Source organism: Streptomyces sp. SM1, from assembly GCF_002910825.1.
GTDB lineage: Bacteria > Actinomycetota > Actinomycetes > Streptomycetales > Streptomycetaceae > Streptomyces > Streptomyces okerensis.
This window is the reverse complement of the sequence record NZ_NEUB01000652.1, coordinates 1-41,121: the sequence shown is the minus strand read 5'-3', so window position 1 is coordinate 41,121 and position 41,121 is coordinate 1. Positions and strand designations below refer to the sequence as shown.

The following is a 41,121-nucleotide window of genomic DNA, read 5'->3' as shown; positions in this document are numbered from 1 at the left end:
GGTGGCGTGCTGCTCGGCGGGCGCGCGGTGACCGGCGTCGTCGTTCCCGGGTGCGGGCGCGGGGGCGGGCCGCTGCTCGGGCACGGAGACCTGGGCGGCACCGCTGCCGCTGCCTCCGCCCTCCGCGTGGTCCCCGGTCCTGTCGTAGTCACGGATCTGCTGCTGGACCTCGGGCGACACCTCGGGCGCGTCGTCCGGCATCTCGACGAGATCGCCGCCGCGCGCGTCGCCGGGCATCTCCATGATCCAGCCGGGCCGGATCAGACTGGCCTCGGACAACTTGGAACCGTCGGGCTGCGTACGGTCCTTGTTGAGGTCGAAGATCTCCTTGTACCGGCGTCCGTCACCGAGGTGCCGCTCGGAGATCTCCCACAGCGAGTCGTGGTGACGTCCCTCGGGCGGCTGGATCCGGTAGAACTTCGTGTCCCCTCGCTGCTTGGCGGCGCTGCCCGGCGCCGCTTCGGCGTGCGACGCCTGCTCGGCGAGGGCGGCGGCGGTACCGGCGGCCTGTTCCTGCTGCTGGGCGAAGAGGCCGGGGGTCTGCTGGGCGGCGGCCACGGTGGGCCGCTGGTTGCCCTCGATGCTCTGCCCCAACTGCCCCAGTCCCGGTGTGAAACTGGCGGCGGTCGCGCCGACGAGCAGCAGCGCGGCGACGAGTTGCCGGGCGAGCAGCTGGCTCGGTCCGGCGCCGGGCACCCGCCCCGGCACCCCGACCCCCGACAGCGCGGCCTTCATCTCGACGAGCACGCACGCGGTGAACTGCGCCCAGGCGAGCCAGACGACGAAGGTCAGGATGGACAGGAAGGTCCCGACGGAGATGTCCTGCTTGAGCCACTCCATCGGCTCGAACGTCTCCGGCAACGGCCAGCCGGCGGTGACCGCCAAGGCGAACGGCACCCCGGCGAGCAGCACGAGCAACGCCACGAAGGCGAGGAACGCCTTGACGAAGTCCCCGAACGACCGCCGCCGCACCCGCACCGGCTGCGGTGTCCGGTTCCTCGGAGCCGTCGAGCTGGACGGGCTGGGACTGCGGCGTCGCGGCATGGCGGGTGTCCTGGGGTCGTGTGGGAGGAGGGTCTGCTGGGCCTGCGGGGAATCCTATTGACTCGCACGGCCGCAGTCGAAGGGCGGAGCGGTTCCTCCCGCCACAACCTCCCCGACGGCACCGCAGGACCGGTCGCTCAACCGCTGAACAGGTCCTCGGCCCGGGTGGCGTGAACGGCCCGCTGGCCCAGAGGTCGAGCGGCGCTGCAAGGATCACGTATTCCTTCCGGACGCTTTCGCCGAGGATCCCCGAGGTCGGCGTCGCCGCGCGGGCCTGCGGCGTCGGGGACGTCCCCGTCGCCCGGGGTGACAGCCGTACCCTGCGTATGGTGCTGCCCCAGACGTACGTCCCCGTGCCGGGAACCGCCGACCACGTCGTACTCGTCTCGGGAGCCAGCCCGGTGCCCGACCTCGCGGAGGCGTTCCATGACGTCTCCGACGCGGTGAAGAGCACCTTCCGGTTCGTCTGAGGTCCGACACACTGGGGGAGTTTCATGGGCAAGGGAAAGAGCGACCTCGCGCTTCCGCTGACCGAGATGGAGGACTACGGGCGCCGCCTGCGGTCCCTCAAGAAGCGGATGAACCACACCAAGAAGCTCTTCGAGTCCTACCGGGACGACATCGGGGACGGCAGTGTCAACGACGCGCTCTCCGACTTCGAGTCCCACTGGGAGGACGGCCGTGAGGACATCACCCAGCAGCTCGACGCACTGGCCGGCATGTCCGACGCCGTGGTGCGGGAGTTCAAGAAGCTCGAGGACGAACTCACCAAGCAGGTCAACGAGAAGATGACGGTCGAGGACAAGCGCGACAAGAAGTGAGCCGGGCCCCGGCCTGCGAACAGACCGGGGCCCGGGACACGTCGGGGGCGACGCTCAGACCATCGTGGTGCGCACGGCGTCCGCGTGACCCACCGAGCCGCCGAGACCGGCGGAGACGCTGAGCGGGCCCACCTCGGCGTACACACCCACGCCGACGGAACCGGGGCCCGCGACGACGGCCACACCCGCGTCGAGGCCGGCGGAGAAGGAGTGTCCGCCGGAGACGTTGTCCAGGTCCGCGTCGGAGATTTCGGCCGTTTCTACCTGCGGGGCGAAAGTCATGACTGGCCTTTCCGTTCGTGTCAGGAATCGCGACGGCGGGGAATTCGCCGGAATTCCCGAAAACGGGTCCGATCACCGGCGAGCCGCGCGCACCGATCAAAGCACGCCGGACAACGGCCGACCAGCGGCCTGCTGTTGCCCGCGCCTGGCAGGCCGTCACCGAATTCATCACTGTGGCAATACGGTCACCATATGAGTCGCCGCCTTCACAGGACCCACCGGTTCACGGAGCCCCCGGGGCCGCCCGGGATCACCGCCCGGGCCGGATCTCCGCCATCCGCTCCGCCTCCGCGGGTTCCCACCCTCTCCGTACGGCCTTCCGGTGAACGGTGTGCAGGTCCGAGGGATATCTCGGGTCGGGGCGGCTGTGACACTTCCCGGGGCGACACTTCCGGGGGCGTCAGCCCACCTCGTTCTCCGCGACCGCCTGCCCGCGCACCACCACGTCCCCGCCGTAGAACATGCCCGTGAAGACGGGCGCGTACGTCAGCTGCACCTCGACCTCCACCGCGTCCACCGTCGCCGCCACGCAGCGTGTCCCCGCGATGTCCGGGCCGGACATGTCCATCTCGCGGGCGAAGGCCTTCACCCGGGCGTCACAGTTCTCGTAGTTGATCGGCGCCGGGCCGCCCACGTCGTCGTACAGCGCCTCGCGGTCGATGTCCTGGGCGGCGTAACGGGCCGCCTGCTCCGCGATGTCCGCCGCACGCTCCCGTTTGGAGATGGACATGCCGCCGTCGATGACGAACGCCGCCAGGGACAGGAAGACGAGCGCGAAGATGATGACCGCGCCGGCACCCGAGCCGCGGTCGTCCAGCCGCGTACGGCGGTCCGAAGCCCATGCCCGCATACGTGCCGCGCTCACGCCGTCCTCCGGTACGGGTCCAGCGGTGAACTGAAGCTCGCTGTCAGGGTCGTCGGGATGTCCAGGCCCAGCACGGCGAGGCCCCGCACCTCGCAGCTCACCTCGACCGAGAAGATGGTGTCCGGCTCGAAGCCCTGGCTGGTCTGTACGACGGACACCGGACCGGAGCAGATGTCCGTGAGGTTCGCCTCCGCGGCCGTCCGCGCCTCGGCCATCGCCGTGCCGTGGTCCTTCTGGATCGAGCCCGCGCGGGCCGCGTCACGCGCCGCACCGTCCAGCGCACCGCGTCCGTCCACCAGTTGCCCGAACGCCACCAGGACGAGCAGGAACATGAGCATCACCGGCGCGAGGATGACCACCTCGATGGTGGACAGCCCACGGTCGTCCGTCCCCGGCCGTCCGTCCCCCAGGGGGAACCCCATCTAGTTCTCCCCCTCCTGCACGAACCGCTCCACCGGCCCCACCGACTGCGCGTGCACCGTCAGGTCCAGGCCCGGGAACACCGTCGGGATGCGTGCCGTGATCTCCACGCCCACCGTGTCCTGCTCCGGCTGGAGCATCTTCACGTCGGGCCCCAGCACCAACTGCGGGCCGAGCTGCTGGATGTAGCTGTCCACCACACCCCGCGCCTCGCCCCGCCAGCCGCCCGGCTGGGCGTCCGCCGTCGCACGCGCCTTGCGCGCACCCGCCTGCGCCGCCGCCTGGGCGACGTGATCGGCGAAGAAGTACAGCGCGAACTGCACCGTCGCGAAGATCATGAGGAACAGGACGGGCGTGAGGAACACGAACTCGATCGCGGTCATGCCGGACTCGCCGCGGGCGGAGGCGGCCTCCACCCGTCGGCGTACCCAGCGACGTACGCGCACCTGCATCCCCGTAGAAGAAGTGGCGGCCGTCAGCAGGTACCGCTCGCGTTGGCGCCCTTGATGCAGTCGCCGACCTTGTTGGCACCGTCGCTCAGCGCGGCGTTGATGATCGCGGCCACCGCGCCCACGATCGCCACGACGACCGCCGAGATGATGACCCACTCCACCGCGGAGGCGCCGCGGTCCAGTTCGCCGGAGCGGGCACGCTCCACGCGGGCCCGCATGAAGGTGACCAGGAAGTCCACGGCGGGAATGCCGGTGTGGAAGGTACGTCCGTTCATGACGCGTTGTCCTCTCGCATTCGGTTCACGGAAGTTCTGACGTACGGCTCACGGTCCGCGGTTCTCACACCTGGAACACCCGCATCGCCGCCGGGAAGATCAGGAACACGAGGAACCCCGCGCACAGCAACAGCTGCGCCACGAGCATCGACTGGGACTTCTCACCCGCACTGCCCTCGATCTCGGCGAGTTCGCGGTGCCGCATGGTCTCGGCGCGGGAGGCGAGGGACTCGCGCACCTTGGCACCGTCGTCCGCGACCAGCGCCAGCGACGCGGAGAGGTCCTTCAGCTCCTGCACGCCCAGCTCCTCGCCCAGCTGCCCCAGCGCCTGCCACTGGCTGATGCCGGTGATCCGGGCGTCGGCGAGGGCGTTGCGGATACGCTGTGCCGCCCACCCGTCGGACACCTCGGCCGCCGCCATCAGCGCCTCCGGCAGACCCCGGCCACCGGCCAGGCTCATCGACACCAGGTCCAGATACGCGCCGATCACCCGCCGCAGGTCGCGCCGCTTCTCGGCGGCGTCCCGGCGTACCTCCAGATCGGGCAGGAAGAAGAACAGCGCCGCGCACAGCAGCGCCATCCACACCGGGACGACCGGGCTGTCGGCGAGGGCGAGCGTCCAGACGATGGCGAAGAGGAACGGTCCGAAGAACAGGCCCGCCACTGCCAGCAGCACCTTCGTCGCCAGGAACTTCTCCCAGCTGCGCCCCAGGACGGCGAGGTCCGCGCGCAGCGAACGCTGCTCCCACCCCTGCTGCAGATACAACTCGGCGACACGGGCACCCACTTCGGCCCGCAGCGAGCCGAGACGGCCGGTGTCCCGCGCCTCCGTACGGGCCGACTCGTGCGCCGTTCCCCGCGCCCGCATGGCGTCGATCCGGGCGACCTGGGAGAGCGCACTGCGCTTGGCCGGCATCAGCGCCCGCACCAGGACGTAGACGCCCAGTCCGATGACCGCGCCGACGACGACCGGCATCGTCAGTTCGTCACTCACCGGCGTACCCCCTCTTCCGGATGGAGCGGCGACTGCTGCCGGACCGGCACGGCACCGGGCGTCCGCGGACGCACGAACAGCACCGCCGGCTCGTCGCGCACCAGGAACCGCTCGGGCGTCTCGATGGTGGACAGCTTGCGCAGCCACCAGAAGCCGAGCGCGAACAGCCCGCAGACGCAGGCCAGTACGAGCTGCCCGACCGCCGTGCCGTACGGCTCGACGAACTCCCGGTTGAAGATGGCCAGCCCGAGCACGAACGCGACCGACACGGCGACGACGATCTGCACCGAACGCCGGGTGGAGGAGCGCTGCGCCATCACGCGCTGCCGCATGTCGACCTCCTCGCGGGCCGACTTCGCCAGCGCGCCCAGCACCTGCCGCAGACCGGGTCCGCGCAGCCGGGCGTTGAGGATGAGGGCGGCGACGATGATGTCGGCGGAGGCGTCGTCGATCTCGTCGGCGAGCTGCTGGAGCGCCTCGGCCGGCGGAGTGCGGGAGCGCAGCCGGTCGACGAGCGCGTCGAGGTGCGGGCGCAGCACGGGAGCGGCGGCCCGAGCGGACGCCGGGATGGCCTGTTCCAGGCCCACCGCGCCGGCGATGGTGTCGCGCAGCGACTCGGTCCAGGAGGCCAGCGCCTCCACGCGCCGCATCGCGGCCTTCTCCTCCGCGGCCCCGCCGAAGAGGCGGTCCCAGAAGGAGACGAGGACGGCGGCGGCGATCCCGGCGACCGTCCAGCGGGTCAGCAGCAGCACGGCGAGACCGACGAGCGCGGCGAGGGAGCCGCGCCGGCCGGCGAACCGGACCAGTTCGTTCGCCCGCTCGCTCGCCTTCTGCTTCTCGTGCTCGGGCTTCGCCGGCAGTCCGCGTACGGCGACGGCGAGCAGGGCCAGTCCGCCGCCGACCGCTACACCGGACGCCAGCGCGTACAGGACGGTGGTGGAGAACAGGCCGCCCATGGCGCCGAGCGAGTCGAGCGAACCGGGCGCGGCGAGAGGGGTGAAGTCCGTGGCCGTGGTGGTGGCCGTGGTGGTGGTCATCGTGGTCGTGGCGGTCACCGGTTCGCTCACCCCCACGTTCCGCTGGGCCGGTAGCCGTAGGCCATCAGTTCCTCCAGGCAGGCTATGGGGGCGTGCGCGGTGACCTGCCCGTCGGCGGTCTGGGCGAACACCTCGCTGGACAGCACGCGTCCGTCGACGCCGTTGACCTCGCGCACGGAGGTGACCATGCGCTGGAGACGGCCGCCGCTCTGGTAGTCGTTGCGCCGCTGGATGAACACCACGAAGTTCACCGCGCCCGCGATCAGCATCTGGCTGGCCTCGATGGGCAGCCGCTCCGTCGCCTGCAGGGCGTAGGTGGAAATACGGTTGAAGACCTCGCTGGAGCTGTTGGCGTGGATCGTGGACAGCGAACCGTCGTTGCCCTGGGACATCGCGTTCAGCATGGTCACGATCTCGTCGCCGAGCACCTCACCGACGATGACGCGGGAGGGATTCATACGCAGCGACCGGCGCACCAGCTCCGCCATGGAAATGGTGCCCTGTCCCTCGGAGTTGGGCAGCCGTTCCTCGAACGCCACGACGTTGGGGTGGAGGTCGGGGAAGGTGTCGAGGCCGAGCTCCAGCGCCCGCTCGACGGTGATCAGCCGCTCCTGCGGCGGGATCTCGTTGGCGAGGGCGCGCAGCAGCGTCGTCTTGCCGGCGTTGGTGGCGCCCGCGATCATGACGTTCTTGCGGGCCCGGACGGCGCAGGCGAGGAAGTGGCCCAGCTCGGGGGTCAGCGTGCCGTTGCCGACGAGGTCGGAGATGAACACCTTGCCCATGCGCGCACGCCGGATGGACAGCGCGGGCCGCCGGGTCACGTCCATGACGGCCGACAGACGCGAACCGTCCGGCAGCCGCAGGTCGAGCTGGGGGTTGGCGGAGTCGAAGGGCCGGGACGACAGACCGGAGTACGCGCCCAGCACCTGGATCAGGTCGACGAGTTCCTCGTCGGTCTCGGCGACGGCGTCAGCGCGCACCTCACGGCCGTCCGAGTAGCCGACGAACACCTGGTCGCAGCCGTTGATGTCGATGTTCTCGACCTCGGGGTCGTCCAGCAGCGGCTGGAGCCGCCCGACCCCGAACAGCGCGGCGTGCACGGCGGCCGCGTACTGCTCCTCGGTCTCGGCGTCCGGTGGCGTACGGCCCGCGTTGATCTCGGTGCGGGCGTACTCCTCCAGTATCTGGGCGATGACGGCACGGGCGTACTGCCGCTCGTCCTCGGTGGACATCGGCGTGACGCCGGCCACCTGGTCGAGGCGGCGCTGTTCGGCGATCCGGTCGCCGGCTTCCTGACGGAACCGTTTGACCAGCTGATGGTCGACGGTCATCGCCCGGCTCCGTGCGCCTGGGGCGGCTGCTGAGCCTGTGCGTGAACCGTCCAGGCGGCGCCGTACTGCTGATACACGTCGGCCGTCACCTTGCGCGCGGAACGGATCAGCAGCGACTTGTCGAGCCGCCCGCGCCGGCGCCCTGCCAACTGCTCGGCGCCGGCCGGGTCGTCGGCGAGGGTGCCGACCACCCGGGCACCGGTCTGGGCGCGCACGAGCATGTCGTTGACCTGGGACGCGAGCTTGGCCGCGTTGCCGGTGTCGGCGATCAGCACGACGCCGATCAGCGGGTTGCCGAGGGCCGCCGCACCGCGCGGCCCGCCGTGCAGTTTCCCGGCGAGCGCGGCGGCCCGGTCCCGTACGCGCGCGAGCGCCTCGGGCTCGGTGCGCGAGAGGAGCAGGACGAGGGAGGCGTGCGGGAACAGCTCCGCGGCCGGGGTGTCCCCGCTGATCCGCCCGCAGTCGGCGATGACGTCGGCGGGCGCGTGCGGGGAGTCGGCGAGCGAGGCGAAGGCGTGCCCGAGCGTCGGCCACAGCCCGGCGAGGCCGGCCGCCTGCTCGGCGATCCCGAGTCCGACGAGCACTTCGAGCCCGCCGCTCAACGGCTGCACGTGGTCCCAGAGCTGATCGGGCACGAGACCGCGCCGCGCGGTCGCGGCGATGGACAGCATCCCGGTGTTCGGGTTCAGCGGCCCGCCGTGCGCGGCGGCACTGCGGTACACGAGGTCACCGCCCGCCGGGTCGGTCTCGGCGAGCAGCACCCGCCGCGGCCAGACCGCCGCGAGGGCGACGGCCGCGGTGGTGACGCCGGGGGAACCCTTGTCGGCGGCGAGGGCGATGAGGGCCATGGGTCGGGTGCCGCCTTCTAGTTGCCAGGAACGAGGACGAGAGCCACCTCGCCGTTGGAGGCGGCCTGGGTGAGCGCCGCGGCGTCGGCGCTGTCGACGAGCAGCGTCACCGGCTTGTTGGTGCTGCTGACGAGGCCGTCGCTCTTCGTCTCCTGCGCGAAGTCCACGCGCGCCTGCTCCACGATCACGGAGTCGCCTCCGCCGGCCGAGCCGGAGGAACCGCCGTCGGCCTCGTCGGAGTCGGACCGGGAGGTGCCACCGACGCGGTAGGCGGCAACGGTGTTCCCCGACTTCAGCCCGGTCGGGTACTGCCCCTCCTTGAGGGAGAGCCCGACGAGCGCCTTGCCCGCGGGGACCTTGGCCTCCTCACCGAACATCTCCCCGACGGCGACGACGCCGCCCGGGATCGTGCTGACGGCCTTCAGCTTCTTCAGAGCGGCGAGCTGCGACCACTCGACGTAGTGGATCCCCGGGTCCTCGGCGACCATGACCGACGTGGTGTTGGCATTGGTGACCGTCTGTCCGGCGGGGATCTCCTCGGTGATCTTCACGACCTCGATCCGCTCCCCGGCCTGCAGCACGAGCATCGTGGCGCCGAGCGCACCGACCAGGATCAGCAGCACCGCCAGGGCGGCCAGCGCCGGCTTGCGCTCGCGAGGGGGGGTCGGAAGCCGGTCGCCGACCGCCGGCCCGGCCGGAGCCGCGGAACGGCCGGCGCCCGCCCCCGTACGTTCTTGGATCTTCACGCCACAGCTCCCCGTACACCCAAGGCGATGTCTGCCAAGTTTCCAGAAATTCTGGACACTTCACCCACCTCCGCTCGCGCACGGACATGCGCGACGGGCCGGTCCTACTCGCCCAACCCGGGCGAATAGCCAACGCTGAGGGTGACTGTCAAGCCATCGCACCGTATCAGCCACCCATAGGCCCCTCAAGGTGGAACCCACCTCACGCACCCCACCGCCCACACCGTTACCCCTCTGCAATTCCACTGTTGAACAACCCAGTTGGGAACGGCGGGCCGACTGTGCGGCAGCGAATCACCACAACACCCCGGCGACCACGGTCGACATACGGTTCATCACGCACCGCACATGAGTCCTGCACGATTCACTCACGAGGGCACGGTGCGGCCATGCCATGATCTTCGCCCGGGCCCGTGACGGGACCTACGGGGACAGGGGGACCCAAAAGTGACGAAGACTCGAACGCAACCGCTTCCGCTGAACGGTTCGGCTCTGGCGAACGACGCACGCCTGTTGGAGAAGGTCCGCGCGACAGCTGTGCGCCACGGCATCGACTACACGGACGACGCGGTGGTGACCGAGTTGCTCACGGAACGGCGCCGCACTCTGGAACGCATCCAGCGCGGACCGCTGGTCTGGTGGTGCGCCCTCACCCTGACGGCACACCGGCCGACGAAAGCCTGGACAAGAACCACCCCAAGGAATGGGGCAGCACTTACCACAGCAACCACGCCTACTACGTCCGCGGCTTCACCGACGACGGCAAGGTCATCCTCGGCAACCCCTGGGGGACGTCCGGCTACCCGCCGATCACCGTGACGCAGGAACAGTTCAACCAGTACTTCCAGGCGCCGGAGGCATTCGATGTCCCGTGACGACGCCCATGACACCCGGCAGGTGAGTGGAGTGACAACCGACCGTCCGCAGGTGAAGTATCCGTTCGAGTTCGACGGTCGCTGGGTGCTTCGTTACCACATTCCGTACACCGTGGAACACGAGGGCCATACGCACCGGATCGTGGCGACGATCTTCGCCCGGCCGTCGGTGCACGGCCGGATCCAGGTCAGCCGCGACGGGCAGCTCGTCGCCGAATACGACGAGCTGGTTCCCGGGAGCACGGTGGAGATCACCGGGGACGCCTGGCGGGTGACGGAGGTCGAATACCGGGCCCGCGTCGTCCTGGAACGTGTCCCCGCGGAGACAAAGGAGGAAGCCGGTGCACAGGCCGGTGAGTAGGTACCGCATCGCAGGCTCCGCGCTGGCGGTGCTCACGCTGGCCGGTTGCGGATCGTCGTCCGGCGGGGGCGGTGAGGAGCCCACGACGGCTCCCGCGACCACGCAGGCGGCTGCCAAGGACAAGGGCCCGGTGTGTGTCGGCGAGGCGCCGCGGGACGGGGTGCACGTCCTGCGCGGCGGCGGCTTCCAACTGCCGGGTGACGTGGGCGTGCAGTACACCGAGGCCCAGGCCGACAGCACGACACGCAAGGCGACCCTGCGTGAGGGTGACCGGTACGAGTCCGGCCAGCGCCAGTGGACGGTCGAGCCCGGTGGGCAGGTGACCGTCTCCGACCGCTCCTACACCGTCCGGCAGATCTGCTCGTACCGCGTCGTCCTCGAACCGAAGGCCTCCGCGGACAAGGCCGCACTCGCCGTGGCGCCCAAGTCCATGGAGGCGGTGGGTGGATCGGCGGACGCTCCTTTGTGCTTCACGACCAATCCTGAAGTCCCGGCCGCGGCCGGTTTTCCGGCCGAGGGTGAGGAGCTGTCCCTCGTCGGCAACGGCGGGGTCCAGCGCTTCCCCACGGGTCTGTCCCTCACCGTCTCGTACCTCGACACCGGCGAGGGAACGGCCGGCGTTGCGGCGAACTGCGCGGCGATCCCGGCCGCCGCGTACGAGGACGTGCGCGTCGGCGATCCGGTGGAGTTCGCGGGTGTTGTGTTCGAGGTGTCGGATTTGACAGAGAAAGCAGTGAGAATCACCCGCACGAAGACGTAACCCCGCACGTTCGGACCGGCCGTCCTTCGGGGGTCAGCCGCACGGCGCTCACCCCCGCCGCATCCGGTCCTGGGTCCGCTCTCGGGGGTCATGCGTTCCAGGCCCGCCGTCAGGCACCGCTGTTGTACGAGCGGGCCTCCGCCGCCGTCACCTTTTCAGGTTCGTTCCGGATGGCCGCGTCGACCATGGGAAGCAGCTTGTCGACCTGCTCGCCGAGCTTCTTGTGACGGCCCTGCAGTTCCCGGTGCCAGGCACGAGCGTTCTTCCCGACCCAGACCTTGTCACCGCCGATGTCCTCGGTCGGACCCTTCAGCGCCTTCCTGAGCTGCTCAACCTCCTTCGCCAGGTCGCGGCGCAGCTGCTCCAGGTCCTTCCTCTTCGGGTTGTCCACCTTGGGCTCGGGATCGGTCACGGGTCGCTCCCTCCGGTTCATGGCCTTATGACGTGCCCTGAGTCAGGCCGCTGCGGCCTGCTCTCTCGCCCTGAGCAACTTACGGCGCCGTATCGACAGCAGGATCGCGCCGACCGCGAACAGGGGCGTGAGTATCAGCGTGACAAGCATGGGCAGCGTCATGGCGGGCGGGCTCTCCACCCACTCCGTCGTCAGCACACGAGTCGGTTCACTGGGATCGTAGGTCACCGAGACGCGGCCTCCCGCCAGCAGCCCTTCGGGGCGCTTCCCGCCCCAATCGGCGAGCACGGTCTCGACCTCACCTCCGGGGCCGCTGAATCGCACCGTGATGTTGCCCGCCTCGCCGTACTTGTTCTTCGGCGAGGCCGTGACCTCGGCCGTGGTGGTCACTCCTCTGGAGCGCAGGTCGTTCACGAGTGACTGGGCGGGCAGCAGGAAGACCAAGAAGGCCACACATGTCGCCAGGGCCGCGACGAACACCGCCAGGATCAGACGCCGTTGCGGCACCGGCGGTTGGTGCCACGCAGCGCGGAACCTTTGTACCTCCTCGTCCAGGGACTGCTGTTCCGCGGACTTCGGAGGCGGCTGCCAGTCGTCCCGGGACCGCTTCTTTTTCTTCTTCCCCATGGGATCCGTCTCCTGCGCGTCAAAAACCTAGCCAGCCGCCCACCTTCTTGGCGGCCCCACCAATACTCTTGCCGACGTCCTTTGCCGCGTCGCTCACGGCATTCACCACCTTCTTTCCGGTATCGGTATTGAGGGCGTAGTAGGCAGCGTAGCCAAGGCCCACACCCACCACGATGCCGGCCGCCACGCCCCAGCCCACCGGGCCCCCGAGGGCCGCGACACCCGCCACGCCCATCCACGTGCCCGCCATGCCGGCTCCGAGGGACGCCACGTTGGAGGCTATGGCAACATCGGTCTCCGCATTGTTGACCTTGATGTCGTACGCGATACCGCCGATCGTCAGCAGTGAACCGACCAGCGGCACACGTGAACCCGCCCTGAAGCCCTTGGCGAGCCAGCCGCCCTTCACGCCCGCAGGCATGTTGATGTGAGGGACCTTGTCGGCGAGCCAACGGGCGGAATCACCGAGTGACGCCTCCATCAGGCGGGAGAACGAGCCCAGGCCGTACTTGGCGAAAGTCCGCTCGGCCTGTCGGGACGCGGCTTTGGAAGCCTTGGCATTGTTTCGCGTCTCCTTCCTGAACTTGGCCCGCTCCGCCGGCGTCATGGCGTTGATGCGCCGCTCGTAGGCCGCCTTCGCCGCTTGGGAGAACTTGCCTGCCTCGTCCCAGAGCTGGTCCGCCAGCTTCGACTGGACCCCGAAGACGCCCGCCACGAGGCCCGCGTGCACGGTCCAGGTCGCCTTCGGGTCGCCGAGGTCCGTGACCGCCTTCTGGAGGTGCTTCCATGCGGTGTCCCACACGTCGGGATCGTCGCCCTGCATCAGCGCGCGATTGAAGATGGCGCCGGGCTCGTCCTCGGGAAGGTCTCCGTGGAAAAGGTCCAGCACCTTGTTGAAGCCCGGCGCAGGTTTCTCGGCACTCGCCGCGGTGGTGAACGCGGTACCGAAGACTTTGGCGTCCTCCTTGGCCGTCGGGGCACCCGCCACCGCGATGGCCATGGGGAGGTTCTTGACGAGGTCGGGATCCATACTGGCGTAGAAGGCGGAAGTGAAGTCCGGGTCCTTGCTGCGCTTGGCAAGTTCCTCGGCTATGCGATGGAAGGCCGGACCGGCCTCATCGGGGCCCATGGCCGCGAGGTTCGCGGCCTCCTTGGCCAGCTCCTCGCCCTCGTTGTGCGCCTGCTGCACGGTCCATACCGGCTCCCGCAACTGGACCATGGGTGGCTTGGGACCCACACCCTCGAACTCCATGGCGGCCGCGAGAGCTTGACGGCGACGCAGCATAGGCAGTTCGTCGTCGACCCAGGAAGCCACCTTCCCGATCTCGGCGAGATGACTCGCATCCAGCCCGAACTTCTGGAATCGACCAAAATAGCCGATCTTTCCCTGATGAAGGATTTTACTGCCAGACGACAGGCTATTTATCGTTTTCATCAAGTTCGCAGGATTTATTCCCGAGAAATTTGGATCGACCATTCCGTGAACCCCCTGTGTCACGCCGGTTGCGGATCGAGGAGAACCGCCTGAGCCCCCGACCCTTCCAACACCTCTTCGAGCTTGTCGGCCGGGATCGCAACCCAAGGCTGCTCCTCCCCCATCGCCTCCACCAGGCCGACAACGGTGGAAAAGGCAAGAGCCACGAGTTGCGTCCCGCCCGACTCGGCTTCCAGAGGGACGAGCATCACATCGACCGTGCCCTCCAGCCGTGGTGTGCCGTCGTCGTCCCTCGGCACATCCGACATGGTGGGGACCACCAGGACTTCCGGGGCTTCTGCAAGGGACTGAGCCGAATTCATCGGCACAGACTACGAGGGTGCCCGGGCACCGGGCAATTTCCTCCCTGCTGCCTCTGCTTGCCCGTCAGGCCCTCGCCGCCCTACACCCACTGCCGTCCTTCGTCATGCAGGGCGACCTTGGCGGCAGTGCCCCATTCGGAAACTTTCCTCAACGTCAGGATTCTCCACAGCCGAGCCTGCCCAGATTGTCAGCTCCACCCGGAAGCCGACGAGTTGCCCCGTTCACCGCCCCAACCCGCCCTGCGCCGGGCGGGAACTGGGTGCGTGGTGCGATAGCGTCCACTGTTGCAAACGGACAGTCCGCTTGTTCCTGATGACACGGGGAGGATCGCCATGGATCGCGGTGCAGATCTCACACGGCTCCGGGAGTTGTCGAAGACTTACGCCCGGAAGGCGCACGACCTTCAGGTCCTGATCAAGGACCTCCAGTCCGCCACGGCAGACAGCTCCGGCTACTGGAAGGGCCCCAAGGCCGACCGGTTCCGGGACGACTGGCGCGACGTGAAGCCGACCTTCGAGAAGTGGGTCGACACGCTGAACGAGGCCAGCAAGTCCGCGAACACGAGCGCCGACAACATCGAGCGCGCCACCTGATCGCACTGCGTATCACGCGCAGGTGCGCAGCCGGCCGGGGCGCCGGGACCACGGCCTCCCAAGGTCGGTCGGTCCCGGCGCCCCGGCGGCGTTTGCGCCAAACCAGAAATCCACCCCGCAATCCGCTATTTATACTAACTTCCGACTTTAACTTCACGCCGCCGGAATTGCCCCTCGGTCTCGCCACCTCATAATCTGAGCCAATGGCCTTCAGCGGAGTGCCCGAGAGCGATCCCGAGTACCTCGTCCTGCCCACCATGGCCGATTCCTCGCATGACGGCAGCATCATCGAGGTGGCCCTTCTGTCCGTCACCGACGCCGGTGGCCGGGAACAACTGGCCGCACTCACGTTCACGTCAACATCCCTGCCGACCGGGACCGTGCTGCCCGCCGGTGAGGTCCCCGAAGTACTGACGGGTTCAAGCGCAGAAGCGGCACTGGTGGGTCCCCGGCCAGGCATCGGCGTACACAAGGAAGCGTCCGATGGTTGACCCGAACTTCTCCGGAATCAATCCGGAGAACTTGATGAGGACCATCAAGAGCCTGGAAAGCGGTAGCAAGGCGCTGAAGGGCGCGAGAACCGCGTACCTTTCCCGGTTCCGCAAGTTCGGTCTGGACGCGGCACACCTGTCGGAGATCGGGAAGATCGCCGGCTGGGTGGACGACGAACTTCCCATACTGCACCGGAGACAGGGGCTGGCCGCGGCAATGGAACTGGACCATGGAGGGCCGGGGCGCAAGGGCGAGCCCATGGTCCGGTTACGGGAGCCTCTCCCGACCGTCGATGAGGCGAGGGAGAGCGGCAGGAAGCTCGCCGAGGAGACCGGCAAGGCGGCGGACCTGGAGCCGGGCCAGACCGGTAGGGAGTTCCACCGGATCGCGGAGGTGCTGGCCAAGCACAAGGGGGACCCGGACTTCGCTTCGGCGTTCTACGCGAAGCTCAACCCGGAGTTGCTGAAGGTGCTGCCGGTGACCATCGCCGCCGCCAAGGCGCCGACGGCGGAGGCCGACGTCAAGGTGTTCGGCTCCGCCTTCACCACGGCGGCCCATGCCGCCGCCCCTGCTCCCGGTTTCAGCAAGGCAGTCGCTCTGTTCCACGGTGACTTCGGCAAGGACGAGCCCACCGCGGCATTCACCAGGGCGCTCATGCAGGGTGACGACCCCGACCTGTGGACCATCGCCTGGAAGCACACGGAGATCGCGGTGAAGAAGCTTGGTGACCCTGCGGACACCTGGTCCGACACAGCGGGGGTGCTGGCTTCCGTCATCGGCATGCAGGCGAAGTACGCCAGTCACTTCTGGGAGCGGTCGCAGCACTTCTCGGACGAGGCGAGCCGGCTGTACCAGCGGCGCGTCAACAGCATGTCGCCGGAAGAGCGGCGCAGGTTCAAGAAGGACACCAGACGGGCGGCGCGGGCTGCCAGGCAATCCGCGAGCGAGGCTGAGCGGATTCTCGCCAAGTACGGTATGGGCCCGTTCTCCCGTCTTCTGGAGGCGTCCATCGCGGACAGCGGCAGCTGGCTGATCGGCAAGGTTCCCGGCCTCAGACCACCCAGCTCCACGACTCTCTTCGGCCGAGCACTCCACACGGGCGGCAAACTGCCCCTCGTCGGCACGGTCCTCACCGTGGGGGCGATCGGCTGGGACATAGGGCATGACGAAGAAAAGGACGTGGCAGTCGCGGCCAATGTCGGTGGGATGGTCGCCGGTGCTGGAGGCTCATGGCTGGGCGTAGCAGGGGTCGCGTTGGTCGGCGGGCCCGTCGGATGGGGAATCGGCGCCGGAATCGTGGTCGGTTTCGGCACCGGCTACGGAATCTCGTACATCCTCAAAACTTCGGAAGGAAAGGAGGCGATCAACGCAGTGACAGACGCCGCGAGGACCGCTGGCAGCGCTGTTGGGGATGCGGCATCAGACGTCGGAAAGACGGTAAGCGGGTGGTTCTCATGAGGCAGATCGACCATGGATAGCAAAACTGGCACGGCCCTGCAACCGATTCCGCAGCCCCGCCTAATCCTCGGCGTTCTCGGCGGAAGCCTGCTGTGCCTTGCGCTGGCCCTCGCCTTCTGGCTCCCCTCCCGCTCATTGGTACAGGACCTTCGCAACGGCGGCGTGAGCGTCCCCGCCACAGTCACCGAGGTCGACAACAAGCCTAAGTATGTGAAGGTGCAGTTTCTGCAAGGGGCCAACTCAGGGACGGAAACAGAGCTGTGGGGCTACGCTGGGATGCTCCCCGATGTGCAACCAGGTGACGCACTACTCGTCACGTACGACCCCGGAGATCCGCACCGCAGCCTTCCGCACGCATGGGTCACCGATCCTCCGGCCAATCTGCCCGCCTACGGCATCTCAGCGATCGCCGCGCTCCTCTTCGCTAGTGCCGTCGTCGGAACCCTTCGTCGCCGTCGGCTGCTTCGAGCCCCCCTCACCCGTTCATCACCCCCTGCACGGGAATGAACGACCCCCCTGCCACAAACAGCCCGCTGCCCGACGTCCCACCCCCGCTGTTCGACGGCAGTCTGATGCCGAAGAGTTCACCCTCCGAAGGGCTCTGTGGGGTCAGGAGCAGGCCGTTGCGGGACTTGCGGGCCTCTACGGCGAAGCCACGGTACTGGCCCGAGAGGCTGTCGGTGGAGCCGGCCGCGATGAGGCCGATGCCGCCGTCGGCTCCCTTGCGGACGACCGCTTCCAATGCCTCGTCGAGGCGGGTGTCGTAAAGGAGTTCGGCGTCGTCGACAATGACGACGTACGAGCCGCCGGACGCGTTGTCCACCAGTTCCTCCAGGTCGTCCTCACGGCTGTCGGCGTTCAGAAGGCCGAGGACACCGTCCCGGCCCTCCAACTCGCGCAGCGGCGACCGGCGCGGGGCGACCAGCACCACCGGGGTACCGGACCGCAGCAGGGTCTGCGCGGCGGCGACCAGAACGGTGGACCGTCCGGACTTCGGCGGGCCCGCGATGACGAAGCCGGGGCCTGCCTCCTCAAGGTCGATGCCGACCGGCCGAAGTTCGTCGCCGCCCACACCGATCAGCGCCCAGAGCGGCGACGGCGCCGCGAAGTCCGGCTCGAGGGCCAGAGCGTCGGCCGCCGTGATGCGCGACGGGAGGGCGTCCACCCGCAGGGGGCGTCGTCCGGCCGGTACCCGCCCGTGCCGGGCCGCCGCTTCCTCGGCGATCTCGCGCAGGGCTCGGACCTGCGCCTGACCGGCGGGGTCGTCCGCGAGCAAACCGATCTGGGTCTCGTCGACGCCGGTGTCGGTGATCCGCAGGGCACGTCCCGGAGGCATGTTCTTCGGGACCTCGCGGGGCTGGAGCCCGGCAGTGGAGTAGTCGTTCGGGTCGGCGAAGCGAAGCACCAGACGATCGGCGAAGGCCGATGAGACGTGGCCGCTCAGGCCGGTGCGGTCGGCGGTCATGACGACCTTGAGGCCCACCGCGGAGCCCTCACGGAAAATCCGCTGGGCCGCCTCGATCAGCTGACCGTAGTTGTAGGCCTCGAAGGCGGAGGCGAAGCCCTCCCAGCTGTCCAGCAGGAGCACCATCCAGGGGAGGCGGTCCTCCGGGGCGGCCGTCGCTCGCTGTTCGGCTGCGCTGGACGCGCCCTCCATGGCGAGGAGTTGCTGCCGGCGGGCGATCTCCGCCAGCAGGCGCTCGATGAGGCGCCGGACACGGTCCGGCTCGTCACGGGTCACCACGGCGCCGACGTGCGGCAGCCGCATCAACGGCAGCAGGGCGTTGGAGCCGCAGTCGATGCCGTACAGGTGCACCTCGTGCGGGGAGGTGTTGCGGGCGAGGGAGCCGGCCAGGGTCCGCAGGGCGGTGGAGCGGCCGGAGCGGGCGCCGCCCAGCAGCATGGTGTGCTCGCCGTGCACCAGGTCCAGGGACAGCGGTGTACGGGACTGCCGGGCCGGGATGTCGATCAGGCCGTACGGGACAGGCGCCACGTCCGGTGCCGCGGCATCGCCCGACTCGGCACCGTACGCGCTGAGTTCGTCGAGTGTGACCTGTTCCGACAGGGGCGGCAGCCAGGGGCTGCGCTGCTCGCCGAAGCCCATGCGGCGGGCGCCGTCGCGTACCGCGTCGACGAGGACGGCGAGGTCGGTGACCATGGTGCCGTCGTCCTCGGCCGCGGTCCTCCTGGGCAGCGGGCGGCCGTAGGCGCTCCGGGGCAGCGGCAGCAGCGTCGCCTTCGGGCCCGTTCCGCCCGTGGCGGGCCGGCGGCCTCCGATACGGGCCGACTGCACGCCGACGAGGGACTGCGCTCCGGAGCGGACATACATACGGCCCGGTGTGGACTTGGCGATGGCGCCCGAGTCCGGTGCCTCGATGACGTCGATGGACTCCGAGGCGTCCGTCACCCGCAGCGCGATCCGCAGGTTGGTGTTGGCGCGGATGTCCGCGCTCACGACGCCGGCGGGACGCTGGGTGGCCAGGACCAGATGGACGCCGAGGGAGCGGCCACGACGGGCGATGTCGACCAGTCCCGCGATGAAGTCGGGGAGCTCGGCGACGAGGGACGCGAACTCGTCGATGACCAGGACCAGTCGAGGCATCGGTTCGAGTTCGGGACGGAGCTTACGGGTGTCGTTGTAGTCCTCGATGTCCTTGGTGGCGGCGTCGAAGAGGATCCTCTCCCGGCGGTGCAGCTCGGCGGCGAGGGAGGCCAGGGCCCGCTCGGTGAGGTGGGCGTCGAGGTCGCTGACCATGCCGACCGTGTGCGGCAGCCGGGCGCAGTCCATGAAGGCGCTGCCGCCCTTGTAGTCGATCAGGACGTAGTTGAGAGCGTCGGGCCGGTTGGCGACGGCCAGCGACGTGATGATCGTCTGCAGGAGTTCCGACTTGCCGGCGCCGGTGGTTCCGGCGACCAGCGCGTGGGGTCCGTCCCGCCGGATGTCGAGGACGAAGGGGCCGTCCGCGGCGATGCCGACGGGCGCCGCCGTGGTGGAGCCGCCCGCCTGCCAGATCCGCTCCACGTCGGTGCCGGTCGGGTCCGGCATACCCAGCAGGGTCAGCAGCCGGGCCGAGCTGGGCAGGGCGCTGCCCGCGTCGTCCCGGCTGACGTCCCGCACGGGGGCGAGGGAGCGGGCCAGCAGCTCGCACCACTCGGGCGTGACCTGGTCGGCCAGCACGTCACCCACGGCCTCCAGACCGTGGCCGCGGACCCGGACGTGGTGGGCGGCGTCGGGTGACCAGGCGACGACGGCCTTGCACTCCTCCGGCAGGAGCCGCTCGTCCTCGTCGACGCACAGGGCGAGGATGCCGTACTGGGGTCCCTCGGCGAGGAGTTGGGGCACGCCGGGTACGCGGCGCAGCAGCCGGGCCCCGTCGAGGATCATCAGGACGGTGGGGTCCGGGTACAGTCGGCCCGTCATGCTGTTCTGCTCGTGGGAGGCCTTGCGCCGGGCCAGCTCGTTCAGCAGCTCGTTGACGCGGCGGGTGATCGTCTCGGAGTCGAAGCCGACCAGCGCGACGCAGTCCTGTCCCTGGTCGGGGCCGGTGTGGGGCAGCCAGGGCGCCCACTGCCAGTCGGCGCCGGCGGCCGGGGTGGACGCGAGCATCACGAGGGCCAGGTCCCGAGGGCTGTGCAGCACCGCCGCCTGTACGCCGAACCAGCGGGCGGTGGCCAGCGCACGGGCCCGGTCGCCGGCGACTCCGACCACGCCGAGCTCGGTGAAGGGGGCGGGTGACGGGCACGTCCGGCAGGACGGGCGGCTCCGGGCGCTCCTCCTCGTACAGCGAGCCGCCGCGGCCCAGGACGAGTTCGACGTCGGAGGGGAGGTTGCCGGAGCCGACTCGCAGCTGGAGGGCGTCCGGATCGGTGAGTCGGCGCTCCCACAGTCGGCGGCGCGGTCCGGTGGCGAACAGCAGGATCTCGGCCGGGTCGGGACTGTCGCCGCGGCGGGCACGCTGTTCTTCCTTGCCGAGTGCGGCGAGTTCCACCTTGTGAGCGGCGATGTCCTTCTTGTACTGCTTGACGGAAGTCTTGTGCTTCTTCTTGCCCTCCCGGTTCTCGCTGAGCCACTGGGCGGCCATCATCAGGGGGCTCATCAGGCAGAAGAGCAGCATGTAGACCTGCTTGGTGAGGAGCCACATGCCGATGCCGAAGAGCATGGGCATGAACGCCAGGATGAACTGGAAGCGCGCCCGGTCCCCCTTGGTGGGCGGTACGGGCACCACGAGCCGCCGCCGGGGCCGCAGCGGCGGCAGCCGGGGCGGGCGGTTGTAGGCGAGGCCGCCCTCGCTCATCGCGGAGAGATGCGCGTCCGGCTCGGCCGCCCGGTCGAGGACGAGTAGCGAGTCACCGACGCGGACGACGGCGCCGAGTGGCCACGGCTCGGCGGACGTGATCGGCTCGTCGTCGAGCAGGATCCCGGCGCCGTTCTCGGGTGTGAGTGTCGCTCCGCCCTTCATGTCGACGGTGAGCCTGAGGGCGACGGGAGGAAGCGAGGTGTCCGACAGCGGCAGCGAACAGGTGGGCGCCGTACCGGCGGTGGCCGTACCGATGCCCAGTCGGACCACCCGCCCGGAGTCGGGGCCGCCGGCCACGCGCAGTTCGTACGTTCCGGCCGGTTCGCCCTGCCGCAGCAGTGGCCCGATCGAGTCGTCGACGGACAGGCGCATGCCGTCCCGCAGGACGGTTGCCGCAGGTGTGGACGGATCGCACGGCTCTCCGTCGGCCCACAGGGTCGGTGCCGCTGGGACGGCTGTCGTGCCGGGGCCGTACGGGAGGGCCTGCGCCGTGCCGGGCAGGACAACCACGTTGCCGGGCCCGCCCGTGACGTGACCGGCCCGCCCGGCGTCCTGTGCCAGCGCCTGTGCGACATCGCCCGCGGTGGCGTCGTCGTCCGTGGTGACGACGACGTCCTGCGGCTGACCGCCCTCCCCTACGACCGTGACCAGTGTCTGCATGGCGGTTCGTCCTCCCCGTCGGCCCGTGCGGCCGTGTTCGTTGCTCGGTTGCCGAAGGCCCTCGGCGATGCCCGGACTTCAGACGGCCGGCAGTGCGTAGATCTCCGGCCCGTGGGTGACCAGCGGCCGGTTGCCGGAGGAGGACGTTGGACGGCTTCACATCCCGGTGCACCAGGCCCAGTTCGTGCACCGCCGTCAGTGCCTCGGCCAGACCCGCGCCCAGGGTCCGTACGGTGTGGGCGGGCAGCGGACCGGAGTCGGTGACCGCGGCCGCGAGGGAGGGGCCGGCCGCGTAGGCGGTGGCGACCCACGGCACCCGGGCCTCGGGGTCGGCGTCCAGGACGGACGCCGTCCAGGCACCGCCCACCCGGCGCGCGGCGTCGACCTCGCGGCGGAACCGGGCGCGGAACTCCTCGTCCAGCGCGAAGTGCGGGTGCACGATCTTCACCGCGACGGTGCGGCCCCCGGCACTGCGGCCCAGGCAGACCCGGCCCATGCCGCCCGAGCCGAGCCGGCCGAGCAGCCGGTAGGGCCCCACGACCGTGGGTTCGTCCACATCGAGCGGCCGCATGGCGTCCACCCCTCCCCCGTCACGCCCGTCTGCCGGGACCTTCCAGCAGCGTAGTGCGCGGCCCGCCGGGTCTCACGGCCGATGGAGCCCCGGGCCGCAGCCCACGCGGCTCCGGTCTCACGACCGATGGACTTCGAACCACGGCCGACGCGGCCGCTGTCTCACGGCCGATGGACCCCGGGCCGCAGCCGACGCGGCCGCTGTCTCACGGCCGGAGGAGGTCCACGGTGACGTCCGCCGGGAATCCGGTCGTCGGCCCGACCCTGCGGGCGAACTCCGCGACCGCCGCCAGCTGCGGGGCGCCGAAGCTGAAATCGAGGGTGGTGAAGTACTGGGCCAGGGTCCGTTCGTCGAAGGCCTCCCAGCGGGCGGCCTGCTCGGCGACCTTGTCGACCTCCTCCAGGGAGACGTTGCGGGAGGCGAGGAAGGCCTCGTGCACCTTGCGGGTGATGACCGGCTCGCGCTCGGCGTACTCGCGCCGCGCCGCCCAGACCGCGAAGACGAACGGCAGGCCCGTCCACTCCTTCCACAGCGCGCCCAGGTCGTGCACGTCCAGGCCGTAGCGGGGGCCGTCGACCATGTTGGCGCGCAGGGCCGCGTCCCCGATGAGGACGGCCGCCTCGGCCTCCTGCATCATCAGGCTCAGGTCGGGCGGGCAGGTGTAGTAGTCGGGCTGTACGCCGTACCGCTCGGCGAGGAGGAGCTGGGCGAGGCGTACGGAGGTGCGGGAGGTCGACCCGAGGGCGACCCGGGCACCGTCCAGCCGGTCCAGCGGCACCTGGGAGACGATCACGCAGGACATCACCGGGCCGTCGCAGCCCACGGCGATGTCGGGGAAGGCGACGAGCCGGTCCGCGTGCTTGAGGTACTCGACGAGCGTGATGGGCCCGATGTCGAGGTCGCCCCGCACCAGCTGCTCGCTGAGCTTCTCGGGGGTGTCCTTCGTCAGCTCGAAGTCGAGGAGCGTGCCGGTTCTCGCGAGCCCCCAGTAGAGGGGCAGGCAGTTCAGGAACTGGATGTGTCCGACGCGCGGCCGGGTGCGAGGATTGTCCACATCGTGAGGCTAGCCCTCGGCGGGAGCGAACGGCCCTCCACCCCCTCGCGCACCTCTGAGCGGACTCGGACGGCCACGGACGGCCACGGACGGCCACAGACGGCCACAGACGGCCACGGACGGCCACGGACGGCCACGGACGGCCACGGACGGCCGGAACGGGTGTGGCGCACGGGACGTGCAAACATTCGGGTGACGTGATCTTGACCTCTATTGCATCCCGACACCTGCGTGCTAGGCTTCTTCGCAAGTTGCAGTTTGGTTTCCCTTGCAGTACAGAGCCTGCGGAGCATGTGACCGCGGGCTCTCGTCGTTCTCAGACGGATGCAGTTGTGCGGAATTGGTCTTCACACTTGCTGGTTCTGGAGCAGGGCAACCCTTTGGGCCCAAGGAGGGCTTATGGCTACCGGAACCGTGAAGTGGTTCAACGCCGAAAAGGGCTTTGGTTTCATCGCCCAGGAAGGCGGCGGCCCCGACGTCTTCGTCCACTACTCCGCGATCAACGCGAGCGGCTTCCGCTCTCTCGAGGAGAACCAGCAGGTGTCCTTCGACGTCACGCAGGGCCCGAAGGGCCCGCAGGCGGAGAACGTCACCCCGGTCTGATCCTCCGATCCGGGAACGACCAGCAGTACCCAAGGAGCCCCGCGCCGTCAGGCGACGGGGCTCCTGCCTTTGCTGCCCCGCCCCCCGCTTCGCCCGTGTTCGGGCGCTGTCGGTGGACGCCGGTAGGGTCCTCGCCCATGACCTCCACCGATGCCGATCACGTGGCCACGACCCGGACCTTCTATGACGCCGTCGCCGAGGACTACGCGGCCACGTTCCGGAACGCCCTTCCCGCCATGCCCCTGGACCGGGCGGCGATGGCCGGCTTCGCCGGGCTGGTCGGCGAGGGCGGCAAGGTGGCCGACGTGGGGTGCGGTCCCGGCCGGGTGACCGCGTACCTCGCCTCCCTCGGGCTGTCCGTCCTCGGCCTCGACCTGTCGGCGTCCATGCTCGCGATCGCCCGCCGCGAGAACCCGGGGCTGCGCTTCGAACAGGGCGCGATGCAGCGTCTGGAGCTGCCCGACGGTTCGCTGGACGGGGTGGTCTCCTGGTACTCCACCATCCACACCCCACTGGACGAACTGGCCGGGATCTACAAGGAGTTCCGCCGGGTCCTGAGGCCCGGGGGACACCTCATGCTCGCCTTCCAGTCCGGCGACGAGCCTCGTCGGCACGAGCACCCCTGGGGTCATCCGGTCACCCTCGACTTCCGGCGCATGCGGCCGGAACGGGTGGCCGGGATCCTGGAGGGGGCCGGATACACCCTCGTCCAGCGCACGGTACGCATGGCCGACACGGCGCAGGGGGCGTCGACCCCGCAGGCCTTCCTCATCGCCCGTACACCGGGCTGAGCTACCCCCCGTACAGCGCTTCCACCTCCCGGGCGAAGTCCCGCATGATCTCCTCGCGCCGCAGTTTCATCGACGGAGTCAGGTGCCCCGCCTCCTCGGTGAAGTCCACGGGGAGGACGGTGAAGCGGCGGATCGACTCCGGGCGGGACAGCATCTTGTTGGCCTCGTCGAGGGCGCGCTGGAGGATCGCCAGCAACTCCTGATCGTCGGCGAGGAGTTCCGGCGGGACCGGGTGCTTGCCGTTCATGCGGCGCCAGTGGGTGACGCCGTCGGGGTCGAGGGTGATCAGGGCGGAGACGTACGGGCGGTTGTCTCCCACCACCATGACCTGGGAGATCAGCGGGTGCGAGCGGAGCCAGTTCTCCAGCGGGGCCGGGGCGATGCTCTTGCCGCCGGAGGTGATGATCAGCTCCTTCTTGCGGCCCGTGATGGTCAGGTAGCCCTCGCCGTCCAGTTCACCGATGTCGCCCGTGGGCAGCCAGCCGTCCGGAGCGGCGGAGACGACGCCGCCCGCCTGGGGGTCCCAGTAGCCGCGCAGTACGTGCTCCCCGCCGACCAGGATCTCGCCGTCCGCCGCGATACGGATGCGGGTGCCGGGCAGCGGCCACCCCACCGTGCCCAGGCGGGGCTTCATCGGGGGTGTCACCGTCGAGGCGCCGGTGGTCTCCGTCAGTCCGTAGCCCTCGAAGATCTCGATGCCGGCACCGGCGTAGAAGGCGCTGAGGCGGCGGCCCAGCGGGGAGCCGCCGCAGATGGCGTAGCGGACCCTGCCGCCCATGGCGCCCCGGACCTTGCGGTAGACCAGCGGGTCGCAGAGGGCGCGGGCCGCCTTCAGGGAGCGGGACGGGCCGGGGCCCGCGCCGGTCTGCCGGCCCTCGACGGCCTCGCCGTAACGGCGGGCCACCGACGCCGCGCGGTCGAAGGTCGCGGCCCGTCCACCCGATTCCGCCTTCGCGCGGGCGGAGTTGAAGACCTTCTCCAGCATGTACGGGATGGTCAGCAGGCAGGTGGGCCGGAAGCTCGCCAGGTCCGGCAGCAGGTCCTCGGCGGCCAGGCTCGGCGCGTGGCCGAGGCGCACCCGGGCCCGTACGCAGGCGACGGCGACCATGCGGCCGAAGACGTGGGACATGGGCAGGAAGAGCAGCACGGAGGCCTCTTCGCCGGTCCGGGCCCGGAAGATGGGGTAGAGCAGCTCGATGGCGTTGTCCACCTCGGCGAAGAAGTTGCCGTGGGTGAGGGCGCAGCCCTTGGGCCGGCCGGTGGTGCCCGAGGTGTAGACGAGGGTGGCGAGGGTGTCGGGGCCGAGCATGCCCCGGCGTACCTCCACCTCGGCGTCCGGGAGGTGCGTGCCCGCTTCCGCGAGGGCGTCGACGTGGCCCTTCTCCACGACCCACAGCCGCCGCAGGTCGGGCAGGTGCGGGAGTTCGGGGCCCAGGGCGGCGGCCTGGCCGGCGGTCTCCGTGATCAGGGCGACGGCGCCGGAGTCGTGGAGGGTGCGAGCAAGGCCGGGATCACCGGTCTGGTCCGCTCCCTCGCCCCGCACGCGCTCGCCGGGCACGGGGTGACGGTGAACGCGGTGGCGCCCGGCTTCATCGAGACGAAGATGACCGCCGCCGTCCCGCTGCTCATCCGTGAGGCGGGACGCCGTATGAACTCCCTCGCCCAGGGCGGACTGCCCGCCGACGTCGCCGAGACCACCGCCTGGCTCGCCCACCCGGCCTCCGGCGCGGTGAACGGACAGGTCGTACGGGTCTGCGGCCAGAGCCTGCTGGGCGCGTGAGGACGCCATGACCTCCACCCCCGCACCCGTGATCGAACTCGCCGGAGCCCCCGCCCTCGCCCCGTTCCTCGCGCGCGGCGCCCTGCTGTCACCCCTCAAACGGCCCCGCCCCGACGCCGGCTGGCCCCGCACCCGCCTGGTACTGCCCGCCCTGCGCGTCGACCCCGCGCGGCTCACCGCGTACGAGCGGGTGTGCGGCTTCCCGACCGGCGAGGACGCGCTGCCGGTGACCTATCCGCATGTGCTGGGCTTTCCGCTCACCATGCGGCTGATGAGCGGGCGGGACTTCCCGCTGCCGCTGCTGGGCCTCGTCCACACCTCGATCGCGATCACCCGGCACCGTGCGACGCCACCCGCCGGCGTCCACGAGCTGACCGTGTACGTCGACGGCCTGGCCCCGCACCGGCGCGGCACGGAGACCGCCGTGGTCACGGAGCTGCGCTCCGGCGGGGACGTCGTATGGGAGTCACGGAGCACCTACCTGGCCCGGCACCGGACCACCACCGCGCCACCGGACGACGCGAGGGACCCGGCGAAGGCGACGGACTCGACGCACTCGACGCACTCGACGGACTCGACGGACTCGACGGCTGCAACACCCGCGGGAGAGAACCCCGTTCCCCTCCCCGCCCGCCATGAGTGGCGCCTCGCCGGCGACCTCGGCCGGCGTTACGGGGCGGCGTCCGGCGACCGCAACCCGATCCACCTGTACCCGCTCACCGCCCGGCTCTTCGGCTTCCCCCGCGCCATCGCGCACGGCATGTGGACCGTGGCCCGCTGCCTCGCCGCGCACGGCACCCCCGACGCGACGGCGATCCGGGCGGACTTCCGGGCACCGGTGCTCCTGCCCGGCACGGTGACGTACGCGGCGCGGGGCGGACGCTTCGAGTTGCGCGGCGCCGGCGACCGGGTTCACCTCACCGGGGAGGTCCGGCCGGCCTGAGCCGCACCGTCGTCGGACTCCGCGTCGTCGGGCGGTGTCCAGCGTGCGCCGGCCATCAGGTCGCCCAGCCCCGCCCAGGCGAAGTTCATCAGGGTGGCCGCCGACTGCCGGGCCGTGACCCCGGACGTGGCGTTCGCCCAGTCGGCGAGCGACTCGGCGGCCCCCACCAGGGCCTCCGCGAGCCCGGAGACCTCACGCTCGGGGAAGTCGGGGTCGCGATGTGCCTCGCGGGCGGCGACGAGGATGAGCTGGGTCACGAACGCCACGATCTCCGTGCGCATCGCGGCCACCTCGGCGGCGAACACCTCGCCGTGCGTCCGGGCCTGGAGGTGCAGCACCGCCCAGCCGTCGGGGTGCCGGGCGGTGTGCGTGAAGAACGCGGTGAGACCCGACCAGAGCTGGCGGTCCGCCGCCAGCTCCGGACGGGCGCCGGCGCGGACCGCCTCGGTGAGGGCCCTCGCCTCCCGCCGGATGCAGGCGGTGAAGAGGTCCTCCTTGGAGTTCAGGTACAGATACACCAACGGCTTGGACACGCCAGCCAGTTCGGCGATCTCGTCCATCGACGCGGCCATGTACCCCCGTTGCCCGAAGGTACGCACGGCTGCGTCCAGCATCTGCTGTTCACGGACCGCACGCGGCATCCGCTTCGTCTTCACGGCACCCATGGGACACAGCGTACGGTCCGTCTCCTACTGCGGATCCCGTCCACCGTCGTTCCCCGGCACCGTCAGCCCGCCGAGGGCCGGCCGGTCGCCCGCCGTCAGCCGCGGCAGCAGCTGCGCGGTGAACAGCGTGGACAGCGCCGAGGTGTCGGTACCGCCGTCGGTACGCACCACCACCGGCTGCGGGGCCTTCCCCGCGAGTCCGGCGCCCACCTCGAGGCGCCGGCGGGCCAGTTCGTACTGGAGCACCGCGCGGTTGTCCCGGTAGGCCATGGCCAGGGCGCGCTGGGCGCGGGCCTCGTTCTCGGCGGCGATGAGCCCGCTGCGGCCGCGCGTCTCGATCTCGAACCGCACCCGCTGGGCCTCGGTCTCCTGCCGCTCCAGCAGCTGGGCGACCTCCTCACGGGCCCGGTTCAGCGCCGCCCTGACCTCGACGATGCGGGCGTCGCGCACCTTCTTGGCCCGCTCGATGTCCATGCCCAGGCTGTCGATGCGCCGCTTGCGGGTCAGGCCCCACTCCTGCTCGTAGGCCGTGCGCTCCTTGGCGATCCGCTCCCGGGTGGCCAGGTGGTGCTGGTACTGCGTCGGCAGCTGCACGTCGGGGATGTTGCAGCCGGTGATGCGCACGCCGTAGCCGGACAGCTGCCGGTTGAGCAGTTCCTGCATGTCGGCCACGTCCGAGCCGCGCAGGTCGTAGGCGCGCTCGGTGCGCATCTGCCGGGCCCGCTGCCGGATCGCGTCCTGCACGGCGCTGGAGAGCACCAGGTCGAAGTTGCCGGCGCCGATGGTGCGCACGAACAGCACCGCGTCGGTGATGCGGAACTTCAGGAAGAACTCGATCGAGCGCAGCGGCACGTTCTCCTGCGTGGGGCAGGCCATGACGGGCGCCGAGTACGGGATCTCGGTGGCCGTGTCGACGACGAAGTCGACCCGCGACCAGGGGTGCCAGAGGTAGTGCCGGCCGGCGTCGAGCGTGCGGGTGACGGCGCCGTAGCGGGTCAGCACGCCGTGGGTGCCCTGCTCGATCTCGACGATCGAGGAACGCCACCACCACAGCGCGCCGATCACCAGCAGCACCACGCCGCCGACGTAGGAGAGGGTGGCGAGGGCGCCGTACGCGAGGTCGGCCGCCCCGTCGGAGTCGGCCTCCCGCAGCGTCAGCATCACGCCCGCCAGCAGGGCGTAGACGCCGAGCCAGAGCGGCAGCATCCACCACAGCCGGCGACGGTGGCGGGGGATGATCACCGGAATGAGGGTGTCGGCCTCGCCGCCGCGCAGCAGACGGGCGATGTCGGACCAGGGAGCGACGGCCTCGGAGATGACCGAGCGGCGGTGGATACGGGCGGAACTCACGGCTGGTCCTCCTCGGCGGGCTCGTGCACATCACCGGTGATGGCGGTCCCGGGGGTCTCACCGGTCCCGGGGGCCCCGGCCGTCTCGCCGTCGGGCGCATCGCCCGCCCCGGCGCTCCCGGCGTCCCCGGGCATCTGCGGCACCGTCGGCCGCTCGGCCGCCAGCAGCGCGCCGATCTCCTCCTCGCGGGCGGCGATCCGCTCCGACACCTCCGTCAGCCTGCCGCGTACGGCGGCCATGTCCTCGTCGGTGAACAGCTCGGCCCCGCGCTCACCGACCATCTCGCGGGCCAGTTCCAGGAAGTCGATGCCGGCCGCGCCGGCGCTGTCCGCGCCGCCGATGCGCACCAGACGGGGCAGGTGGTCGGCGACCTGCTCCAGGGTGTCGAGCACCTGCTGCTGATAGCGGTACTCGAGGATCTCCGGCGCCTGCGCGGCGGTCACCGCGCGGATGTCGAGGGCCTGCGCCTCCAGCAGTGCCGCGTTGGCCTTGGCCTCCGACTCGGCCTGGACGTAACGCTGGCGGGCCAGCGCCTCGGCACGGTTGGTCTCGCGCTCCACGGCGGTGTCCATCTGCGCCTGGTACTGGGCGATGTCGGCCTGGATCGCGGAGAGCGTCTCCTGGCTCGAGGCGAGTTCCTTGCTCAGGTCGCCCTCGTCCTGCTCCATGCGCAGCTGGAGCGCGTACTCGTGGGTGTACGCCTCCTTGGCCATCCGCACCATCTCGGGTGCGGCCAGGTCCATCCGGTAGCGCCGGTCCGAGGGCTCGGCGTGGGTGATGTTGGCGTTGGTCAGCTCCACCGCGGGACGGAACTGGTGGTTGAGCTGCTCCAGCAGGCGGCCGCTGTCCTCACCCACCATGTCGTAGATCCCGGACGCCTCCTGCTCGTAGATCAGGCTGCGGATGGTCTCGCTGACGGCGTTGCCCAGCTTCTCCTCGAACCCGCGCACGGCGCCGAGGGTGTAGACGAACTCGACCGGGTCGCTGATCCGGAACTGGATGAACAGGTCGATGGACGCCTTCACCCCGCCCTTGGTCGGGGCCTCGCGCACCGGGGCGTTGAACGGGTACTCGCGGACCGTGTTGACGATGTAGGACACCCGCTTCCAGGGGCTGAGCAGGGTGATCCGGCCGGGGCCGACGACCTTTTCCAGCTTGCCGAACCGGGTGATCAGCGCCTGGCAGCCGTCCGGCACCATGACCAGGCCCTGCCGCCACCACACGAACGCGACGGAGAGCAGCGCGATCACCCAGTAGTGCACTCCGAACAGGGGGTCGGTGAGGACGCCGCCCCCGGTCGCCGACACCACCGACGTGCCCACGACGCCGATCACCAGCAGCGACAGCACCGGCAGCATGGACAGCAGGGAGCGGCCCCGGGGCATCACCATCGGGCAGATGGCGTGCATCACCTCGCCGCCGTCGCGCAGCTGCTCACTGCGGCCGAGCGCCTCACCGGCCTCGTCCAGCGGCACCGTCTTCTGCCGCATGACGGTGTCGACGGAGCTCCCGTCCTGTTCCCGGGCCGCCGGGAAGTCGGCGGGGTCCATCCCGTCGCCCTCGGTCTCCTGACGTCCGCCCCGACCGTCTCCGCCGCCCTGCGACGACGTGCCGCCGCCGACGCGGCGGCGCAGTTCGTCCTGGGCCGCCGCGCGCGGATCGGTGCCGGACGCGACCGCCTCGGCGACGCTGCGTAGGCTCTGCGCCCGCGTACGTGCCATGGGATCCCCCTTCGCGTGTGGTGCTGATCCCTGCCGGATCACTTTCGTGGTTCACGTGATGCTCAGGGTGCGCGTGATGCGCACGATTCACGTGGTCCAGGTGATTGCACACCATCGGCGGAACAGGGATAAGGGGCGCCCCCAGCAACGGTCACCTCTCGGTGATTGCCGGAAAGCGCCCCTCGCCCGGATTCCCGGGAACGGTCAGGCCGCCGCGGGGACCCGCCGGGGATCGTCGGCGGGAGTCCCGTCGGCGGGGCTCCCGCCGACCGGTGAGGCGTGGACGGAGTCGTACGCCGTGCGGTCGAGCAGTCCCTCACGGGCGGAGACGACGACCGGGACGAGCGCCTGCCCGGCGACGTTCGTCGCGGTGCGGATCATGTCGAGGATGGGGTCGATGGCGAGGAGCAGGCCCACGCCCTCCATGGGCAGGCCCAGGGTGGAGAGGGTGAGGGTCAGCATGACGGTCGCGCCGGTGAGGCCGGCCGTGGCGGCGGAGCCGACGACCGAGACGAACGCGATCAGCAGGTAGTCGCCGAGACCCAGCGGGATGTCGAAGATCTGGGCGACGAAGATCGCGGCGATGGCCGGGTAGATCGCGGCGCAGCCGTCCATCTTCGTCGTCGCGCCGAACGGGACGGCGAAGCTCGCGTACTCCTTCGGTACGCCCAGGCGCTCGGTGACCTTCTGGGTCAGCGGCATGGTGCCGACGGACGAGCGGGAGACGAAGGCCAGCTGGATCGCGGGCCAGGCGCCCTTGAAGAACTGGACGGGGTTCACCTTGGCGGCGGTCGCCAGCAGCGCCGGGTAGACGCCGAAGAGGACGATCAGGCAGCCGATGTAGATGTCGGCGGTGAAGGTGGCGTACTTGCCGATGAGGTCCCAGCCGTAGGTGGCGATCGCGTTGCCGATGAGGCCGACGGTGCCGAGCGGGGCGAGGCGGATGACCCACCACAGGGCCTTCTGGAGGAGTTCGAGGACGGACTCGCTCAGGGTGAGGATCGGCTGGGCCTTCTCGCCGAGCTGGAGGGCGGCGATACCGGCGACGGCGGCCATGAAGACGATCTGGAGGACGTTCAGCTCGGTGAACGGCGTGATCACGTCGGTCGGCACGATGCCGGTGAGGAAGTCGGTCCAGGAGCCGGACTTCTCGGGCGCGGCGCCGTCCGCCGGGGTGAGGCCGGTACCGGCGCCCGGGTTGGTGACCAGGCCGATGACCAGGCCGATCGCCACCGCGATGAGCGACGTGATCATGAACCAGAGGAGGGTCCGCGAGGCGAGCCGGGCCGCGTTGTTGACCTTGCGCAGGTTCGTGATGGAGACGAGGATCGCGAAGAAGACGAGCGGGGCGACGGCGAGCTTCAGCAGGCCGATGAAGGTGCCGCCGACCTTCTCCAGGGTGGTGACCAGCCAGGAGAGGTCCTGGCTGCGGGCCAGCCAGCCGAGCAGGACGCCGAGGACGAGGCCGGCGAGTATCTGGGCCCAGAAGGGCGCGCGTACGGGCAGCTTGAACTGCGTGTTCGTGGACACGGACATGCTCCGGTGAGGGGACGCGTGAGGACGCGTGGGGAAAGGTGACGTGGACTCGGGGGCGGCGGAACGTCAGGGACGACAGTTCGCGGAGGTGACCCGGCAGAGGTCCACGTGCAGACGCGCCACGAGCGGAACACTCCGGGGCGTGCGGAACACGGCTGCTGACTTCACCCGACGACCGTAGCACCTGAACTTTGAGATCCTCAAAGCCTTGCTTTGACAGGCGGAGCCCCGAACGCGTCCGCACAACGCAAAGCGCCCCGGGTTTCCAGGGGATTCGGGAACCCGGGGCGCCGAAGCGCGGTGCGCGGCTGTGACGGACGTTACGAGGCCTGGCCCTGCGTCTGGCCCTGCGCCTGGCTCTGGGCGCGGGCGGTGTCGTCGGCCGCGTCCTCCTGGTTGCGGTTGGCCTCCAGGTTGGCCTTGGCGCGGTCCACCCGCCGCACGATCTGCTCGGAGGCCCGGTCCCGCTCCTTGCGGAGCACGACGAAGCTGATGGGGGCCGAGATCAGCATCGCGAGCAGGATGATCCACAGGCCGTTGGAGTCGCCGAGGCCGCGCGGGGCGAGGCCGGAGTAGACGAGGCCCCAGACGCCCACGAGGCAGCCCGCGAAGATCCCGAGTCGCATCAGTGTGTAGCGGAGCATCTCATCCACTCTTCCCTGCGTACGGTCAGAACGCCCCAAAGGGACAACGTCCAGTGAAGCACGGCCGGTGGGGGATCTTTCGGCGGGGTGCCGACCCCGGGCCCCCGGTACGGGCCTCAGGTCAGCGGGAGCAGCATGATGATGTCGTCCCGGTCGTCGTCGGGGCCCACGCGGATGGCGCCCGGGACCCGGCCGACCTCCTTGTAGCCGCAGGAGGCGTAGAAGTGCTCCAGGCCGAGGCCGCCGCGGCAGGTGAGCCGTATCGCCTCGACGCCGTCGAGGGTGCGGGCGGCCCGTCCGGCGGCGGCGAGCAGGTCGCGGCCGTAGCCCCGGCCCTGGTGGCGGGGGTGGACCATCACCGTGTAGAGCCAGATCCAGTGGGTCATCAGGTGGTGCGTGTTGAGGGTGAGGAACGCCGTCGCCGCCACCCGCCCCTCCTCGTCGTGGCCGACGAGCAGCCGGGAGCGTTCCTCCGCCATCGCCACGAACTGCCGCACCAGTCCGGGCCGGATCTCCTCCCGCGTCACCGGCGGTACGAAACCGACCGCTCCGCCCGCGTCGGTGACGTCGGCCCACAGGTCGAGGATGCCGTCGCGCAGTTCCGGGGTGACGACGGGATCGAAGGTGAAAGTAAGGGGCATAGGTCGATACTAGGCATTACCCCAGTGCTCGCGCAGCCACTTTCAGGTCGGACGGCAGCCACTGGTACGCCGCCTCCCGGTCCTCGTCCGCAGCACCGCCGAGGGGTGGACCGTGGGCACCAGCCGCTCGGGGCGTCCGTGGATCTCCTCCTCCAGCACCGTGCCCCGCACTCCGGGCCGGCTTCCCCGAGCGCCCGGTCGAGCAGTGTGCCCGCGGGGCCGACGAAGGGCCTGCCCTGCCGGTCCTCCTGATCACCGGGCTGCTCCCCGACGGGCATGACGCGGGCGTGGGTGTTCCCGGCGCCGATGACGGTCTGCGTGGCGTCACGGTGCAGGGGGCAGCTCCGGCAGTCCGCGGCGGCCCCGCACGGCGGGGAGGCCGCCGCGGGAGGGCGAACGACCGGGAACGTCACACCCGCATCGGCTGCGGGGACTCCCGGCGCGCCGGGTCCGCGCCGTCGTACTCCCGGATGATCTCGTACCGCGTGTTCCGCTCCACCGGCCGGAACCCGGCGTCCCGGATCAGGTCGAGGAGATCCTCGCGCGTCAGCTTGTTCGGCGTGCCGTAGTTGTCCGCGTCGTGCGTGATCTTGTACTCGACGACCGAGCCGTCCATGTCGTCCGCACCGTGCTGGAGCGCGAGCTGCGCCGTCTGCACTCCGTGCATCACCCAGAAGACCTTCACGTGCGGCACGTTGTCGAACAGCAGCCGCGACACCGCGAACGTCTTCAGCGCCTCCGCCCCGGTCGCCATCTGCGTCCGCGCCTGGAGCCGGTTGCGGACCTTGCCGTCCTTCATGTCCACGAAGTCGTGCTGGTAGCGCAGCGGGATGAAGACCTGGAAGCCGCCGGTCTCGTCCTGCAGTTCACGCAGCCGCAGCACGTGGTCCACGCGGTGGCGGGGCTCCTCGATGTGGCCGTACAGCATGGTGCTCGGGGTCTTGAGCCCCTTCTCGTGCGCCAGCCGGTGGATGCGCGACCAGTCCTCCCAGTGGGTGCGGTGGTCGACGATGTGCTGCCGCACCTCCCAGTCGAAGATCTCCGCGCCGCCGCCGGTGAGGGACTCCAGGCCCGCGTCGATCAGCTCGTCGAGGATCTCGGAGGCGGACATGCCGGAGACGGTCTCGAAGTGGTGGATCTCGGTGGCGGTGAACGCCTTGAGCGAGACGTGCGGCAGGGCGGCCTTCAACTCCCGCAGCGAGCGCGGGTAGTAGCGCCACGGCAGGTTGGGGTGCAGCCCGTTGACGATGTGCAGCTCGGTCAGGTTCTCCGACTCCATCTCCTTGGCGAGCTTCACCGCCTCCTCGATGCGCATCGTGTACGCGTCCTTCTCCCCCGGCTTGCGCTGGAAGGAGCAGTAGGCGCAGGAGGCCGTGCACACGTTGGTCATGTTGAGGTGACGGTTGACGTTGAAGTGCACGACGTCGCCGTTCTTGCGCGTCCGCACCTCGTGCGCCAGCCCGCCCAGCCAGGCCAGGTCGTCCGACTCGTACAGCGCGATGCCGTCCTCACGGGTCAGGCGCTCGCCCGCCCCGACCTTCTGCTCCAGTTCGCGCTTGAGCCCGACGTCCATGCCGTCCCTCTTTTCCTCGACGCTCTTGACCTCTTCGGCCGCTCCGGCCGCTTCGGGCAGACCCCGTCAACCGTACAAGCCGGCTACTGCACCTCCTCGGGCAGCTCACCGACGCGGTTCTCCCACTTCGTGGAGAGCACGATCGTCGTACGGGTGCGGGAGACCCCCTTGGTGCCGGACAGCCGGCGGATGGTCTTCTCCAGACCGTCCACGTCGCTCGCCCGCACCTTGAGCATGAAGGAGTCGTCGCCGGCGATGAACCAGCAGTCCTCGATCTCGCCGAGGTCCTTCAGCCGCTGCGCCACGTCCTCGTGGTCGGCGGCGTCGGAGAGCGAGATGCCGATCAGGGCGGTGACGCCGAGCCCGAGCGAGGCGGCGTCCACGGTGGCGCGGTAGCCGGTGATGACACCGGCCGCCTCCAGCCGGTTGATGCGGTCGGTGACGCTGGGTCCCGACAGGCCGACGAGGCGCCCCAGCTCCGCGTACGAGGCCCGGCCGTTCTCTCTCAGGGCCTGGATGAGCTGCCTGTCCACCGCGTCCATTCGAATCGAGCCTTCCACTGAAGAGGTACGAAGTTCTTGAAAAGGGTGGTGCCGGGAGTTCTTGAAAGGGTGGTGCCGTGGGTGGCGCTGAAGGTGGTGCTGCCGTGCCGTGGTGATGTGCCGTGCTGACGGACTCAGTCGGTGCGGGACCCGCCGCCGAGTCCGCCCTTCCAGCGGCGGTAGAGCCGGTGCTCCACGCCCGCCGCGTCGAGAACGCGTCCGGCGACGAAGTCCACCAGGTCCTGGATGTGCGTCGCGCCCGCGTAGAAGGCCGGTGAGGCGGGCACCACGGCCGCGCCCGCGTCGTCCAGCGTCACCAGGTGCCGCAGGGTCTGGCCGTTCAGCGGGGTCTCCCTGACGGCCACCACCAGCGTGCGTCCCTCCTTCAGGGTCACGCTCGCCGCCCGCTGCAACAGGTCCTTGGAGAGTCCGAGCGCCACCCCGGCCACACAGGCGGTGGAGGCGGGCACGATCAGCATGCCCTTGCTCGGATACGACCCCGAGGACGGCCCGGCCGCCAGGTCACCCGCGGTCCAGTGCCGTACGCGGTCGAGGTCGACGGTGCAGGCGTCCGGCTTGCCGTCCGCCCCGCGGGACAGCCATTCCCGCAGGTCGTCCCGCCAGTGGGCGTCACGGAAGGCGATACCGGTCTCGTCCAGCAGGGTGAGCCGCGAGGCCCGGCTGACGACGAGATCGACGCTCTCCCCGGCGGTGAGCAGGGCGCGCAGAACCGAGGCGGCATACGGGGTGCCGGAGGCACCGGAGACCCCTACGATCCAAGGCGTACGGCGCGTCTCTCCTGGCTTGACTGGGTTCACGACACCGAGCCTATCGGGAGTCACAGGGAGGGAACCGGGCAAGGGTGCCGGGCGTTCCTCAAAGAGAACGGGCCGATGGCGGGGGGTGGATGATGTCGGGTTCGCGTACGGAGTGGTCGCGGGGTGACCGGGTCGGGTCCGCGGTCAGGCTGATGGCGGGCTGGGTGGCGCTGCTGTGGCTGCTCGAAGTGGTCGACGTGGCCGCCGGCCACGCGCTGGACGACCACGGCATCGTGCCGCGTGTCCCGTCCGAGCTGGTCGACATCGTCCCGGCCGCGTTCCTTCACTTCGGCTTCGCCCACGTGGCCGCCAACAGCGTGCCGCTGCTGGTGCTGGGCTTCCTGGCGGCGCTCGGCGGGATACGCAGATTCCTCGGCGTCTGCGCGCTGATCGTCGTGGCCGACGGTCTGGGGGTGTGGCTCATATCCCCGGCGCACACCAACACCGCGGGCGCCTCCGGCCTGATCTTCGGCCTCTTCGGCTTCCTGCTGGTCAGCGGTTTCGTCGAGCGCCGCCCGCTGGGAGTCCTGGCCGGCGTATCGGTGGCCGCGGTCTGGGGAGGCTCGATCGTCGCGGGCCTCGCCCCGACCCAGTCCGGCGTCAGCTGGCAGGGTCACCTGATAGGCCTGGCCGCGGGCGTGGCGGCGGCGTTCGTCTTCCGCCGCACACCCGACGCGCGGCGGCCGACTGCCTAGACGGTGCGGCGCGTCCCGCGCGCTACACCGTCAGCCCGCGTACCAGCAGGTCCAGCAGGGCGCAGACGAACAGCGCGATGCCGATGAAGCCGTTGACGCTGAAGAAGGCCCGGTTCAGGCGGCTCAGGTCGGTCGGGCGGACGATGCTGTGCTCGTAGACGAAGGCCCCGGCGACGATCAGCAGGCCCAGCCAGAAGAAGACACCGGCGTCGGTGAGGAGGGCGAACCAGACGAACAGGCCGGTGGTCACGGCGTGGCAGACGCGGGCGGCCCGGACGGCGGCCGGGACGCCGAAGCGGGCCGGGACCGACCTCACGCCGGTCTCGCGGTCGGTGTCGACGTCCTGACAGGCGTAGATCAGGTCGAAGCCGCCGATCCAGATGCCGACCGCCAGACCGAGGACGACCGCGTCCCAGGACCACGACCCGGTGACGGCCAGCCAGCCGCCGACCGGCCCCATGGCCTGCGCGAGTCCGAGGATGGCCTGCGGGAAGTCGGTGAACCGCTTGCCGTACGGATACACCACCATCGGGACCACGGCGACGGGTGCGAGGGCGAGGCAGAGGGGGTTGAGCAGGGCGGCCGCGCCGAGGAAGACGGCGAGGGCGATCAGCGCGCCGGTCCAGGCGTGCCGGACCGACATCGCGCCGGTGACCAGTTCGCGGTGCGCGGTGCGCGGGTTGCGGGCGTCGATCTCGCGGTCGATGATCCGGTTGGCGGCCATCGCGAAGGTGCGCAGCCCGACCATGGCGACGGTGACCAGCAGCAGCGTGCCCCAGTGGATGCTCGCGTCCCACTCGTACATCGCGGTGAGCGCGGCGATGTAGGCGAAGGGCAGCGCGAACACCGAGTGCTCGATCATGACGAGGCGCAGGAACGCCTTGGTGCGCCCCGGCTGCGGGGCCGGGTCCGAACCCACGACCCCGTCGGCGGTGGTCATCATGCGAGGCTCCCGAGGAAGGTGTCGAGGTCGGCCAGCAGCGCGGCTGCGGGCAGCGGGCCCGTCTCCACGGTCAGCGGCTTTTCGGCGTCGTCGGGCGGGGTGAGGTGCGCGGTGAACAGGTAGGCGCCGGCTCCGGACGGGCGGGCGTCCAGCCGCAGCACGGCGCCGCCGTCGACGGTGAACGGTCCTCCCCCGGCCGCGGTGAGCTCGTCCCGCAGCCTCCGCGCGAACTCGGCGGGTTCCGCGTCGCGCACGCCGGGGAGCTCGAAGCCGTCGCCCTCGCCGCCCCGCTCGAAGAGCACCGCCCAGGTGTCACCGGAACCGGCGAGCTCCTCGGGGGTGACACCCGCCTCCTCGGCGGCCCGGCGGACCCCCTCGTCGCCCGGGTCCAGCTCGGGGCGTACGAGGGCCACGTAGTCGGTCTCGGTGCCGATGAAGAGCGCCGGTCCGCCCTCGCCGTCGGGACTCACAGTCCGTACTCCTTCCAGCGGCGGTCGACCTTCGCCGCCGTGTCGGGGTCGGACTCCACCATGTCGGGCCAGCCCCCGTCGCGCGTGTACCCCTCCTCGGGCCACTTCTTCGTCGCGTCGATACCCGCCTTGCCGCCCCAGAACTGCTGGTAGGAGGAGTGGTCGAGATGGTCGACGGGGCCCTCGACGACGGTGAGGTCACGGGCGTAGTCGGTGTTGCCGAGGGCCCGCCAGGAGACCTCGTGCAGATCGTGGACGTCGCAGTCGGAGTCGACGACCACGATCAGTTTGGTCAACGACATCATGTGGGCGCCCCAGATGGCGTGCATCACCTTCTGCGCGTGTTTGGGGTACTTCTTGTCGATCGAGACGATCGCGCAGTTGTGGAAGCCGCCGGACTCGGGGAGGTGGTAGTCCACGATGTCCGGCACGATGATCTTCAGCAGCGGCAGGAAGAAGCGCTCCGTCGCCCGTCCCAGCGGTCCGTCCTCGGTCGGCGGCCGGCCGACGACGATCGACTGGAGCAGCGGCCGCTTCCGCATGGTCACGCAGTCGATCTTCAGGGCGGGGAACGGTTCCTGCGGGGTGTAGAAGCCGGTGTGGTCGCCGTAGGGACCCTCGGAAAGCATCTCTCCGGGCTCCAGCCAGCCCTCGATGACGACCTCGGCCTGCGCCGGAACCTGGAGCGGAACGGTCTTGCAGTCGACCATCTCGATCCGCCTGCCCTGCACGAACCCGGCGAACAGGTACTCGTCGATGTCCCCGGGCAGCGGCGCGGTGGACGCGTACGTCACGGCCGGCGGGCAGCCGAAGGCGATGGCGACCGGCAGCCGCTCACCGCGCCGCGCGGCGACCTGGTAGTGGTTCCGGCTGTCCTTGTGGATCTGCCAGTGCATGCCGATGGTGCGCTTGTCGTGCCGCTGGAGCCGGTAGAGGCCGAGGTTGCGGATGCCCGTCTCCGGGTCCTTGGTGTGGGTGAGCCCCAGGTTGAAGAAGGAGCCGCCGTCCTTGGGCCAGGTGAAGAGCGCCGGGAGTTCGTCGAGGTCCACGTCCTCCCCGTGCAGGACGACCTCGTGCACGGGCGCGTCCTGGGACTTCACCTTCTTCGGCGGCACGTGCGTCATCGAGCCGAGCTTGCCGAAGGCCTCGCGCACGCCGATGAAGCCCTGCGGCAGTTCGGGCCTGAGCAGCCCGCCGATCTTCTCGCTGATGTCCGCGTACGACTTCAGCCCGAGCGCCTTCAGCAGGCGGCGGTCGGTGCCGTACACGTTCATGGCGAGGGGCATGCTGGAGCCGCGCACGTTCTCGAAGAGCAGGGCGGGACCGCCGGCCTTGTTCACCCGGTCGACGATCTCACCGACCTCCAGGAACGGGTCGACCTCGGCCTTGATGCGCTTGAGGTCGCCCTCGCGCTCCAGCGCCCTGAGCAGGGAGCGAAGATCGTCGTAAGCCATGCGGTCAAGTATCCCCGAGCGGTTACCCTGGGCCTGTACCGCCCACCGCTTTCGCTTGCTTTCGCTGGAGAGGCCCCATGCTGCGGGTGCTGATGTTCCTCGTGCCACTGGCACTGAGCGTGTATGCGTTCATCGACTGCATCAGTACCAAGGACGAGGACATCCGTCACATGCCCAAGCCGCTGTGGGCGATCCTCGTGCTGGTGTTTCCGCTGGTCGGCTCGGTCTCCTGGATCATCGCCGGCAAGAAGCGGCAGCCCGCGGGCACGGGCGGCTCCGTGTGGGGCGGGGGCGGCGGCCGTCGGCAGTGGGTGGCCCCGGACGACAACCCCGAGTTCCTCAGGTCGCTGGACGACGACAAGGACAAGGACGACAAGCCGGGGGACGGCGACCGCGGCGGAGCCGGCTGACCGGCCCCGCGCACGTCAGCTCCTGGCCCAGCTCTGGCCCGCCGAACCGTCGCACTCCCGCGTCATGATCATGCCGCTCGGCCGGGCGTGGTCCAGGCACCTGCCGGTCTTGGTGAGGACCACGGTGCCGCCCGGACCGAGACGCCACTCCTGGGCGTCGTCCGCACCACAGGTCGCGCTGTGCATCGAACCGTAGGCGGACAGACAGTTGCCCGACGTCCGATGGACGATTCGGTAGCCGCCGGACGAGACGCTCCGCAGGCTCCAGCCGGCTCCCCCGGCGGTGCAGCTGCCCATGGCGAGGTAGCCGTAACCGGGCCCGCCGGAGGAGACGAGGCACTGTCCGCCCGCCCCGTTGCGCAGGGTGTGGCCACCCGCCGACGGCGCCTCGGCCTCCGTGCCCCCGCCGCCCGCTCCTCCGCCGCCGTTCCTGACGTAGTTCTCGAACGCCTGCTGCTGCTCGGCGTC

The 41,121-nt window shown here is 70.3% G+C and carries 47 protein-coding genes and 2 pseudogenes; 15 read left to right on the top strand and 34 right to left on the bottom strand.

Annotated elements, in window-relative coordinates; genetic code table 11:
- A partial coding sequence (locus B9S61_RS17320; protein WP_374936221.1) for a LysM peptidoglycan-binding domain-containing protein occupies window positions 1–1,044 on the bottom strand: 1,044 nt, incomplete at its 3' end.
- A gap of 326 nt (window positions 1,045–1,370) precedes the next feature.
- Here B9S61_RS17320 and B9S61_RS40880 point away from each other — a divergent pair.
- Both B9S61_RS40880 and B9S61_RS17310 read left to right on the top strand, forming a co-directional pair.
- Window positions 1,371–1,514: a hypothetical protein gene (locus B9S61_RS40880; protein WP_181007405.1), complete on the top strand. Its 144-nt coding sequence runs from the start codon at window positions 1,371–1,373 to the stop codon at window positions 1,512–1,514.
- Between the two features lie 24 nt (window positions 1,515–1,538).
- Window positions 1,539–1,865 carry a hypothetical protein gene (locus B9S61_RS17310; RefSeq protein ID WP_103543071.1) on the top strand — a complete coding sequence of 109 codons (327 nt, stop codon included), beginning with the start codon at window positions 1,539–1,541 and terminating at the stop codon, window positions 1,863–1,865.
- Between the two features lie 54 nt (window positions 1,866–1,919).
- Here the strand turns inward: B9S61_RS17310 and B9S61_RS17305 are convergent, their stop codons facing one another.
- From B9S61_RS17305 to B9S61_RS17260, 10 genes are all read right to left on the bottom strand, one after another.
- The gene (locus tag B9S61_RS17305) at window positions 1,920–2,147 is read right to left on the bottom strand and encodes a hypothetical protein (protein WP_103543070.1); all 228 of its coding nucleotides are present in this window, start codon (window positions 2,145–2,147) and stop codon (window positions 1,920–1,922) included.
- Window positions 2,148–2,547: 400 nt separating this feature from the next.
- Window positions 2,548–2,997, bottom strand: coding sequence for a Tad domain-containing protein (locus tag B9S61_RS17300; RefSeq protein ID WP_103543069.1), 450 nt, complete (start codon window positions 2,995–2,997; stop codon window positions 2,548–2,550).
- A gap of 11 nt (window positions 2,998–3,008) precedes the next feature.
- Window positions 3,009–3,434 (bottom strand): TadE/TadG family type IV pilus assembly protein, encoded by a 426-nt coding sequence (locus tag B9S61_RS17295; RefSeq protein ID WP_103543068.1) that lies wholly within the window; start codon window positions 3,432–3,434, stop codon window positions 3,009–3,011.
- Window positions 3,435–3,884, bottom strand: a complete 450-nt coding sequence (locus B9S61_RS17290; RefSeq protein WP_103543067.1) for a TadE/TadG family type IV pilus assembly protein — start codon at window positions 3,882–3,884, stop codon at window positions 3,435–3,437.
- Window positions 3,885–3,907: 23 nt separating this feature from the next.
- Window positions 3,908–4,159, bottom strand: coding sequence for a hypothetical protein (locus B9S61_RS17285; RefSeq protein WP_103543066.1), 252 nt, complete (start codon window positions 4,157–4,159; stop codon window positions 3,908–3,910).
- A 64-nt stretch (window positions 4,160–4,223) separates the two neighbouring features.
- Window positions 4,224–5,135, bottom strand: a complete 912-nt coding sequence (locus tag B9S61_RS17280) for a type II secretion system F family protein (protein WP_103543077.1) — start codon at window positions 5,133–5,135, stop codon at window positions 4,224–4,226.
- A 14-nt stretch (window positions 5,136–5,149) separates the two neighbouring features.
- Entirely contained in the window at window positions 5,150–6,109 is a 960-nt protein-coding gene (locus B9S61_RS17275) for a type II secretion system F family protein (RefSeq protein ID WP_181007406.1), read from the bottom strand.
- Window positions 6,110–6,216: 107 nt separating this feature from the next.
- On the bottom strand, window positions 6,217–7,521 hold the full coding sequence (locus tag B9S61_RS17270; RefSeq protein ID WP_103543065.1) for a CpaF family protein: 1,305 nt from the start codon (window positions 7,519–7,521) through the stop codon (window positions 6,217–6,219).
- Window positions 7,518–8,369 (bottom strand): hypothetical protein, encoded by an 852-nt coding sequence (locus B9S61_RS17265; protein ID WP_103543064.1) that lies wholly within the window; start codon window positions 8,367–8,369, stop codon window positions 7,518–7,520. The genes B9S61_RS17270 and B9S61_RS17265 overlap by 4 nt, the downstream gene beginning before the upstream one ends.
- 17 nt (window positions 8,370–8,386) lie before the next feature.
- Window positions 8,387–9,115: a hypothetical protein gene (locus B9S61_RS17260; protein ID WP_103543063.1), complete on the bottom strand. Its 729-nt coding sequence runs from the start codon at window positions 9,113–9,115 to the stop codon at window positions 8,387–8,389.
- Window positions 9,116–9,756: 641 nt separating this feature from the next.
- Here B9S61_RS17260 and B9S61_RS17255 point away from each other — a divergent pair.
- The 3 genes from B9S61_RS17255 to B9S61_RS17245 are packed head-to-tail and all read left to right on the top strand — an operon-like array spanning window position 9,757 to window position 11,111.
- On the top strand, window positions 9,757–9,990 hold the full coding sequence (locus B9S61_RS17255; RefSeq protein ID WP_258039700.1) for a hypothetical protein: 234 nt from the start codon (window positions 9,757–9,759) through the stop codon (window positions 9,988–9,990).
- Between the two features lie 31 nt (window positions 9,991–10,021).
- Complete coding sequence (locus tag B9S61_RS17250) at window positions 10,022–10,351, top strand: hypothetical protein (RefSeq protein WP_258039699.1); 330 nt, start codon at window positions 10,022–10,024, stop codon at window positions 10,349–10,351.
- Window positions 10,344–11,111, top strand: a complete 768-nt coding sequence (locus B9S61_RS17245; RefSeq protein WP_258039698.1) for a hypothetical protein — start codon at window positions 10,344–10,346, stop codon at window positions 11,109–11,111. Before B9S61_RS17250 ends, B9S61_RS17245 begins: the two co-directional genes overlap by 8 nt.
- Before the next feature lie 109 nt (window positions 11,112–11,220).
- Here B9S61_RS17245 and B9S61_RS17240 read toward each other — a convergent pair whose 3' ends face one another.
- Genes B9S61_RS17240 through B9S61_RS17225 form a run of 4 tightly spaced genes read right to left on the bottom strand, consistent with a single transcriptional unit; the run spans window position 11,221 to window position 13,947 of the window.
- On the bottom strand, window positions 11,221–11,523 hold the full coding sequence (locus B9S61_RS17240) for a hypothetical protein (RefSeq protein WP_181007404.1): 303 nt from the start codon (window positions 11,521–11,523) through the stop codon (window positions 11,221–11,223).
- A gap of 42 nt (window positions 11,524–11,565) precedes the next feature.
- A complete protein-coding gene (locus B9S61_RS17235; RefSeq protein WP_103543059.1) occupies window positions 11,566–12,150 on the bottom strand; it encodes a DUF3592 domain-containing protein in 585 nt (194 codons plus the stop codon).
- Between the two features lie 19 nt (window positions 12,151–12,169).
- Complete coding sequence (locus B9S61_RS17230) at window positions 12,170–13,585, bottom strand: hypothetical protein (protein WP_258039702.1); 1,416 nt, start codon at window positions 13,583–13,585, stop codon at window positions 12,170–12,172.
- Window positions 13,586–13,644: 59 nt separating this feature from the next.
- On the bottom strand, window positions 13,645–13,947 hold the full coding sequence (locus B9S61_RS17225) for an SAV_915 family protein (protein ID WP_103543075.1): 303 nt from the start codon (window positions 13,945–13,947) through the stop codon (window positions 13,645–13,647).
- Window positions 13,948–14,280: 333 nt separating this feature from the next.
- Between B9S61_RS17225 and B9S61_RS17220 the strand changes: the two genes are divergently transcribed.
- The 3 genes from B9S61_RS17220 (at window position 14,281) to B9S61_RS17210 (ending at window position 16,491) form a co-directional block, all read left to right on the top strand.
- Window positions 14,281–14,541 (top strand): WXG100 family type VII secretion target, encoded by a 261-nt coding sequence (locus tag B9S61_RS17220; protein WP_037929265.1) that lies wholly within the window; start codon window positions 14,281–14,283, stop codon window positions 14,539–14,541.
- Between the two features lie 218 nt (window positions 14,542–14,759).
- Window positions 14,760–15,032, top strand: a complete 273-nt coding sequence (locus tag B9S61_RS17215) for a hypothetical protein (RefSeq protein ID WP_146064873.1) — start codon at window positions 14,760–14,762, stop codon at window positions 15,030–15,032.
- Complete coding sequence (locus B9S61_RS17210; protein ID WP_103543056.1) at window positions 15,025–16,491, top strand: hypothetical protein; 1,467 nt, start codon at window positions 15,025–15,027, stop codon at window positions 16,489–16,491. The genes B9S61_RS17215 and B9S61_RS17210 overlap by 8 nt, the downstream gene beginning before the upstream one ends.
- A gap of 475 nt (window positions 16,492–16,966) precedes the next feature.
- Here B9S61_RS17210 and B9S61_RS17205 read toward each other — a convergent pair whose 3' ends face one another.
- Complete coding sequence (locus B9S61_RS17205; protein ID WP_258039697.1) at window positions 16,967–20,200, bottom strand: FtsK/SpoIIIE domain-containing protein; 3,234 nt, start codon at window positions 20,198–20,200, stop codon at window positions 16,967–16,969.
- Window positions 20,201–20,210: 10 nt separating this feature from the next.
- Here B9S61_RS17205 and B9S61_RS42365 point away from each other — a divergent pair, with 10 nt between their 5' ends.
- On the top strand, window positions 20,211–20,834 hold the full coding sequence (locus B9S61_RS42365; RefSeq protein ID WP_258039696.1) for a hypothetical protein: 624 nt from the start codon (window positions 20,211–20,213) through the stop codon (window positions 20,832–20,834).
- A 4-nt stretch (window positions 20,835–20,838) separates the two neighbouring features.
- On the opposite strand, the gene B9S61_RS42360 is transcribed toward B9S61_RS42365, so the two are convergent.
- A complete protein-coding gene (locus B9S61_RS42360) occupies window positions 20,839–22,020 on the bottom strand; it encodes a protein kinase (protein WP_258039695.1) in 1,182 nt (393 codons plus the stop codon).
- Between the two features lie 205 nt (window positions 22,021–22,225).
- Complete coding sequence (locus tag B9S61_RS17195; protein ID WP_103543055.1) at window positions 22,226–23,074, bottom strand: menaquinone biosynthetic enzyme MqnA/MqnD family protein; 849 nt, start codon at window positions 23,072–23,074, stop codon at window positions 22,226–22,228.
- 399 nt (window positions 23,075–23,473) lie between these two features.
- Between B9S61_RS17195 and B9S61_RS17190 the strand changes: the two genes are divergently transcribed.
- On the top strand, window positions 23,474–23,677 hold the full coding sequence (locus B9S61_RS17190; protein WP_003992177.1) for a cold-shock protein: 204 nt from the start codon (window positions 23,474–23,476) through the stop codon (window positions 23,675–23,677).
- A 137-nt stretch (window positions 23,678–23,814) separates the two neighbouring features.
- Window positions 23,815–24,468: a class I SAM-dependent methyltransferase gene (locus tag B9S61_RS17185; protein WP_103543054.1), complete on the top strand. Its 654-nt coding sequence runs from the start codon at window positions 23,815–23,817 to the stop codon at window positions 24,466–24,468.
- A 1-nt stretch (window position 24,469) separates the two neighbouring features.
- On the opposite strand, the gene B9S61_RS17180 is transcribed toward B9S61_RS17185, so the two are convergent.
- Complete coding sequence (locus B9S61_RS17180; protein WP_258039701.1) at window positions 24,470–26,011, bottom strand: long-chain fatty acid--CoA ligase; 1,542 nt, start codon at window positions 26,009–26,011, stop codon at window positions 24,470–24,472.
- On the opposite strand from B9S61_RS17180, the pseudogene B9S61_RS17175 reads away from it, so the two are divergent.
- Together B9S61_RS17175 and B9S61_RS17170 are read left to right on the top strand one after the other, a co-directional pair.
- Window positions 25,961–26,248 (top strand): annotated as a pseudogene (locus B9S61_RS17175) (SDR family oxidoreductase); the annotation flags it as partial. The gene B9S61_RS17180 and the pseudogene B9S61_RS17175 overlap by 51 nt on opposite strands.
- Before the next feature lie 7 nt (window positions 26,249–26,255).
- The gene (locus tag B9S61_RS17170) at window positions 26,256–27,191 is read left to right on the top strand and encodes a MaoC/PaaZ C-terminal domain-containing protein (RefSeq protein ID WP_103543053.1); all 936 of its coding nucleotides are present in this window, start codon (window positions 26,256–26,258) and stop codon (window positions 27,189–27,191) included.
- On the opposite strand, the gene B9S61_RS17165 is transcribed toward B9S61_RS17170, so the two are convergent.
- From B9S61_RS17165 to B9S61_RS17120, 11 genes and pseudogenes are all read right to left on the bottom strand, one after another.
- Window positions 27,161–27,856 (bottom strand): TetR/AcrR family transcriptional regulator, encoded by a 696-nt coding sequence (locus B9S61_RS17165; protein WP_103543052.1) that lies wholly within the window; start codon window positions 27,854–27,856, stop codon window positions 27,161–27,163. The genes B9S61_RS17170 and B9S61_RS17165 overlap by 31 nt on opposite strands.
- Before the next feature lie 24 nt (window positions 27,857–27,880).
- Window positions 27,881–29,206, bottom strand: coding sequence for an SPFH domain-containing protein (locus B9S61_RS17160; protein ID WP_103543051.1), 1,326 nt, complete (start codon window positions 29,204–29,206; stop codon window positions 27,881–27,883).
- On the bottom strand, window positions 29,203–30,927 hold the full coding sequence (locus B9S61_RS17155; RefSeq protein ID WP_103543050.1) for an SPFH domain-containing protein: 1,725 nt from the start codon (window positions 30,925–30,927) through the stop codon (window positions 29,203–29,205). Before B9S61_RS17155 ends, B9S61_RS17160 begins: the two co-directional genes overlap by 4 nt.
- 204 nt (window positions 30,928–31,131) lie before the next feature.
- Complete coding sequence (locus B9S61_RS17150; RefSeq protein ID WP_103543049.1) at window positions 31,132–32,463, bottom strand: dicarboxylate/amino acid:cation symporter; 1,332 nt, start codon at window positions 32,461–32,463, stop codon at window positions 31,132–31,134.
- A gap of 66 nt (window positions 32,464–32,529) precedes the next feature.
- Window positions 32,530–32,616 (bottom strand): putative leader peptide, encoded by an 87-nt coding sequence (locus B9S61_RS43455; protein ID WP_360390543.1) that lies wholly within the window; start codon window positions 32,614–32,616, stop codon window positions 32,530–32,532.
- Between the two features lie 167 nt (window positions 32,617–32,783).
- Entirely contained in the window at window positions 32,784–33,107 is a 324-nt protein-coding gene (locus B9S61_RS17145; RefSeq protein ID WP_103543048.1) for a DUF4229 domain-containing protein, read from the bottom strand.
- 116 nt (window positions 33,108–33,223) lie between these two features.
- Window positions 33,224–33,748, bottom strand: coding sequence for a GNAT family N-acetyltransferase (locus B9S61_RS17140; protein WP_103543047.1), 525 nt, complete (start codon window positions 33,746–33,748; stop codon window positions 33,224–33,226).
- Between the two features lie 16 nt (window positions 33,749–33,764).
- Window positions 33,765–34,141, bottom strand: a pseudogene (locus B9S61_RS17135) (uracil-DNA glycosylase family protein); the annotation flags it as partial.
- Window positions 34,142–34,157: 16 nt separating this feature from the next.
- Window positions 34,158–35,321: an aminofutalosine synthase MqnE gene (gene mqnE, locus B9S61_RS17130; protein WP_103543046.1), complete on the bottom strand. Its 1,164-nt coding sequence runs from the start codon at window positions 35,319–35,321 to the stop codon at window positions 34,158–34,160.
- Between the two features lie 83 nt (window positions 35,322–35,404).
- On the bottom strand, window positions 35,405–35,863 hold the full coding sequence (locus tag B9S61_RS17125; protein ID WP_103543045.1) for an Lrp/AsnC family transcriptional regulator: 459 nt from the start codon (window positions 35,861–35,863) through the stop codon (window positions 35,405–35,407).
- A gap of 134 nt (window positions 35,864–35,997) precedes the next feature.
- Entirely contained in the window at window positions 35,998–36,681 is a 684-nt protein-coding gene (locus B9S61_RS17120; RefSeq protein ID WP_181007402.1) for a UbiX family flavin prenyltransferase, read from the bottom strand.
- 92 nt (window positions 36,682–36,773) lie between these two features.
- Between B9S61_RS17120 and B9S61_RS17115 the strand changes: the two genes are divergently transcribed.
- Window positions 36,774–37,376, top strand: a complete 603-nt coding sequence (locus B9S61_RS17115) for a rhomboid family intramembrane serine protease (protein WP_103543073.1) — start codon at window positions 36,774–36,776, stop codon at window positions 37,374–37,376.
- 22 nt (window positions 37,377–37,398) lie between these two features.
- On the opposite strand, the gene mqnP is transcribed toward B9S61_RS17115, so the two are convergent.
- From mqnP to B9S61_RS17100, 3 genes are read right to left on the bottom strand one after another with little or no spacing between them, the layout of a single operon-like run.
- Window positions 37,399–38,319 carry a menaquinone biosynthesis prenyltransferase MqnP gene (mqnP, locus tag B9S61_RS17110; protein WP_181007401.1) on the bottom strand — a complete coding sequence of 307 codons (921 nt, stop codon included), beginning with the start codon at window positions 38,317–38,319 and terminating at the stop codon, window positions 37,399–37,401.
- Window positions 38,316–38,789, bottom strand: coding sequence for a hypothetical protein (locus B9S61_RS17105; RefSeq protein ID WP_103543043.1), 474 nt, complete (start codon window positions 38,787–38,789; stop codon window positions 38,316–38,318). Before B9S61_RS17105 ends, mqnP begins: the two co-directional genes overlap by 4 nt.
- Complete coding sequence (locus B9S61_RS17100; protein ID WP_103543042.1) at window positions 38,786–40,243, bottom strand: menaquinone biosynthesis decarboxylase; 1,458 nt, start codon at window positions 40,241–40,243, stop codon at window positions 38,786–38,788. Before B9S61_RS17100 ends, B9S61_RS17105 begins: the two co-directional genes overlap by 4 nt.
- A 77-nt stretch (window positions 40,244–40,320) precedes the next feature.
- On the opposite strand from B9S61_RS17100, the gene B9S61_RS17095 reads away from it, so the two are divergent.
- Window positions 40,321–40,653 carry a PLD nuclease N-terminal domain-containing protein gene (locus B9S61_RS17095; RefSeq protein WP_103543041.1) on the top strand — a complete coding sequence of 111 codons (333 nt, stop codon included), beginning with the start codon at window positions 40,321–40,323 and terminating at the stop codon, window positions 40,651–40,653.
- 15 nt (window positions 40,654–40,668) lie between these two features.
- Here the strand turns inward: B9S61_RS17095 and B9S61_RS17090 are convergent.
- The coding region (locus tag B9S61_RS17090) for an RICIN domain-containing protein (RefSeq protein ID WP_146064872.1) at window positions 40,669–41,121 on the bottom strand (453 nt) is incomplete at its 5' end.

What these genes read in the sequence shown, in the direction of transcription:
- B9S61_RS40880 (WP_181007405.1), top strand. Translation starts at nt 1,371, where the DNA reads ATGGTGCTGCCCCAGACGTACGTCCCCGTGCCGGGAACCGCCGACCAC.
- B9S61_RS17310 (WP_103543071.1), top strand. Translation starts at nt 1,539, where the DNA reads ATGGGCAAGGGAAAGAGCGACCTCGCGCTTCCGCTGACCGAGATGGAG.
- B9S61_RS17305 (WP_103543070.1), bottom strand. Translation starts at nt 2,147, where the DNA reads ATGACTTTCGCCCCGCAGGTAGAAACGGCCGAAATCTCCGACGCGGAC.
- B9S61_RS17300 (WP_103543069.1), bottom strand. Translation starts at nt 2,997, where the DNA reads ATGCGGGCATGGGCTTCGGACCGCCGTACGCGGCTGGACGACCGCGGC.
- B9S61_RS17295 (WP_103543068.1), bottom strand. Translation starts at nt 3,434, where the DNA reads ATGGGGTTCCCCCTGGGGGACGGACGGCCGGGGACGGACGACCGTGGG.
- B9S61_RS17290 (WP_103543067.1), bottom strand. Translation starts at nt 3,884, where the DNA reads ATGCAGGTGCGCGTACGTCGCTGGGTACGCCGACGGGTGGAGGCCGCC.
- B9S61_RS17285 (WP_103543066.1), bottom strand. Translation starts at nt 4,159, where the DNA reads ATGAACGGACGTACCTTCCACACCGGCATTCCCGCCGTGGACTTCCTG.
- B9S61_RS17280 (WP_103543077.1), bottom strand. Translation starts at nt 5,135, where the DNA reads ATGCCGGTCGTCGTCGGCGCGGTCATCGGACTGGGCGTCTACGTCCTG.
- B9S61_RS17275 (WP_181007406.1), bottom strand. Translation starts at nt 6,109, where the DNA reads ATGGGCGGCCTGTTCTCCACCACCGTCCTGTACGCGCTGGCGTCCGGT.
- B9S61_RS17270 (WP_103543065.1), bottom strand. Translation starts at nt 7,521, where the DNA reads ATGACCGTCGACCATCAGCTGGTCAAACGGTTCCGTCAGGAAGCCGGC.
- B9S61_RS17265 (WP_103543064.1), bottom strand. Translation starts at nt 8,369, where the DNA reads ATGGCCCTCATCGCCCTCGCCGCCGACAAGGGTTCCCCCGGCGTCACC.
- B9S61_RS17235 (WP_103543059.1), bottom strand. Translation starts at nt 12,150, where the DNA reads ATGGGGAAGAAGAAAAAGAAGCGGTCCCGGGACGACTGGCAGCCGCCT.
- B9S61_RS17230 (WP_258039702.1), bottom strand. Translation starts at nt 13,585, where the DNA reads ATGAAAACGATAAATAGCCTGTCGTCTGGCAGTAAAATCCTTCATCAG.
- B9S61_RS17225 (WP_103543075.1), bottom strand. Translation starts at nt 13,947, where the DNA reads ATGAATTCGGCTCAGTCCCTTGCAGAAGCCCCGGAAGTCCTGGTGGTC.
- B9S61_RS17220 (WP_037929265.1), top strand. Translation starts at nt 14,281, where the DNA reads ATGGATCGCGGTGCAGATCTCACACGGCTCCGGGAGTTGTCGAAGACT.
- B9S61_RS17210 (WP_103543056.1), top strand. Translation starts at nt 15,025, where the DNA reads ATGGTTGACCCGAACTTCTCCGGAATCAATCCGGAGAACTTGATGAGG.
- B9S61_RS42360 (WP_258039695.1), bottom strand. Translation starts at nt 22,020, where the DNA reads ATGCGGCCGCTCGATGTGGACGAACCCACGGTCGTGGGGCCCTACCGG.
- B9S61_RS17190 (WP_003992177.1), top strand. Translation starts at nt 23,474, where the DNA reads ATGGCTACCGGAACCGTGAAGTGGTTCAACGCCGAAAAGGGCTTTGGT.
- B9S61_RS17185 (WP_103543054.1), top strand. Translation starts at nt 23,815, where the DNA reads ATGACCTCCACCGATGCCGATCACGTGGCCACGACCCGGACCTTCTAT.
- B9S61_RS17170 (WP_103543053.1), top strand. Translation starts at nt 26,256, where the DNA reads ATGACCTCCACCCCCGCACCCGTGATCGAACTCGCCGGAGCCCCCGCC.
- B9S61_RS17165 (WP_103543052.1), bottom strand. Translation starts at nt 27,856, where the DNA reads ATGGGTGCCGTGAAGACGAAGCGGATGCCGCGTGCGGTCCGTGAACAG.
- B9S61_RS17155 (WP_103543050.1), bottom strand. Translation starts at nt 30,927, where the DNA reads ATGGCACGTACGCGGGCGCAGAGCCTACGCAGCGTCGCCGAGGCGGTC.
- B9S61_RS17150 (WP_103543049.1), bottom strand. Translation starts at nt 32,463, where the DNA reads ATGTCCGTGTCCACGAACACGCAGTTCAAGCTGCCCGTACGCGCGCCC.
- B9S61_RS17145 (WP_103543048.1), bottom strand. Translation starts at nt 33,107, where the DNA reads ATGCTCCGCTACACACTGATGCGACTCGGGATCTTCGCGGGCTGCCTC.
- B9S61_RS17140 (WP_103543047.1), bottom strand. Translation starts at nt 33,748, where the DNA reads ATGCCCCTTACTTTCACCTTCGATCCCGTCGTCACCCCGGAACTGCGC.
- mqnE (WP_103543046.1), bottom strand. Translation starts at nt 35,321, where the DNA reads ATGGACGTCGGGCTCAAGCGCGAACTGGAGCAGAAGGTCGGGGCGGGC.
- B9S61_RS17125 (WP_103543045.1), bottom strand. Translation starts at nt 35,863, where the DNA reads ATGGACGCGGTGGACAGGCAGCTCATCCAGGCCCTGAGAGAGAACGGC.
- B9S61_RS17115 (WP_103543073.1), top strand. Translation starts at nt 36,774, where the DNA reads ATGTCGGGTTCGCGTACGGAGTGGTCGCGGGGTGACCGGGTCGGGTCC.
- mqnP (WP_181007401.1), bottom strand. Translation starts at nt 38,319, where the DNA reads ATGATGACCACCGCCGACGGGGTCGTGGGTTCGGACCCGGCCCCGCAG.
- B9S61_RS17100 (WP_103543042.1), bottom strand. Translation starts at nt 40,243, where the DNA reads ATGGCTTACGACGATCTTCGCTCCCTGCTCAGGGCGCTGGAGCGCGAG.
- B9S61_RS17095 (WP_103543041.1), top strand. Translation starts at nt 40,321, where the DNA reads ATGCTGCGGGTGCTGATGTTCCTCGTGCCACTGGCACTGAGCGTGTAT.